Below are 53971 nucleotides of genomic sequence, written 5' to 3' on the forward strand. Positions count from 1 at the left end.
GCGTCGAGCTGGTCGACGACGTAGGCGACGTGCAGGCTCGGCTCGTCGCCTTCGATGTCGCCGGACACCATCGTGCACTGATTGATGAGTGCGGGGGCGACAACATCAAGCGGGGCGAACGTGTACTCATCCCGTGCCCAGCCTGGCGCGGTTGTCGAGGTGGTGATGTCTGTCATTTCAGATTGCCTTCCAGGTGCGCACGGGAAACCCGCGCGTGAAATTCAACGGGGGTTTTGCGCCGGCTGGGTGTCTCACCTCTTGGCCGGGCCCGCACCTGGCGTGGCAGTCGCAGCACTCATCTTACAAGGGGCACCGACAGATCCGGCGTTATTCGCTGCCGCGGGGGCTGAATGCCTCCACCCATTTGTTGCCGTTTGGCGTGTGCGCGCTGGCGCCCGAACGCAGGGAGCCGAGCGGCTTGCTCGGTTTGACGGCCACGATGCCGAGCGCCTCTTTGGCGTCCTGCGCGGCCTGTTGGACCTTGGCGGCGTCGGGTACGCCGGTGTCGTCGACGAGGTCTTCGATTTTGGCTCCGGATGCCCATAGCGCGGCCGGTTTCATACCGAGCGCGGTGACCTGGGTGTCGATGGCCGCGCGTTGCATGGCCTCGAGCCGGGTTGCCAGCGCGGCGTTTTGGGATTCGGCGTCGCGCAACTTGGTACGCCACTTCGCGGCTTCGTGGTTCGGGTTGCCGTCTTCACCGTCAGCGCCGTCCTGGGGGCCAGCAGTGTCCGCGTCATCGGCCGATGCACCTTCGCCGCCGTTGCCTTCGATCGCGGCTGCGGTAGCTGCGGCCAATGCCTGCCATGCCTCCGCGCTGGGTTCAGGTGGCGCGCCGCTGGCGGCTTGTGGCGCGAACGCGTTCGCAAAGTCGGCGTTCGGCTCGGCTGCATTGGTCGCGGCTTCGGTGTCACTCATCGTCTTTGTCCTTCCTCGGGTTTCGGCATGATTGCTCTGCCGATGGTCACGTGTTCGGTGAATGGCCCGTTGTTGGTCAGGTGGGTGATGGCGGCCCGGGTGTGCCTCAGCGCGATGACATCATCAGCCGGCTTCGGTTCGCCGCGCTTGACTCGATCACTAGGCGCGCGTTGATGGTTATCAAATGCGGCCCGGATCGGGTCGGGCGCACCCGGTTCGGCGTTGGTGTACTCCTGATTCATTGCCGCTTCCTTTCAGTGGCGGGTTGGGGTTGTCGAGTCGGTCCGCGATGCCTTGAAGCACATGCATGAGCGCGAAAATCTCGGGCACGGTCAGATCGAATGGGGCGATGCGCTGCCACAGGCGCGCGACCTCGCCGAGCAAAGGGCGGGTGTCGAGCGCGTAGGAAACCGTGGTGTCGCTCATGCCGTCTCCCTGGTGCCCAGCCCGTTGAGGCGGTTCTCGATCGCCACGCGACGGCAGTCGAGGTGTATCTGGCCCGCGCCGCCGACGACCGGATTGCCGCAGATGTTGCACAGCATCGGATCGCTTTGGACCGAATGAGCCTTTGCTAGCGCGCGTTGCACACGTTCGGTCATGCCGGGCGTGGGTTCGGTTGGTGCACCGGGCGTTACGGTTGTTACGGTCTCGGTGTTTCCGCTGATAGATGCCGGTTCGTGTGCCGTAACAGTTGGCGTAACGCTCGAAGCTATCGCGTCGCCGGCGCCGTTGTGGGTCCCATTCGCGCAGGTCAGATCCTGCGTAACACTCGTGACAGCCGTAACACTGGTATATGCACCGGTAGCAATCTTGAGGATGCGTTCGCCCTTTGCCAGTCGGTTGAGGTAGACCCGTGCAGTGTCGCTGTCGATGCGCAGCGCCTCTGCCACATCGGCGGCGGTTGTGTGGTTCGCCGGTGCACGCTTGTTGACGACGGCGATGACGTCCATTGCACGCTCGCCATAGTGCTTGCTGTCGCGGCGCTTCTGCGCCTCGGCGGCAGCCTCGGCCAGTTCATTGCCAGCCAGAGTCCATGTCCCTTCGCTGACGGTGAACGCGTACTCGCCTTCGGGTGCATCACGTCCCGTGACTTGCAGCGTGGCCTCGGTGCTGGTGCGTTGCCGGCGCAGCACCAACACGTAGTCGGCAGCACCCGCGAGTCCGAGCGTCCCGGACAGGTCATCAACGAAATCTTCCGATGACGCCTTGCGCGTGTGGTGCACGCCGAGGAGCGCGCTGCCGGGAAATGCGTCGACCACAGTCTTGAGCGCAACGCCGGCTTGGTAATCGGCCAAGTAGGCGTCGTCGCCGCGGCGGCGCTGTTGCCGTGCACGCCCCAAGGTGTCGAGGATGACCAGGCCGCGGGGATGGTGCATCAACCATTCCGCAATCGTGGGTATGAGCAGGCCAGGACCGACTTGCGTCAGGATGTGCAGCCGATGCGGTGGCGGGGTGTCGTCACCCCATACCGCCCTGATACGAGCTTGTAGGCGCCTGGGCGAATCTTCTAGTGCGAGAAGGAAAACGTCCCGCTGGTGCGCCGACACCTTCCCGAACGCCTTGCCGCCAGCCGCAACGGCCAAGGCGATATTCAGCGTCCACCAACTTTTGCCGAGCTTCGGAGGTCCTGCCACGATCCCGAACCCCTCAGTGATGACGCCATGGATGAACTGCACCAGCTCGGGAAACACTTCGTGATTCAGCTCTGCGGCGCTCACCACATTGGCCAGCAGCCCCGACTCGTCGACTTGCGCGTCGTCGTTCATGCGACCTCCCAGGCCGCCGTAATCCGTTGCGCAAGGCGTTGACTGCAGCCACCGGAGCGTGACATCCGGCGCAGACCTTCGCGGTCGGGTGCCGGTAGCAGGCCGTGGCCGAGTAGGTGGTGTGCGGCGTCGGCGTAGCCGGCCGCCGTCGGCCCGTAGTGCCACGGGTCGGACCGGCCGCACTGCAACACAGGGAGTCGCCGCGATGCAGCGCGGCGACGGCGCAGCGGTGTAGTCTGCCGGGTAGCTGCTGCTCTAGAGATCCCCTCGGTGCCCGCCGGGGGGTTCTCTCGTTCTGGTGGCCCGTTCATGCTGCCCCGCCCTGCATGGGTGTGAGCACCGCATCGAGGTCGGCGATTTTGACCTTGATGATCCGATTGCCGAGGCGATAGCCCGGAAGACGCTTGGCCGCGATGAGACGCCGAATCGTCTTGTGGTCAACGTCGAGATACGCGGCGGCTTCAGGGATTCCGAGATAGGCAGGCCGTTGCTCTGGTTGCCGCCGGCTTCTCCGGTTCGGGCTTGATTTCAGATTCGTCGGCGGCGTGGATTGCTGTGTAGCCACTGAAACCTCCCAGGGGCATGACGAACTGCCCTCTGCTGGGAGGTTGCGCTGGCCGGAACGATCACCGGATCACAGCACGTGTGACTTTACACGTCTGGTTGCCATTGGGTACTTCTGGACACGCGCGGGTAACTTTTCATTTGATGAGCGCGCTCAGCGACGCTGCCACGATCCCTTGATTCGCCAGCATGGTTAGAGTTTCCGAAAAACCCGGCTCCCGCGCCGTCTTGGTGAGGATGCACCGGTCGCACTTGAGTCGGTACCGGTCCCATTTGGGTTGCCGACCACCGCCGCGTTTCGCGAGCCCTCTGGCCGTAAGCATCCGTGGTGCCCAGCGCCGCGAGACGTCGGGGAAGCGCCAGAACATCGCGACGATGTACAGGCCCTCATGGCGTCCGAGCTCGATGTGAATGAGTGCGTCCTGATTTGGGCTGTCATCCGGTGCTCGCATGAACAGGCCAACCGGTGCTGACGTGTGGCTCTCTGCGTCACAGTAGATCGTCATATACTGCGGCTTCTCTGTCATCAGTCCAATTCCTTTTCCCCAAGGGCGATCTTGGACAGCGCATCGGCGATTTGAGCGTCCCGATCCGCAGCGATGTGCTGGTACTTCAATGCTGCCGAGACCGTGGAGTGGCCGAGCCGTCCCATGAGTTCGGCTAATGTCGCACCGGTTTGGGCAGCCAGTGTGGCGCCGGTGTGGCGCAGGTCGTGGAAGCGCAAATCGGGTCGCTTGGCCTTGTCACGCGCCGGGTAGAAGTAGCGATAGAGCGATGACGGTTGAAGGTGTCCGCCATTGATGGCCGGAAATAGCAGTGATTCGCGGCCGGCTCCGGTGTGTCTTTCAAGGTGCTGCTCGACAAACGGCATCAAGTGGGGCGGGATGGTGACATCCCGTGATCCCGCAGTGGACTTGGGTGTTGTGATGCGCATTTCGCCGTCGACGCGGACGACGCCGCGGCGGATCTGAATGACGTTTCCGACGATGTCTTTGCGCCGCAGCTCGGCGAGTTCGCCAAACCGCAGAGCGGCCCAGGCGGCCAGCAGGACCATGAGGCGCAGCCGTTCGGGCATTTCGGTGGCGATGGTTTCCAGCTCGGAGAGGGTTGCGGGTCGGATCTTGAGCCGGCGTTCAGTGTTCCCTGCGCCGGAGATCGTGCAGGGATTGGTGTCCGCGATTCCCTCCGATGCCGCGGTGCCAAGGATCGTCGACAGCAACGAGTAGGCGTGGGCGCGGATCACCGGCGCCCCGATGGCGCAGGTGGCGTACCACTTGCGCACGGCGTCGGGATTGATGGCACGGGTCGTCACGTGACCAAACGTGGGGTTGATGTGTTGATCGAGTAAAGCCTCGTAGTGCGCCCGTGTTCGGTCCTTCAGTGGACGGCCCTTCACTGTGCGGCGCTTCAGCCATTCGTCTGCGTAGTCGGCGAACAACGCGTTCGGCCGATCGTCCTGTCCGCTCGACGGCGACCAGAGATTGCGGTCGATTTCGCGGCGCCGATCGGTAAGCCAGGCTTCGCCGTCTTGCTTGAGCGCGAAGGTGGTTGGCGCTTCGTAGAGCATGCCGTCGGGTCCGGTGTAGGAGGCCTTCCAGCGGCCGGAGCGGAATTGCCGCAATCTGCCGAAGCTGCGCCTCTGCTTGCGCTCTGCTGTTGTCACTGTTGCCGCCCTTTGCACCACATATGCACCACTATAGTGGGTAGGTGTGGTTAATTGTGGTCAAGCTTGGTTAATGCTACTGTTTGATGTGTCGCCTGGTCAGAGACCTTCTGGCGCAGGTCAGCAACAGTATAGAGGACCCTGGCTGAGACTGGTTCAATCCCAGTATCGCGCACCAGCATCGTCGCAGGTAAGCGACGGTAATTTAGGTGAGCCATCCAATGACCCGGGCAATAACCAGTCAATAGCATTCGATGGCGCCGCCGACCTATTGCCCGGACCTATGCTTCTGCAATGTTCTCGGAGACGCGCTATGCGATGAACGGCGACTTGGGCGTCGCCTATCGCGCGTCGCCTGAGGGTCCTCGCGACATCGTGTTCGTCCCGACCTGGTTCACCAACTGTGAGGTCATGCCGGACGTGCCCTCGAACCGAGGCTGGATCGAGGCAATGACGTCGGTCGGTCGGCTGATCCTCCTCGATCAACCCGGCACCGGCGCATCCGATCCCGTCGCTCCGGATGCGCTGCCCTCCTTGGAGCAATTTGGCGACAGCATCACCGCGGTCCTCGATGAGCTGGGCAGCCGCGAAGCGGTCCTCGTCGCTGTCGCCGGCGCATTCGCGCCCGCGGCACTATTCGCCGCGGCATACCCGTCTCGCACCACATCGCTCGTCGTGCTCGACGGTTTTGCGGACCCGGTTACCGCGACCGCTGACGGCCGGACGCTCGAGGAACTCCGCGCCATCTTCGTCGCCATGTGGGGAACTGGAGAATACGAGCACCTGGTCAATCCAGACATGCCGTGGAACGAAGAGATCCGCTCTGCATGGGCCAGGGCGGAACGGCTCGGCGCAAGCCCCCGAACCGTTTCACTCATGTGGCCGCTTGTGGCCAAGGCGGACGTCCGGGCGGTTCTGCCGACAATCCGTGTGCCTACACTCGTCCTCCATCACAGCGACAACCCGATCGTCACGCCCGCAAAGGGCAGGTACATCGCCGAGAACATCCCCTGCGCGAAATACGTCGAGCTGCCGGGCCGCAACCTGTACCACTTCGTGGAACCGTGGCACGAGTCGTTTCGGGTGATCGCCGAGTTCCTTACCGGCGAGCAGCCTGCGGTGGCTGACGACCGGGTTCTGGCCACGGTGCTTTTCACCGACATCGTGGACTCGACGCGCAAGGCCGCCGAGATGGGTGACCGTGACTGGCATGCGTTGCTCGACGCGCACGACGCCGTCGTCCGGTCGCAGCTCGCCCGTTTTCGGGGCCGCGAGGTGAACACCTCCGGTGATGGCTTCCTGGCGATGTTCGACGGCCCGCAGCGAGCGATCCGGTGCGCCATAGCAATCGCGGCGCGCTGCATGCACTGGGCATCGAGGTGCGCGCCGGGCTACACACCGGCGAGTGCGAGGTCCGCGGTGATGACATCGGCGGGATCGGCGTACACATCGGCGCGCGCGTGAGCGCACTGGCCGGAGCGAACGAGGTGCTGGTGTCCAGCACGCTGCGCGACCTCGTGATCGGATCAGGCCTCGAGTTCGAAGACCGCGGTACCCACCAACTGAAGGGCGTGCCCGGAAAATGGCGTCTCTGCGCCGTCGCCGCCGGATAGAAAGAAGTTCGGCAGACTGACCTATCCAGCCCCCAACGACATTCACAGCGAAGAAAGGCGCGACCGTGATCGAGCAACTGCCCGAAATGGGCCGACGTCAACTGCTCGGGATCTCGATGTCGGTTGCCGGCGTCGCTGCCGTCTCGGCATGCGGCAGCCCGCGAACCAAGACGGTCCAGCCGGGCACACCTTCAGACGCGGAAGTCCCCGTCACTCCGCCCGAGGACTTGATGCGCGAGCACGGCGTACTCAAGCGCATTTTGCTGGTCTATCGAGAGGGGATCAGGCGCCTGCAGGCCGGCGATAAGACTCCCGCCCAAGCGCTCAACGCGGGCGCGGAGATCATTCGAAGCTTCATCGAGGACTACCACGAACACTTGGAGGAACAATACGTCTTCCCCAAGCTCGAACAGGCGGGCCAACTGACGGACGTCACCGCCGTATTGCGCACCCAGCACCAGCGCGGTCGCATCCTCACCGACCGGACGCTCGCCGCCACTTCCGGCGCAGGAGTGCCCGACAAGGCTGGACGAGACGCACTGATTCGGGACATGTCCGCGTTCATTCGGATGTATGAGCCTCACGAGGCGCGCGAAGACACGATCGTGTTCCTGGCACTGCGCGCTGTAGTGCCCGCAAAGGAGTTTCGCGACCTGGCTGAGACTTTCGAAGACGAGGAACACCGGCGGTTCGGTCAGAGAGGCTTCGAAGGCGTGGTCGATAAAGTCGCCGATATCGAAAAAAGCCTCGGCATCTACGATTTGAGCCAGTTCACCCCGACCTGAGAGCAGCGCATGCCGCCTCGTTGATTCGAGCCTCCCCGCTAGCCACGGACGCGGCCCTCCACGCTATCGGACTTCCGACCTAGCAATCGCCGACTTGATAGAAGACTTTCTTCAAAGGAATGGTCGGCGAAATCAGGGTGCTGTAGCCGGGGTTGTCGGTACGCCACGCCACCTTGGTGCAGTAACCGGGCTCGCTGAGACCGAGGGCAGGGCCACGTAACTCATCGAGCATGGGTCGGCAATTGTAAAGGTCAGCCGAAGAAACGATTTCGGCGCGGTCCACCGCCCCCGGCACGCGGCGCCAGATGATGAGGTCGTCGATCGTCGGCAGGTTGCAGGGCGGCGACGGCGCCTCGACGATCGGGTCGATGGCGACCTCGCTACGGGCCATCGGCGCGACAGGCAACGCACACGCCGCAGCGACCAAGGCCGCCGGAGCCGCTAAGCGGACGGCCCACGCGCTCGCCGCACGGCGTGCGCCCCGCTGGCACTTGAAAATGTCAAACCTGCCCGCCATCTGAAGTCTCCTCCCTTGAGCGGCGCGAACCAGGATCTCGGTAACTCAGCCCGGATGGCTGTTCATGCAGGTCAAAACAGTATTGCGAAGTTTGCCATCGACGAGGTCAATCCAGTATCCACCGGCTCCGGCGAAGGTCAATGGCGGTGTCTACGGGTTCTCCTCGATCACGCACTGCACGATCGCATTGGCCAGGCGCTCGTCGAAGCCCGAACGCGCCAGATTCTGAGCTTCCGCGGATGGGGAAACGCCGGACTTGAGATCCATCTGGACGGTTCCGACAAGCTGCGCATTCGTCGGGTCGTGACTGCTGATCGGGACGTTCTTGACGCTTCCCACGCAACGGCGGTAACCGCTGAGGTCGGCCTGCGCGGACGGCGCCAGCACAACCGGGGCGAGGAATAGGACGGCATTGGCGAGGCCGGCCGCCGCGGCGACACAGGAAAAACGCATGCTCGCATCCTATCGCTGATGGTGCCGAAAGCAAAGGGTATAAACGGCCACCGCCCACCCGAAACACGTTGCCGCACAGTGCAATATTGCGAGCGAATTCGACTGCGCCGCAACGCTAGACAGGTTTGCTGTGGATGGGCTCTCAGGGCCTACCGACGCTCACACCGGGTCGGCCCTCATGTCCATGTCGATGGTTCCCTGGCACGCACCGCTGAAGATCTCGGTGTGCATGACGCCGGCCAGCGACCCATCGGGCTGGGGCGTGTAGCGCACCTCGGAATGGGCCGGATTCCACTGGATGGTCGTGTCGGGCATCATGCAGTCCCACTGGAAGTCGCTGACCTGCTTCCAGGACGACCCATCCCAGGTGAATTGCACCGGCTGCGGAACCGTCGGGTTGCTCGGCGGCGGGCCGCTGACGATCGTCGCGACGCACTTTCCGCCCGAACAGCTCGAACGCAACCCATAGGTGTCGGTGTGCTGCACCTCGGGGTCGCCCACGGCCATGCTGGTCCCGGACTTCGGGCCGACCATGAACGTGATCGCGTAGGTGCCGTTCCAGGACGGATTATCGGCGCGCGCGGCCGGGCCGACCGGCAGCGCGATCGCGAGCGACGCGGCGCCCAGCGCGACGAGACTTCTCCAGCCGTCAGGAGCCATCGGTTTCTCCTCTGGTCGCGACCCCAGCTACATCCTGTTACGCCGCGCCGCCGCCGACAAGCTTCCCGCCGCGACTCAGCCCGCGCGCTCGGCCGCGTCCTCCAGGAGATCGGCTGTGCGGGCGACGCTTTCGGCGGCAGGAGTCATCCGCGAGGCGACCTCGCGGGCGCGGGCGGCGCACCGCGGGGTCAGGACGGAACGCAGGTCCGCGGCCAAAGACTCCGACGTGGTGGCCGCAAACGGGCGCCCGGTGCCGACTCCCAGCCGCTCCACGCCGGCCGCCCAGACCGGCTGATCGAGCCACAGCCACAGCACCAACGTGGGGATCCCGGCCCGCAGGCCCGCGGCCGTGGTGCCCGCGCCGCCGTGGTGGACGACGGCGCGGCACGCCGGCAGCACGGCCGCGTGGTTCACCGCATCCACCACCCTGACGTGATCGAAACGCGGCACATCGGCAAAGTCGTTGGGGCCGCTGCAGATCAGCGCCCGCTCGCCCAGCCGCGCGCAGGCCGCCCCGATCATCGCGACCATCTCGGCCGGCGACGCGATCGGCGTGCTGCCCAGCCCGAAGCAGACCGGCGGCGTCCCCGCGCCGATCCACGACAGGACGTCGCCGTCGGCGGCCGCCGCCAATCCGAGCGTCAGCGCGCCGACGAAGGGCCCCTCCGATGCGACCCAGTCGGCGGCGGGCCCGGGCAGGCACAGCGCGTCGTAGGCCTGGATTTCCAGCGCCGCGGGCCCGACCCCCGCGGGCAGGCCGAGCGCGCGGCGCTGGCCCGCCGAGGCCTCCCTGATCGCGCTCGAATACAGCACCCCGGTGGGCAGCAGCCGCGCCGGGAAGAAGTGCAGCGCGGCCAGCGGAATGCCGCAATGCTCGGCGACGTTGGCGGCCAGTTCCTGCTCGTTGATGCCCGCCACCAGCAGGTCGGCCCCCGTCGCCAGCGAGGTCAGCGTGGCGGTCTTCGACGTCCAGACCTTTGTGAGGCCTTGCATGATCTCGCCGAGCGCACCGATCGGGTTCGCGCCGGCGCCGACGAGGCCGGCGGCCGCGCTCTGCTGCTCCCGCGTGTCCGGGCCGTAGGCGACCGCGTCGACTCCCGCCGCCTCGACGAAGCCGACCATGTCGGGCGGGGCGGCCATGCGGACGTCGTGGCCCCGGCGCCGCAGCTCCCGGCCGACCGCGACGCAGGGTTCGACGTCGCCGCGGCTTCCGTAGCCGGCCAACGCGATCTTCATCGCCGGAAACCTAACGCAGTTGAGTGACACCGCGCAGCCGAGCATATTTGGCTGCATGCATGTGATTAACGGGGTGCGGGACCCGGCGGTGAGTTTCCCGATCGCAACGACGGCGGACGACGCGAGCGAGCGCCGCCAGGCCAACCGGGCGGTGGCCGTCAGCGCCGTCGGATTGGCGCTGACCGGCATGCTCGAATTGGTCATCGCGCTGGTGTCCGGGTCGGTGGCGCTGCTCGGCGACGCGCTGCACAACCTGTCGGACGTTTCGACCAGTGCGATGGTGTTCATCGGGTTCCGGGCGTCGCGCAAGCTCCCCACCGAGCGTTACCCCTACGGCTTCGAACGCGCCGAGGACCTCGCCGGAATCGGTGTGGCCCTGGTCATTTGGGGCAGCGCCGCCGTCACCGGTTTCGAGAGCGTCACCAAGCTGCTGCGCCACGGCGGCACCGGGCACCTGGGCTGGGGCGTCGCCGCCGCGGCGGTGGGCATCGCGGGCAACCAGCTGGTGGCCCGCTACAAGCTGGTGGTCGGACGGCGGATTCGCTCGGCGACCATGGTGGCCGACGCCAAGCATTCCTGGCTCGACGCGATGTCCTCGGCCGGGGCGATGGCGGGGTTGATCGGCGTGGCGTTCGGCTGGCGCTGGGCCGACCCGGTGGCCGGAATCGTGGTCACGGCGTTCATCTGCCGGGTCGGCTGGGAGGTGACCACCGACATCGCCCACCGCCTGCTCGACGGCGTCGACCCCGAGATCATCACGACGGCCGAAGCCGCCGCCATGACGGTTGCCGGTGTCACGCACGCGCACGCCCGGGCGCGCTGGACGGGCCGGACCCTGCGGGTCGAGGTCGAGGGCTTCCTCGAACCGGGAACCCCGCTCGCACAAGCGGATCGGATCGGCCGCGGCGTGGCCTCGGCGCTGACGCCGCGGATCCCGGACATGCACAGCTTCACCTGGACGGCGCGGGCCGCATCCACCTGATCACGCTGAACCGTCCCGAGCGGGCCTAGCCGCCGGGCGACAGCGCCTGCGGGCAATAGACGTTCGCCGCGATCGCGGTGAACCTGGCGGCGTTGTCGCCGTGCAGCCCGGAGTTCTGCGCCTGGATCGCCTTGACGACGTCGACCATCTGCGTGCCGTTGCCGACCTGCTGGCACACCCATTTGCCGGCGCCGATCGCCCGGGCCGGGTCCGGAAAGGTGATGCCGGCCGCGCGGAGCGAGGCGAGGAACGCGTCGTCGTTGTTGTCGGCGCGCGCGGGCCCGGCCAGGCCGACCAGGGCGGCCAGGCTCGCCAGCGCCAAGAGCAGTGACTTCACAACTCCACGATCCTCCCAGAGCGACGGCGACGGCGCCATCGGTCCAGAACGTCAACCCACGGTTGACACGCTCGCCGGCGTCAACCTAGTGTTGACGGCATGTCCCAGCCGATCTCCTACCCCGTCCGCCTCGACGAGCTGATCAACGCGATCAAGAAGGTCCACGGCGACGTGCTCGACCAGCTCGCCGACGCCGTGCTGGCGGCCGAGCACCTGGGCGAGGTCGCCGACCACCTGATCGGGCACTTCGTCGACCAGGCCCGCCGGTCGGGGGCGTCGTGGACCGACATCGGCAAGAGCATGGGCGTCACCAAGCAGGCCGCCCAGAAACGGTTCGTGCCGCGGGCCGAGCCCACCACCCTGGACCCCGAACAGGGCTTCGGACGCTTCACGCCGCGGGCCCGCAACGCCGTGGTGGCGGCCCAGAACGCCGCGCACGAGGCCGGCAACGCCGAGATCACCCCCGACCATCTGCTGCTCGGCGTCCTCAGCGATCGCGCCGCGCTGGCCACCCAGCTGCTGCAACGGCAAGGGGTCGACGTCGAGGCGCTGCGCGCCGCCGTGGTGCTGCCGCCCGGCTCCGCCGAAACGCCGGAGCTGATCCCGTTCAGCGGCCCGGCCCGCAAGGCGCTCGAGCTGACCTTCCGCGAGGCGCTTCGCCTCGGCCACAACTACATCGGGACCGAGCACATGCTGCTGGCGCTGCTCGAACTCGAGGACGGGGCCGGACCGCTGCACCGGGCCGGCGTCGACAAGGACCGGGTCGATGAGGAGGCGGCGGCGGTGCTCGAAGCACTGGCCGGCGGCAAGAACCCCTCCCCTTCGCCGTAGCGCGTGTGCGATCATGCGAAGATGCGCCGCTGGCTGATCGCCCTGTCCGCCGTGCTCTTCGCCGCCGCGAGCGTCACCGTCGCCGGCGCCGTGTCCGCGCCCCGCGCGCGGGCGGGCGACGCGCCGATCGGCCACCTCGGTGACACCCTGCGCGTGGACACCGGCACCTACATCGCCGACATCACCGTCAGCAGCGTGGCGCCGTGCGACCCGCCGCCGGGGTTCGGCTACACGCGCAGCGGCGTTCCGATCAAAAGCTTTCCCGGCAGCACCCCCACCCGCGCCGACGTGACGGTCCGCGCGATCCGCGTGCCCAACCCATACATCATGGCCACCGATTTCAGCTTCGACGGCGTGACGCCGTACGCCGACGCCTACAAGCCGCGGGCCACCGACGCGCCCGACGCGCTGGACAACGTGCTCGTCAACGCGCCCAACGGGGCGATCGTGCGCGGCGGCGTGTATTGGGACGCCTACCGCGACCCGGTCTCCACGGTCGTGTTGCTGGACAAGAAGACCGGGTACCACCTCGCCCAGTGGAACCTCTGACGCTCGCTGCGCAGCTGGCCGACGTCGCCGCGCAAACCTTTCCGCTGGCCTGTCCCCCGACCACGACCACCGAAGACATCGCGTCGTTCGTCGGCGCCAACCTGTCGGCCGAACGCTTCGCGGAGTACCTGGCCGACCCGGACCGCGAGGTGCTCACCGTCGCCGACGGCGAGCGAATCATCGGTTACGCCATGCTGGTTCGCGCGGGTGCCGCCGCCGAACTGTCGAAGATCTACGTGCTGCCCGAGCACCACGGCCGCGGGGCGTCGGCGGCGCTGATGGAGCGCGCGCTGGCCACCGCCGGGGAATGGGGCGTGCGCCGCGTGTGGCTGGGCGTCAACCAGAAAAACGAACGCGCACAACGCTTCTACGCCAAGCACGGCTTCGAGGTCGAGGGCACCAGGACGTTTCGGGTGGGCTCCCGGCTCGAAGACGACTACGTCATGGCGCGGTCAGTGCCAGCAGCCGGGACGTCGCGCGCAGGTACTTCTTGCGGTATCCGCCGGCCAGCATCTCCTCGCTGAAGATGGTGTCCAGCTTCGCGCCCGAAGCCACCACCGGGATTCCGGCGTCGTAGAGCCGGTCGGTCAGCGACACCAGCCGCAGCGCGACGTTCTGGTCGTCGACGCCGTGCACGCCGGTCAAGAACACCGCCGTCACGCCCTCGATCAGCGTCAGGTACCGGGACGGGTGCATGGTGGCCAGGTGCGCGCACAGCGCGTCGAAGTCGTCCAGCGTCGCCCCGTCTACCCGCGCGGCGCGCGCGGCCACCTCCGCGTCCGACGGCGGCTGCGGGGCGGGCGGCAGGCCGCGGTGCCGGTAGTCGGGCCCCTCGATCCGCACCGTGGTGAAAATGCTTGCCAGCGTGTTGATTTCGCGCAGGAAGTCCTGGGCGGCGAAGCGGCCCTCGCCGAGCTGCTCGGGCAGGGTGTTGGAGGTGGCGGCCACCGAGACGCCCCGCTCGACCAGCGACGAGAGCATCCGCGAGATCAGCGTGGTGTTGCCGGGGTCGTCGAGCTCGAACTCGTCGATGAACACCGCGGTGTAGCCGGCCAGCATGTCGATGCACTCGGCGAAGCCGAACACCCCGGCGAGCTGGGTGAGCTCCCCAAAGGTGGCGAACGCCTTGGGAGTTGGGGGCTCGGGCCCCGCGCCGGGCAGCTGGTAGTAGGCCGAGGCGAGCAGGTGGGTCTTGCCCACCCCGAAGCCGCCGTCGAGGTACAGCCCGACGCCGGGCAGCACGGCCCGCTTACCCCTCAGCCCCAACAGCTTTCGGCGGCCGGCCCGGCGCTCCACGGCCCGGCGGCAGAACTCCTGGCAGGCGACCACGGCGGCCGACTGCGTCGGCTCCGCCGGATCCGGGCGATACGTCGCGAAACTCACGTCGGCGAAGGTCGGCGGCGGCCGCAATTGGGCGATCAGTTTCTCCGGCGACGCACTCGGGCGCCGATCCACGAGGCGGGCCACCCGGTGCGAAGCGGACCCGTGCATTCCCCGAACTGTAGCGGCGTGCTGCAATCGAGCCCATGCTGACGCTGCTCGGCGCGACACGCGAACTCGACGACGCCGAACTCCCCGGGCTCTACGGCTATCCGGACCGGGAGGGGACGTGGCTGCGGGCCAACTTCATCGCCAGCGTCGACGGCGGCGCCACCGCCGACGGCAGCAGCGGCGCCATGGGCGGGCCCGGCGACCGGCACATCTTCCACCTGCTGCGCGAGCTGGCCGACGTGATCGTGGTCGGGGCGGGCACGGTGCGCATCGAGAACTATTCCGGCGCGCACCTGGCGGTCGCGGCGCGCCAGGGGCGCCAGGCCCGCGGGCAAAGCGAGGTCCCGCGGCTGGCGATCGTCACCCGCTCCGGGCGGCTCGGCCGCGACATGGGGGTGTTCACCCGCACCGAGGTGCCGCCGCTGGTGCTCACCTGCACCGCGGCGGCCGACGGGACGCACCGCCTGCTCGGCGACCTGTGCGAGGTGGTCGACTGTTCCAGCGGCGATCCCGACCGGGTCGACGAGGCCGCGCTGCTGGCGGCCCTCGCGGCGCGCGGAATGCGCCGCATCCTGACCGAGGGCGGGCCCACGCTGCTCGGCACGTTCGTCCAGCGCGATCTGCTCGACGAGCTCTGCCTGACGATCGCGCCCTACCTCGTCGGCGGCCTGGCGCGGCGCATCGCGGCGGGCCCGGGCCAGGTGCTGACAGCCATGCGCTGCGCCCACGTCCTCACCGACGACGCCGGCTACCTTTACGCCCGCTACGTCAAGGCGTGAGGAAATCCTGGCTAGGGTGGTCGGCATGAGTCGGCGCATCGCCCTGGTCCTGCTCGCGGTCGCCGCGACGCTGGCCGGCTGCGTTCCGGGCCTGGCCGCGGATCCGCGCTTCGCCACCAACTCCGGCGCCCGGCCCCAGGGCGTTCCCACCACCAAGCCGCCCCCCAGCGGTCCGCCGCCGATCGCCGCGCCCAAGAACGACCTCTCCTGGCGCGACTGCACGTCGAAGGTGTTCACCGACGCGGCCGTCCCCGCCGTGCCCGGCGTGCAGCTGGACTGCGCGAACTTTGACAACGAGCTCGACCCGGTCAACGGCGGGGCCGGGACCCTGACGATCGGCGTGGTCCGCGCCCGCTCGGACAAGACGCCGCACGACGCGGGCCCGCTGGTGTTCACCACGGGCTCGGACCTGCCGTCGTCCACGCAGCTGCCGGCGTGGCTGGCCCGAGCGGGCGCCGACGTGCTGCAGACCCACCCCGTCGTCGCCGTCGACCGCCGCGGCACCGGCATGTCGAGCCCCATCGACTGCCGCGACCAACTGGACCGCCAGGCGATGCGCGACCAGGCGCAGTTCCAGACCGGCGACGACCCCGTCGCCAACCTCTCCGACATCTCCAACACCGCCACCACCAACTGCACCGACGCCCTGGCGCCGGGCGCGTCGGCCTACGACAATTCGCACGCCGCCTCCGACATCGAGCGGCTGCGCACCCTGTGGGACGTGCCCGCGGTCGCGCTGGTGGGGGTCGGCAACGGCGCCCAGTTGGCACTCGCCTACGCGGCGTCGCGGCCCGACCGGGTCGCCCGGCTGATCCTCGACTCCCCGGTCGCCCTGGGCGTCAACGCCGAGGGGGCCGCCGAGCAACAGGTCAAGGGCCAGCAGGCCGCGCTCGACGCGTTCGCGGCGCAGTGCGTCGCGGTCAACTGCGCGCTGGGTCCGGACCCGAAGGGCGCCGTCGCCGCGATGTTGGCCGACGCCCGCGCCGGACGGGGCCCCGGCGGCGCGTCCGTCGCCGCGGTGGCCAGCGCCATCACCGTCGCGCTGGGCTTTCCATCCGGCGGCCGCGTCGGCGCCACGACCAGCCTGGCCGACGCGCTGGCGGCCGCGCGCTCCGGCGACGTCAACCAGCTCAACAACCTGATCAACCACGCGTACGCCGTGACCGACACCGATGGCCAGTTCGTCGGCTCCTGCAGCGACGCCGTCAACCGGCCCACCCCGGACCGCGTGCGCGAGCTGGTGGTGGCGTGGGGCAAGCTCTACCCGCAATTCGGCACCGTCGCCGCGCTCAACTTGGTGAAATGCGTGCACTGGCCGACGATTCCGCCGCCGGCGGCACCGAAGAACCTCAAGATCGATGTCCTGCTCGCCGGTGTGCAGAACGACCCGATCGTCGGCAGCGACGGGGTGGCCCAGACGGCGGCCACCATCATCAACGCCAACGCGGCGAGCAAGCGGGTGATGTGGCAGGGCATCGGTCACGGCGCGAGCATCTATTCGCCGTGCGCGGTCCCGCCGCTGATCGGCTACCTCAACAGCGGCAAGCTGCCCGGGACCGACACCTACTGTCCCGCCTGAGTTTCGGGGGCGGTGCCCGGTGTACGGTGCGCTGGTGACGGCTGCTGATTTGTTTCGTCCCCGCACCGGCGCACCGAGTGCCGCAACGATATTGCGCTCGGCGCTGTGGCCGGTGGCCATCCTGTCGGTGCTGCACCGCAGCATCGTGGTCACGACCAACGGCAACATCACCGACGACTTCAAGCCGGTCTACCGCGCGGTGCTGAACTTCCGCCACGGCTGGGACATCTACAACGAACACTTCGACTACGTCGACCCGCACTACCTCTACCCGCCCGGCGGCACGCTGTTGATGGCGCCGTTCGGCTATTTGCCGTTCGCGCCGTCGCGGTATTTGTTCATCCTGATCAACACCGTGGCCGTCCTGATCGCCTGGTACCTGTTGCTGCGGATGTTCAAATACACGCTGTCCTCGGTGGCGGCGCCGGCGCTACTGCTGGCCATGTTCTGCACCGAGACGGTGACCAACACCCTGGTGTTCACCAACATCAACGGCTGCGTGCTGCTGGCCGAGATGCTGTTTTTGCGGTGGCTGCTGGACGGCCGGGTCGGCCGGCAGTGGTGGGCCGGCGTGGCGATCGGGCTGACGCTCGCGCTCAAGCCCTTGCTCGGGCCGCTGCTGTTGCTGCCGCTACTGAATCGCCAGTGGCGGGCGCTGGTGCCCGCGATCGCGGTGCCCGTCGTCATCAACGCGGCCGCGTGGCCGTTGGTCAGCGATCCGCAGGACTTCGTCACCAAGACGGTCCCCTACATCCTGGGCACCCGCGACTACTTCAACAGCTCGATCGAGGGCAACGGCGTGTACTTCGGCCTGCCCACGTGGCTGATCGTGTTCCTGCGAATCCTGTTCACGCTGATCGCGATCGGCGCGCTGTGGCTGTTGTACCGCTACTACCGCACCCGCGACCCGCTGTTCTGGTTCACCAACTCCGCGGGCGTGCTGCTGCTGTGGTCATGGCTGGTGCTCTCGCTGGCCCAGGGCTACTACTCGATGATGCTGTTCCCGTTTTTGATGACGGTGGTGCTGCGCAACTCGCTGATCCGCAACTGGCCGGCGTGGCTGGGGATCTACGGCTTCATGACGCTGGACCGCTGGCTGCTGTTCAACTGGATGCGCTACGGGCGCGCGCTGGAATACCTGAAGATCACCTACGGCTGGTCGCTGCTGCTGATCGTGACGTTCACCGTGTTGTGTTACCGCTACCTGGACGCCAGGGCCGAGAACCGGCTGGACGACGGGATCGATCCGGCGTGGCTGACGGCCAAGCGGGATGAGGCTAGCGTGGAGGCATGACTAGCCCGAAGCTGCAGCTGACCGACGACGAGTGGCGCCAGAGGCTCACCCCCGAGGAGTTCGACGTGCTGCGCCGTGCCGGCACCGAGCGGCCGTTCACCGGCGAGTACACCGACACCAAGAGCGAGGGCGTCTACCAATGCCGGGCCTGCGGGGCCGAATTGTTCCGCAGCACAGAGAAATTCGAGTCACACTGCGGGTGGCCGTCGTTTTTCGACCCGGCGAACTCCGACGCGGTGATTCTGCGCCCCGACCATTCGCTGGGCACGACGCGCACCGAGGTGCTGTGCGCCAACTGCCACAGCCACCTGGGCCACGTGTTCGAGGGCGAGGGCTACCCGACACCCACGGATCAGCGCTACTGCATCAATTCGATCTGCCTGCGGCTGGTGCCGGCGACCGGATAGGGAGCGCGGCGCCCCAATTCCCGCCTGTCACAAGAATCGGACATGTACCGATTTGCCCACCTCACAGCGACAGTGGCGTTGGTCGGCGCGACGGCCCGACGCTGATCTTCGCAGTCGCTGTGAGGTGGGCAAACCGTCACCCCCCGCCCTGCGGTGACGCAAGTGACGGGTGGGGCCACCAAAGCTCAGCCCACCCGGGTGGCGTGCACCTCCCAGAACGGCGCGTGCACCCGGCCGTTCTCCAGCCACGGCTCCATCGCCCGGAACCGATCCATCAGCGACTGGATCTGGTCGGCCATGTCGGGGTTGCGCGCGGCCATCAGCTCGATGGTCTGGGTGCTCATGTTGACCAGGTAGGTCGTCGGCCCGAGGTAGGTGATCTCCCACCCGGCGGGGGGCAGCACCCCGGTGAAGTCTTCCTCCGACAGCGACCGCACCATTTTGAAGCCGTTGACGTCGTGCTCGCCGAACTCGAACATGTACAGCCGCGCCCCCGGCCTGGTCGCCCGGTGCAGGGCGTGCGCATAGGCCGCCTGCAGGTCGGGGTCGGTGCTGAAGGTGTGGTAGAAGGCGCAGTCGACGACGGTGTCGAACCGGTTGTCGAGCCCGTCCAGCTTCGTGGCGTCGGCCAGCTCGAAGTTCACCGACACACCGGCCCGCCGCGCGTTCTCCCGCGCCCGCTCCAGAGCGGCCGCCGACCCGTCGACACCGGTCGCCGAAAAGCCTTGGGAGGCATAGTAAATCGCGTGATGGCCGGGGCCGGTGCCCGGGTCGAGGACCTCGCCGTTGATCGCGCCCAGCGCCACCAGCCGCCGCACCACCGGCTGCGGGCCGCCGATGTCCCACGGCGTGGCGGCCGGCAGCCCGTGCGACAGCCGCTCGTCGCGGTACATCTCCTCGAAGCGGGTGGGGTCGGTCGGGTCCGGGGCGGTCATGGCAGCGCGCTCACCAACTGCTCGACTCCCACCCGCGGGCCGGTGAAGAACGGCGTCTCGGCGCGGGTGTGCCGCCGGGCGTCGGTGGCGCGCAGCTCGCGCATCAGGTCGACGATGCGGTGCAGCTCGGGCGCCTCGAACGCCAGGATCCATTCGTAGTCGCCCAGTGCGAACGCCGGCACGGTGTTGGCGCGCACGTCCTTGTACGCGCGCGCGGCCATGCCGTGCTCGGCGAGCATGCGGCGGCGTTCCTCGTCGGGCAGCAGGTACCACTCGTAGGACCGCACGAACGGATACACGCAGATGTAGGCGCCGGGCTCCTCGCCGGCCAAAAACGCCGGGATGTGGCTCTTGTTGAACTCGGCCGGCCGATGCAGCGCCACGCTGCTCCACACCGGCGAGCAGGCGCGGCCCAGGATGGTGGCGCGCCGAAAATCGGCGTAGGTCGCCTGCAGCGCCTCGACGCGTTCGGCGTGCGTCCAGATCATGAAGTCCGCGTCGGCGCGCAGGCCCGCCACGTCGTACAACCCGCGCACCACGACGCCGCGCTCCTCCTGCTGCTTGAAAAACGTCGCGGCGTCGTCGATGACCTCTCTTCTCTCGTCACTTCCCTCCGAGCCCAGCTCGCCGGGCCGCACCGAGAACACCGAGAACATCAGGTAGCGAAGCTGCGAGTTCAGGGCCGCAAAATCAAGTTTGGAGTCGACTTTTGCCATAACACCTATCGTGCCATTTCCGCGTGCAGCGCCTCGATCGCACGCCCGGCCGCCCCGACGCAGGCCGGGACGCCGATGCCGTCCAGGAAGCTGCCGGCCACCGCCAGCGTCGGGGGCAGGCCCGCGCGCACCTCGGCGACCACGTCCGCATGGCCGGGGCCGTACTGCGGCATCGCGTCGATCCAGCGCCGGACGCGGGCGTCGACCGGGTCGACGGTGAGCCCGAACACGTCGTCGAGGTCGCTCAACGCCCACGCCAGCAGCTCGTCGTCGGTGGCGGTCTGGGCGACACGATCACCGAAACGCCCGAACGACAGCCGCAGGAATTGCACGTCGCCCCCGGTGCCCCACTTGCGCGACGACAGCGTGATCGCCTTGGCGCGCAACGGTTCCCCGCTGGCCACCAACACCCCGGAGCACTCCGGGAACGGCGTGTCGCCCGGCACGGCCAGCGCCACCACCACCGACGACGCGCTCTCGATCCGGCTTGCGGCCGCGGCGCTGCGCGGGGCGACACCGTCGAGGAGCCGAACCAGCCGCGGGGCCGGGACCGCCACGACCACGGCGTCGGCGTGCCACCGGGCGCCGGCGTCGTCGCGCAGCTCCCAACCCGGTTCCAGCCGCTCCACCGCCGCGCGCACCCAGCGCACCCGGCTGCGCTCGACGAGCTCGTCGATCAGCGTCTGGTAGCCGCCGTCCAGCGCGCCGAACACCGGCGCCCCGGTGACCGGCGGCACCCCCCGCCGCACCGCGTCGGTCAGGCTGGCGGCGCCGCGATCCAGGGCCGCCGCGACGCTGGGGGCCGCCGCGCGCAGGCCGATCGTCGCCGCCGATCCCGCATACACCCCGCTCAGCAGCGGATCCACCGACCGGGCCACGACCTGCTCGCCGAACCGGTCGCCCACCAGGTCGGCGACCGCGGGGTCCGCGCCGGGCCGCCACGCCAGCGGGCGGCTGGGTTCGTCACCGATGCGCGCGAGCGTCGCCTCGTCGACCAGCCCTTCGACCGACGCCGCCGACGACGGGATCCCGACGACGGTGCCGGCGGGCAGCGGGTGCAACTCGCGCTGGCTGTAGATCAGGGGCCGCGCGCCGGTGGTGTCCAGCCGGCGCCCCGCCAGGCCCAGCTCGGCCAGCAGCGCCGGCATCTCGGGGCGGCGCAGCACGAACGCCTCGGCGCCCAGGTCCATCGGCCGGCCGCCGACGCGCTCGGTGCGCAACACGCCACCGAGCCGGTCGGCCGGGTCGAACAGCGTGATCGTCGCGTCGTCACCGGCGGCCGTGCGCAGCCGGTAAGCCGCCGCCAGCCCCGAAATCCCCCCGCCCACAACGCAATACGACGGGGAGCGACCGGCGCGACTCATAGCGAGTGGACCAGCGCAACCAGCTCGGTCAGCACGCCGGGGTCGGTGTCGGGCAGCACGCCGTGGCCGAGGTTGAAGACGTGCCCGGCCGCGCCGGCGTCGATGGCGCGGCGGCCGTCGTCGACCACGGCCCGCGCGGCACGCTCGGTCACCGGCCAGCCCGCCAGCGGGATCACCGGATCGAGGTTGCCCTGCAGCGCGGTGCCGGGCTCGACCCGGGCGGCGGCGTCGACGAGGGAGGTGCGCCAGTCCACGCCGACGGCGGTGGCCTGCCCGGGCCTCATGCCGGTCTTCAGCGCGCCGGACATGGCGCCCAGCAGCTCGGCGGTCCCGACCCCGAAGTGCGTCATGGGCACACCGTGCTGGGACAGCGTCGCGAACACCCGGGAACTGTGCGGCAGCACGCTCTGCCGGTAGTCGGCCAGCGACAGCGTCCCCGCCCACGAGTCGAACACCTGAATGGCGTCCACCCCGGCCTCGATCTGGGCGCTCAAAAACGCGATCGTGAGGTCGGTCAGCTTCTCCATCAACGCGTGCCAGCTGTGGGGTTCGGCCAGCATCATCGCCTTGGTGCGCGCGTGGTTGCGGCTGGGCCCGCCCTCGACGAGGTACGACGCTAGCGTGAACGGCGCCCCGGCGAAGCCGATCAGCGGCACCTCGCCCAGCGCGCCGACGAGCAGCGACACCGCCTCGGACACCGGCTGAACCGCCTGCGGGTCAAGGGGCTTCATGGCGTCGATGTCGGCGGCGGCGCGCACCGGTTGGGCGATCACCGGCCCCACGTCCGGGACGATGTCCAACTCGACGCCCGCGGCGCGCAGCGGCACCACGATGTCGGAGAACAGGATCGCCGCGTCCACGCCGTGGCGGCGTATCGGCTGCAGGGTGATCTCGCAGACGACCTCGGGCTCGAAGCATGCCTGAAGCATGCTGTGCCGTTCGCGCAGCTCCCGGTACTCGGGCAGCGAGCGGCCGGCCTGACGCATGAACCACACCGGCACCCGGCTCGGCTTGCGCCCGGAGACGGCGGCCAGATACGGCGACCCGGGAAGCTCGCGGCGGGGATGCGCGGGTGTGTTCATCGGCTTCAATGCTGCCACGAGCGCCGATCGCCGATTGCGTAACATCACGACAGTGCCGATCAGTTACGACGACTTCCCCAGCCTTCGCTTCGAACCCAACGAAAACGGTGTCCTGACGCTGGTTCTCGACTCCCCGGGCCTGAACTCGGTGGGGCCCCAGATGCACCGCGACCTCGCCGACGTCTGGCCCGTGATCGATCGCGACCCGGCCGTGCGCGCCGTCCTGGTCCGCGGCGAGGGCAAGGCCTTCTCCTCCGGCGGCAGCTTCGACCTGATCGACGAGACCATCGGCGACTACGACGGCCGGGTGCGCATCATGCGGGAGGCGCGCGACCTGGTGCACAACATGATCAACTGCGACACGCCCGTCGTCTCGGCGATCCGCGGGCCGGCGGTCGGCGCGGGCCTGGTGGTCGCGCTGCTGGCCGACGTCTCGGTGGCGGGCCGGACGGCCAAGCTCATCGACGGGCACACCAAGCTCGGGGTGGCCGCCGGCGACCACGCCGCCATCTGCTGGCCGCTGCTGGTCGGCATGGCCAAGGCCAAGTACTACCTGCTGACCTGCGAGACGCTGCTCGGCGAGGAGGCCGAGCGCATCGGCCTGGTGTCGCTCTGCGTGGACGACGACGACGTGCTGCAAACCGCCGCCCGCATCGCCGAGAACCTGGCGCGGGGCGCGCGGCATGCGATCCAGTGGACCAAGCGCAGCCTCAACCACTGGTACCGCATGATGGGCCCCACGTTCGAGACGTCGGTGGGCCTGGAATTCCTCAGCTTCAGCGGCCCCGACGTGCGGGAGGGGCTGGCCGCCCACCGCGAGAAGCGCCCGGCCCGTTTCACCGGCGGATCCGGCGCCTGAGCAGGTGTTATGCGCTCGATCGGACGCCTGTGAGCGCGGGTAACGGCTTGGTCGCGACGGCCGCGGGAATCGGCGCGCCTGTTTCGGAGCGTCGGCCGATAGGTCTACCGTCGGACGCTGTGAGCTCGACTGAACCGGCCCCATTCCGCGAGGCGGTGGCGGCGATGAACGCCGTCTCCGTGCGGCCGGAGATCGAGCTGGGCCCGATCCGTCCGCCGCAGCGGCTGGCACCCTACAGCTACGCCCTGGGCGCCGAGGTCAAGCATCCCGACCTCGAGATCGTCCCGGAGCGCTCCGAGGGCGACGCGTTCGGCCGGCTGATCCTGCTCTACGACCCCGACGGCGCCGACGCCTGGGACGGGACGATCCGCCTGGTCGCCTACATCCAGGCCGACCTGGACCCCAGCGAGGCCGTCGACCCCCTGCTGCCGGAGGTCGCGTGGAGCTGGCTGGTCGACGCGCTGCAGGCGCGCCTCGAGCACACCACCGCCCTGGGCGGCACCGTCACCGCCACCACCTCGGTGCGCTACGGCGACATCTCCGGGCCTCCCCGCGCCCACCAGCTGGAGCTGCGGGCGTCGTGGACGGCGACCAGCCCCGACGTCAGGGTGCACGTCGAGGCGTTCTGCGAGGTGCTGGAGCACGCGGCGGGCCTGCCGCCGACCGGAGTCACCGATCTGAGCTCGCGGTCACGCGCCTGACATGGGCGAACCGGGGCCCTTCGAACCCGACGTCACCGCGCCCGACGGCGCGCCCGAGCCCACCCCCCTGCCCCACCCGACCGACGGGATCCCCGACCTCGCGGTGAGCATCCGCGAGATCGAGGCCGCCGCGCGGCAACTGGAACGCGGGCGCGGGCCGTTCGCGGTGGACGCCGAGCGGGCGTCGGGCTTCCGCTACTCCAACCGGGCCTACCTGATCCAGATCCGGCGGGCGGGCGCCGGCACGGTGCTCGTCGACCCGGTCAGCCACGGCGGCGACCCGCTGACGGCGCTGCGGCCGGTCGCCGAGGTGCTGGGCAGCGACGAATGGATCCTGCACTCCGCCGACCAGGACCTGCCGTGCCTGGCCGAGGTCGGCATGCGGCCGCCGGCCCTCTACGACACCGAGCTGGCCGGGCGGCTGGCCGGATTCGAGCGGGTGAACCTGGCGACCATGGTCGAGCGGCTGCTGGGCTTCGGGCTGGCCAAGGGTCACGGCGCGGCCGACTGGTCCAAGCGCCCGCTGCCCGCCGAGTGGCTGAACTACGCGGCGCTGGACGTCGAGTTGCTCATCGAGCTGCGCGCGGCGATCGCGGACGTGCTGGCCGGGCAGGGCAAGACCGGCTGGGCCGCAGAGGAATTCGAGTATCTGCGGGCGTTCAAGACGGGAGATGGCGACGGCGTGCCGGCGGCGCGCCGGGAGCGCTGGCGGCGAACGTCGGGGATCCATCGGGTGCGCGACCGTCGCGGGCTGGCGGCGGTGCGCGAACTGTGGCTGGCGCGCGACCGCATCGCGCAGCGCCGCGACATCGCGCCGCGCCGCGTGCTGCCGGATTCGGCGATCATCGACGCCGCCCTCGCCGACCCGAAGACGGTCGAGGAGATCGTCGAGTTGCCGGTGTTCGGCGGGCGCAACCAGCGCCGCAGCGCCCAGGTGTGGCTGGCGGCGCTCAGGGCGGCCCGGCAAAGCGAGGACCCGCCGGAGAACGCCGAGCCGCCCAACGGGCCCCCGCCGCCGGCGCGGTGGAGCAGGCGCAAGCCGGAGGCCGCCGCGCGGCTGGAAGCCGCCCGCGCGGCGCTGGGGGAGGTCTCGCAACGGGTGCACGTCCCCACCGAAAACCTGATCTCGCCCGACCTGGTGCGCCGGCTGTGCTGGGACTGGGAGCCGAGACCGGACCCGCTGGCGGCCATCGACGAGTTCCTGCGCGCGGGCCAGGCGCGGTCGTGGCAGCGGGAACTCGTCGACCCCGCGTTGGCGCGGGCGCTGCAACCGCCGGACGACGAGGCCGACGACTAGTCGAGGCGCTCGGGGATTTCCGCCTCGGTGGCTTCATTGACCTTGGCGCCCAGCGCCGCGACCCAACCGGTGATGCGGCGGGCGATGTCCTGGTCGGTCAGCCCCTGGGCGGCCAGCACCTCGCCCCGCGAGGCGTGCTCGTAGAACTGCTGCGGCAGGCCGACGTCGCGGCAGGGCGTGTCGATCTCCGCGCGCCGCAGCGCCGCCGACACCGCCGACCCGACCCCGCCGTTGACGCCGTTGTCCTCGCACGTGACGACCAGCTTGTGCCGCGCGGCCGCCTCCACGATGCCGTCGGACACCGGCAGCACCCAGCGGGGGTCGATCACCGTCACCCCGATGCCCTGGTTGTGCAGCCGCTTGGCCACGTCGAGCGCCATCGGCGCGAACGCGCCGACGGCGACCAGCAGGACGTCGTGGTTGCACCCCGCCGCGGGCACCGCGAGCACGTCGATGCCCGCAATGCCCGACCCGCGGCGCTCCAGGGCCGGAATGTCTTCGCCCACATCGCCTTTGGGGAAGCGAAGGGCCGTCGGCCCATCTTTGACGTCGAGCGCCTCGCCGAGTTCCTCGCGCAACCGGGTGGCGTCGCGGGGTGCGGCCACCCGGATCCCGGGCACGATGTTCAACATCGACAGGTCCCAGATGCCGTTGTGGCTGGCGCCGTCGGAGCCGGTGACCCCGGCCCGGTCGAGCACCATGGTGACCGGCAGCTTGTGCAGCGCGACGTCCATCATGATCTGGTCGAAGGCCCGGTTGAGGAACGTCGAATAGATGGCGACCACCGGGTGCATGCCGCCCATCGCCAGCCCGGCCGCCGAGGTCATCGCGTGCTGCTCGGCGATGCCGACGTCGAACAGGCGATCCGGGAACTGCTGCCCGAACGCCGAAAGCCCGGTGGGCCCGGGCATGGCCGCGGTGATGGCCACGACGTCGCGGCGCTTCCTGGCGTAGGCGATCAGCGCGTCGGAGAAGGTGGCCGTCCAGCCCGGGCCGGCGACCTTGGTGGCCAGCCCGGTGGCCGGGTCGATCACGCCGCAGGAATGCATCTGCTCGGCCTCGTCGTCCTCGGCCGGGCCGTAGCCCATGCCCTTGCGGGTGACGACGTGCACGATCACCGGGCGCCCGAAGCCGCGGGCGTGGCGCAGCGCCACCTCCACCGCGCGCTCGTCGTGCCCGTCGACCGGCCCGACGTACTTCAGGCCGAGGTCGGTGAACAGCAGCTGCGGCGACAGCGAGTCCTTGATGCCGGCCTTGACGCTGTGCATGAAGCGGTAGGCGAGCTGGCCGAACAGGGGCAGCGACCGCACCATGTCCCGGCCGCGCTCCAGGGCCTGCTCGTAGGCCGGCTGCAGCCGCAGGGTGGCCAGGTGGTCGGCGACGCCGCCGATGGTGGGCGCGTAGCTGCGGCCGTTGTCGTTGACGACGATGATCACCGGGCGGCGCGAGGCGGCGATGTTGTTCAGCGCCTCCCAGCACATGCCGCCGGTGAGCGCGCCGTCGCCGACGACCGCGACGACGTGCCGGTTGCGGTGCCCGCTCAGCTCGAACGCCTTGGCCAGGCCGTCGGCGTACGACAGCGACGCGCTCGCGTGGCTGGACTCGACCCAGTCGTGCTCGCTTTCCGCGCGCGACGGATACCCCGACAGGCCACCCTTCTTGCGCAGGCTCTCGAAGTCGTGGGAGCGCCCGGTGAGCATCTTGTGCACGTAGGCCTGGTGGCCGGTGTCGAAGATGATCGGGTCGTGCGGGGAGTCGAACACCCGGTGCAGCGCCAGCGTCAGCTCGACGACACCCAGGTTCGGTCCCAGGTGCCCCCCGGTGGCAGCGACCTTGTGAATCAGGAACTCGCGAATCTCACCGGCCAGATCGCGGAGTTGCCGTTGGGAAAGGTGCTGCAGATCAGCGGGTCCGCGGATCTGTTCGAGCATCCCGTCAGTCTACGCAGCCATCCCGGCAGATCAGAGTCCGCGCCGCGTCTTTGGTAGCGTCAGACGGCGGTGCGCCGGGAAGCCTGGTCGGCAGTGAAGTCCAAGAAGTCCAAGCAGTCCATGCAGTCCACGTCGTCCCCGACCCGGAGCACATCATGACCCCAGTCGCCGCGCCTCAGACGTATCGTCGCATCATGCGCGCCGAGCAAATCGCCGAGGACTTTCCCGTCGTCGGCATCGACGCCGACGCACTGGACGCCGCCCGCATGCTCGCCGAGCACCGACTGCCCGGCCTGGTGGTCACCGACGCGTCGGGGCGCCCGTACGCGGTGCTGCCCGCCTCCCAGGTGGTGCGGTTCATCGTGCCCCGCTACGTGCAGGACGATCCGTCGCTGGCCGGCGTGCTCAACGAATCCACGGCGGACCGCTGCGCCGAACGGCTGGGCGGCAAGACCGTGCGCGACGTGCTGCCCGACCATCTGGTCGACATACCGCCGGCCAAGGCCGACGACACCATCATCGAGGTGGCGGCGCTCATGGCGCGGCTGAGAAGCCCCCTGGTCGCGGTGGTCGGCGAGGACAAGGCGTTGCTCGGCGTCGTCACCGCGTCGCGTTTGTTGGACGCCGCTTTGAGGCGCTGATATCCCCAAAGCCCTGAGCGCCCAGGACAATCGATGAGCATCGTCGCGATCGTGGTGTTCGTGGTCGCCTATGCGCTGATCGCCAACGACCGCTTCAACAAGACCCTGGTGGCCTTGGCCGGCGCGGCGATCGTGGTCACCCTGCCGATCATCACGTCCGGCGACGTCTTCTACTCCCGCGAATTCGGAATCGACTGGGACGTAATCTTTTTGCTCTTGGGCATGATGATCATCGTCAGCGTGCTGCGCCAGACCGGCGTGTTCGAATACGTGGCGATCTGCGCGGCCAAGCGCGCCAAGGGCTCCCCGTTGCGCATCATGATCCTGCTGGTCATCGTCACCGCGGTCGCGTCGGCCCTGCTCGACAACGTCACGACGGTGTTGCTCGTCGCCCCGGTCACGCTGCTCGTCTGCGACCGGCTGGCGATCAACGCGGCGCCGTTCCTGATGGCCGAGGCGATGGCGTCGAACATCGGGGGCACCGCGACGCTGGTCGGCGATCCGCCCAACATCATCATCGCCAGCAAGGCCGGCCTGACCTTCAACGACTTCCTGATCCACCTGACGCCGATCGTGATCATCGTCATGGCGGTCCTCGTCCTGATGCTGCCGCGGCTGTTCCCGGGCGCGTTCGCCGTCGACCCCGAGCGGGTCGCCGACGTCATGGCGCTCGAGGAGAAGGAAGCCATCCGGGACCGCGGCCTGCTGGTCAAGTGCGGCGTCGTGCTGGTCGCGGTATTCGCCGCGTTCGTCGCCCACGCGCCGCTGCACATGGATCCTTCCGTGGTGGCGATGCTGGGCGCCGGCATCCTGATCGTGGTCTCCAAGCTCGAGCAGACCGACTACTTCTCCAGCGTCGAGTGGGACACGCTGCTGTTCTTCGCGGGGCTGTTCATCATGGTCGGCGCCCTGGTCAAGACCGGTGTCGTCAAACAACTGGCGCACTTCGCCGTCACCGCGACCGGCGGCCACACCCTGCTGGCGACCATGGTGATCCTGGGCGCGTCCCTGGTGATCAGCGGGGTCGTCAACAACGTTCCCTACGCCGCGACGATGACGCCGATCGTCGCCGACCTGGTGCGGGACCTGACGGACCACGCCAACCACGCGGCGCTGTGGTGGGCCCTGGCGCTGGGCACCGACTTCGGCGGCAACCTGACCGCCATCGGCGCCAGCGCCAACGTCGTCATCCTGGGCATCGCCAGGCGTGCCGACAACCCGATCTCGTTCTGGGAGTTCACCCGCAAGGGCGCGATCGTGACGGTGATGTCGGTCGCGCTGGCCGCGCTCTACCTCTGGTTGCGCTACTTCGTGTGGGTCTGAGCACGACCATGACCGAAGGTTCGGAGGCCGCGCGATGAGCGTCGTCGCCGTCACGGTGTTCGTCCTCAGCTACGCGCTGATCGCCAGCGACCGCGTCAACAAAACGCTGGCGGCGCTGGCCGGCGCGGCCATCGTGGTCACCTTGCCGATCATCAGCTCGGACGACGTCTTCTACTCCCACACGACCGGAATCGATTGGGACGTCATCTTTTTGTTGCTCGGCATGATGATCATCGTCAGCGTGCTGCGGCAGACCGGGGTGTTCGAATACGTGGCCATCTGGGCGGCCAAGCGCGCCCGCGGCTCGCCGTTGCGCATCATGATCCTGCTGGTCGTGGTGATGGCGGTGGGTTCGGCGTTGCTGGACAACGTCACCACGGTGCTGCTCATCGCGCCGGTCACCCTGTTGGTGTGCGAGCGTCTGGCGATCAACCCGGCGCCGTTCTTGATGGCGGAAGTCTTCGCGGCCAATATCGGAGGTGCGGCGACGTTGGTCGGCGACCCTCCCAACATCATCATCGCCAGCCGGGCGGGGTTGACATTCAACGATTTTCTCGTGCACATGGCGCCGGTCGTCCTGCTGGTCATGGTCGTGTTCGTCGCCCTGTTGCCGCTGTTGTTCCGCGGCTCCTTCGCGGTCGACCCCGATCGCGTCGCCGACGTCGTGTCGCTGGACGAGCGGGAGGCGATCCGGGATCGCCGCCTGCTGGTGAAGTCCGGCGTCGTCCTGCTGCTCGTTTTCGCCGCCTTCATCGCACATCCCGTGCTGCACATGCAGCCGTCGCTGGTGGCGATGCTCGGCGCCGGCGTCCTCGTCGTGATCTCCCGGCTCGGGCGCTCCGACTACCTGTCGAGCGTCGAGTGGCACACCCTGCTGTTCTTCGCCGGGCTGTTCATCATGGTCGGGGCTCTGGTCAAGACGGGCGTCATCGACCAGTTGGCGCGGGTGGCGAGCACCCTCAGCGGCGGCAACGAGGTGCTCACCGTGTTCCTGATACTCGGTGTCTCAGCCCCGGTATCGGGCATCATCGACAACATTCCGTACGTCGCGACGATGACGCCGGTCGTCACCGAACTGGTTGCGGCCATACCGGGTGGGGCCAACCCCGACACGCTGTGGTGGGCGCTGGCACTCGGCGCGGACTTCGGGGGCAACCTCACCGCGGTCGGGGCCAGCGCCAACGTCGTCATGCTCGGAATCGCCCGTCGCGCGGGACATCCCATCTCGTTTTGGGAGTTCACCCGCAAGGGCATTGTGGTCACGGCCATCTCGCTCGCGTTGGCGGCGATCTATTTGTGGCTGCGCTACTTCGTGTGGGGCTGATCCCGCGGCCCTACCGGCTCAGCAGCGCAACCGATTCGGTGTGATGGGTCAGCGGGAACGCGTCGAACACCCGGATCTTCTCCACGGTGTAGCCGTGGGCGCGGTACAGGCCGACATCGCGCGCGAAAGACGCCGCCTCGCAGCCGATGTGGACCACGCGCGGCACGCCGGCGGCGGCCAGTAGCTCGATGACCTCCCGTCCGGCGCCTGCCCGCGGCGGATCCAGCACCGCGACGTCCGCGGTGCCGCCGCCGTCGCGTTGCGCCTGCAGCGCCCGCCGCACCGAATCGGTCACGACGTGCACCTGCGGCAGGTCCGCCAGCGCGGCGCGGGCCGCCCGCGTCGCCGAGCGCGAGGTGTCCACGGTCAGCACCCGCCCCGACTCCCCCACCGCCGCGCCCAGCGCGGCCGCGAAAACGCCGGCGCCGCCGTAGAGGTCCCAGACCGTCGCGCCCGCAACGGGTTGCGCCCACTCGGAGACCAGGCCGCTGTAGACGCCCGCGGCGTCGCGGTGCGCCTGCCAGAACGCGGTGACGGGTACCCGCCAGCTGCGCGCGCCCACCCGCTGCGCCGCGTCGTAGGCCCCCTCGACCGCCTCCGTCGCCGCCCGACGGCCCCGCCGCCGGGTGCACACTATGTGGCGCTCGCCGTCGTCGTCGACCACCAGATGCAGCTGCGCGCCGGGCGGCCAGTCGGCGTCCTCCAGCCCGTCCAGCATCCCCGGCGGCAGCTGCGCGCAGCGCAGGTCGGTCACCAGCTCGTCGCTGTGGTAGCGGTGGAAACCCGCCCGGCCGTCGGCGCCGACGTCCAGCCGCACCCGGGTGCGCCAGCCGGTGACCCCGGGCGACAGCGGCTCGGCCTCCCCGGCCCACTGATGCCCGCCGAGGCGCTGCAGCTGGTTGGCCACGACCTGCGCCTTGAGCGTCCGCGCGGCCGACGGGTCGGCGAACGCGAGATCGCAGCACCCGGCACCGTCCGCCCCGGCGATCGGGCACAGCGACGCGATGCGATCGGCCGACGGCTCGATCACCTCGACAGCCTCGGCGTGCCAATAGGATTCGCGCGCCACGGTTACCCGCGCCCGCACCCGCTCGCCGGGCAGGGCGTAGCGGACGAACACCACGCGGCCCTCGTGGTGCGCGACGCAGCTGCCGCCGTTCGCGGGCGCGCCGGTGACAAGCGTCAGCTCGGTGTTCAATCGAAGATGCCCCGCCGGGCATCGCCGGGCGCCGCGTGCGGGTGGAACGCCTTGAGTCGCTCCGACGAACTCAATTGCCAGGGAACGGAAGTGACCATCACGTTGGGCATGAACAGCAACCGCCCCTTGAGCCGTAGCGCGCTTTGGTTGTGCAGCACCTGCTCCCACCAATGGCCCACCACGTATTCGGGGATGAACACCGTCACCACCGTGCGCGGCGACTCCTTGCTGACCCGCTTGACGTAGTCGAGCACCGGGCGGGTGACCTCACGGTAGGGCGAGGCGATGACCTTGAGCGGCACACTGATGTCGCTTTGCTCCCACTTGTGCACCAGCTCGCGGGTCTCCGCGTCGTCGACGCTGACCGTGATGGCCTCGAGCACATCGGGGCGGGTGGCGCGCGCGTAGGCCAGCGCGCGCAGGGTCGGCAGGTGCAGCTTGGACACCAGCACCAGCGCGTGGTTGCGGCTGGGCAGCACCACGTCGTGCTGGGCGGCCTCCTGTTCCTCCAGTTCCCGGCTGACGGTGCGGTAGTGCCGGTGAATCATCTTCATGATCACGAACAGCAGGCCCATCGCGAACAGCGCGATCCACGCCCCCGCGACGAACTTGGTGATCATCACGACCAGCAACACCGCGCCGGTGGACAGCAGCCCGACCGTGTTGACCACCCGGGAACGCATCATCTTGCGCCGCGCCCGCGGGTCGGTCTCGGTGCGCAGCAACCGCGTCCAGTGCCGCACCATGCCGATCTGGCTCAGCGTGAACGAAATGAACACGCCGACGATGTACAGCTGGATCAGCGCGGTGACCTCGGCGCGAAACGCGATGATCGCCAAGAGGGCCGCCGCCGACAGGAACAGGATGCCGTTGGAGAACGCCAACCGGTCTCCGCGCGTGTGCAGTTGACGCGGCAGGTAGCTGTGCTGCGCCAGGACCGAACCCAGCACCGGGAACCCGTTGAACGCGGTGTTGGCCGCCAGCACCAGGATCAGCGCGGTCACCGCGGCGATCAGCAAAAAGCCGATGTGAAAGCTGCCGAACACCGTGTCTGCCAGCTGGGCGACCAGCGTCTTCTGGTAGTAGTTCGGTGGCGCGCCGGCCAGCTGGGTCGCGGGGTCCTCGACGAGCTGTACGCCGATCTTCTCGGCCAGCACGATGATGCCCATCAGCAGGGTCACCGCGATGCCGCCCAGCATCAGCAGGGTGGTCGCGGCGTTGCGGGATTTGGGTTTCTCGAAGGCCGGCACCCCGTTGCTGATCGCCTCGACCCCGGTCAGCGCCGCGCAGCCCGAGGAGAACGACCGCGCCACCAGGAACGCCAGTGCGAAGCCGACGACCTGGCCGTGCTCGGGATGCATCTGGAAGCCCGCGGATTCCGCCCGCAGCGGGTCGCCCAGCACGAAGATGCGGAACAAACCCCACCCGATCATGACGACGATTCCGACGATGAACGCGTACGTCGGGATCGCAAAGGCCACACCGGATTCGCGTACCCCGCGCAGATTGAGCGCCATCACCAAAACGATGGCCGCCACGCAGAAGAACACTTTGTGCTGGCCCACGACCGGGATGGCCGAGCCGATGTTCGACATTGCCGATGCCGTCGAAACCGCAACGGTCAGAACGTAATCCACCATCAGGGCGCTGGCGACCACGAGACCGGCCGTGTCGCCGAGGTTGGTGGTGACCACCTCGAAGTCGCCCCCGCCCGACGGGTAGGCATGCACGTTCTGCCGGTAGCTGGCCACCACGACGAGCATGACCGCCGCCACGGCCAGACCGATCCACGGCGTCAGCACGTACGCGCTCACCCCGGCCACCGACAGCATCAAAAAGACTTGCTCGGGCGCGTAGGCCACCGAGGACAGCGCGTCCGAGGCGAACACCGGCAGCGCTATCCGCTTGGGCAGCAGAGTGTGGCTCAACCGGTCGCTGCGAAACGGCCGGCCGATGAGCAACCGGCGCGCAGCGGTCGAAAGTTTGGACACGAGAGCCAAGGGTAAGCCCACCCGGGCTTGATAGCGTTTCGTAGGCGACAATGTTGCGGACGGACCGAATCGGCTGGCCAGCCCGGGTTGCCGATGGAACAGCGCAGGACGCAGCCGGGAGGACCTCAGTGCGCGTGGTGGTGATGGGTTGCGGCCGGGTCGGCTCCTCCTTGGCCGACGGCCTGTCGCGAATCGGCCACGACGTGGCCGTCATCGACCGGGACAGCGCCGCGTTCAACCGGCTGAGCCCCGAGTTCGCCGGGGAGCGGGTGCTGGGCCAGGGGTTCGACCGCGACGTGTTGCTGAGGGCCGGCATCGAGGAGGCCGACGCGTTCGCCGCGGTGTCGTCCGGGGACAACTCCAACATCATCTCCGCCCGGCTGGCCCGGGAGACCTTCGGCGTCCAGCGCGTCGTCGCCCGGATCTACGACGCCAAACGCGCCGAGGTCTACGAGCGCCTCGGCATTCCCACGATCGCCACGGTGCCCTGGACCACCGACCGCCTGTTCAACGCGTTGACCCGGGAGAGCGAGACCGCCAAGTGGCGCGACCCCACCGGCACGGTGGCCGTGGCCGAGCTGGATCTGCACGAGGACTGGGTGGGCCGCCGGGCCACCGAGCTGGAGCAGGCCACCGGCGCGCGGGTGGCGTTTTTGATCCGGTTCGGCACCGGGGTGCTGCCGGAGCCCAAGACCGTCATCCAGGCCGGCGACCAGGTTTACATCGCCGCGATATCCGGCCGCGCCGCCGAGGCCGTGGCCATTGCGGCCCTGCCACCCAGTGAGGATCTCGACTCGGGAGAGCAGCGCAGATGAAAGTAGCCGTCGCCGGGGCGGGCGCGGTCGGTCGGTCGGTGAGCCGCGAGCTCGTCGCCAACGACCACGACGTGACCCTGATCGAGCGCAACCCCGAGCACGTCGACGTCGACGCCATCCCGGCCGCGCACTGGCGCCTGGGCGACGCCTGCGAACTGAGCCTGCTGCAGTCGGTGCACCTCGAGGACTTCGACGTGGTGGTCGCCGCGACCGGCGACGACAAGGTCAACGTGGTGCTCAGCCTTCTGGCCAAGACCGAGTTCGCCGTGCCGCGGGTGGTGGCCCGGGTCAACGATCCCCGCAACGAGTGGCTGTTCACCGACGCGTGGGGCGTGGACGTGGCGGTGTCCACGCCGCGCATGCTGGCGTCGCTGATCGAGGAGGCCGTCGCCGTCGGTGATCTGGTGCGGCTCATGGAATTCCGCCGCGGCCAGGCCAACCTGGTGGAGATCACCCTGCCCGACAACACGCCGTGGGGCGGCAAGCCGGTGCGCCGCCTGCAGCTGCCGCGCGATGCGGCGCTGGTCACGATCCTGCGCGGGCCGCGCGTCATCGTGCCCGAGGCCGACGAGCCGCTCGAGGGCGGCGACGAGCTGCTGTTCGTCGCGGTCACCGAGGTCGAGGACGACCTGCGCAAGCTGCTGCTGCCGGACACCGAGCCGTCCGGCTGAGCGGAGCTATTCGGCGGCGGGCTGCTCCGCGGCGGCCAGCGCCCGCCGGGCGGCCTTGATCGCCACGTAGGTCGCCAGCGCGGCCAGCACGGTCAGCGGCCAGCCCATTCCGATCCGCGCCACCCCCAGCCAACCGGTCTGATCGGCGTCATAGAGGAGCCGCTGCACCACGAACCGGGCGCCGAACACCAGCACCCAGCACAGCGTGGCGACGTCGAAGGCGTAGACGGCCCGCGGCACGGCGCGCCAACCGCGGTCGCGCCCGCCGGCCCAGCTCCAGGCGTAGCCGACCAAAGGCCGGCGGATCAGCACCGACACCGCGAACACCACCGCCCACAGCAACGACATCCAGATGCCCATCAGGAAGTAGCCCTTGGCCTGCCCCAGCAGGTAGGCGATCAGCGCGCACACGGCGACGCCGATGAACCCGGACACCGCCGGCTGGGTCGAGTCGCGCCGGATCAGCCGCCACACCAGGACCAGCCCCGCGACGCCGAGCGCGGCCGCGATCGCGGGCAACAGACCCGACAGGCTGGACACCGTCACGAAGACCACGACGGGCAGCGACGAGTAGACGACCCCGCTCACCCCGCCGACCTGTGCCAGCAGGCGTTCCGCGCCGACCCGCTCGGTGGTCACGGTCGCGCCCCCGCTTGGGTGGGGGCCGTCACCGCTCAATTTCGTAGCGCGGGTTGTAGATGGCCTTGGTGCCGTTCTCGAGCTTGCCCATCCGGCCGCTCACGCGAAGCGTGCGGCCGGAGTCGATGCCGGGAATGCGGCGCTGGCCCAACCAGACGAGGGTGACGGTGTCGGTGCCGTCGAACAGTTCGGCGCGGATCCCGCCGGCGCACCCCTTGCCGTTCGTCTCCACGCTGCGCAGGGTGCCGATCATCGTGACTTCCTGGCCGCGCTCGCAATCGATCGCGCGCTGCGCGCCGGCGCTCGCGACTTCGTCCGACAACTCCTCGGAGTCGAGTTGCTCCGGGTCTTCGGTCAACCGACGGGTCAGCCGGCGCAAATAACCTTGGGCCCCCATGGCCCCTCCTGACGATGCTTGATAAGCCTCGGCCTTGTCTAATGCCAACGGACACCGTAGACCTCTTGGTTCCCCGGCACCAAACCAATCAAACGTGATGTTGGACCCACCATCGCGGGCGGGCAATATCGAGGGGTGCCTGTCGATTTGCGGGGTGTCACGACGGTGGTGCTGCCGGGCACCGGATCCGACGATGACTACGTCTACCGGGCGTTTTCCGGGCCGCTGCGGGCGGCGGGAGCGACGCTCGTCGCGCCGCCGCCCCGCCCGGACCGGTTGGTCGACGGCTACCTGGGGGCGCTGGACGACGCCGCGCGCGACGGCCCGATCGGCGTCGGCGGCGTCTCGATCGGCGCCGCGGTGGCGACGGCGTGGGCGCTGGCGCATCCCGATCGCACGGTCGCCGTCCTGGCCGCGCTGCCCGCCTGGGCCGGCCCCCCCGGGGCCGCGCCCGCCGCGCTGGCCGCCCGGTACTCGGCGTCGCGGTTGCGCGCCGACGGTTTGGCGGCGGCGACGACGCAGATGCGGGCGTCCAGCCCACCGTGGTTGGGCGACGAGCTGGCCCGCTCCTGGCGCGCGCAGTGGCCGCTGTTGCCCGGCGCGATGGAGGAGGCGGCGGCCTACGTCGCCCCCAGCCGCGACGAGCTCGCCCGCCTGGCCGCACCGCTGGCGGTGGCCGCGGCCGTCGACGACCCGATCCACCCGCTGCAGGTGGCCGTCGACTGGGTCGACGCAGCGCCGCGAGCGGCGCTGCGGACGGTGACGCTGGATCAGATGGGCGCGGACACCGCCGCGCTGGGCGCGGCGTGCCTGGCCGCGCTCGCCGAGCTGTAGCAGCCCGACCGCACCGGGCCTGCGCACAGATCGCGGGTTGGCGCACAAGAACGCGCGCTGGGCGCAGTCTTGACGCGCCTCGACGGGCCTGTGGCTAGCCGCCGGTCGTGGTGCGCAGCTGCTGCATGGCCGACCCCTCGGCGCTGCGGCGCGCGGCCGGCTCGGCGGGCGGCTGTTGCGCTTGGGCCTGCTGCTGCTGCGCGGCGGCGGCCGCCCGCAGCTGTTCGGCCATCGGCTCGGGCAGCTGCACCGGCAACGGCGTGCGCACCGGCAACGGCGTGTCGCCGCGGCGAACGACGGTGTCCGCCAACGCGGCTCGCGCCTCCTGCTCCAGCGCCTCGATGGTCTCGTGCGGGCCGTTGACGACGCACCGGATCATCCAGCGGTAGCCGTCGACCCCGATGAAGCGGACCGCGCCGGACGCGGTGCCCACCACTTCCCGCCCCCAGGGGCCGTCTTTGATGCTGACCTTGGCCGAGTCCTGGCGCAGCGACTCGGCGAGTTCGGCGGCCACCTCCCGCCACAGGCCCGCGGTCTTGGGCGCCGCGTAGGCGGCGATCGTGAAGCGCCCGTTGGGCGTGACGACCCACACCGCGCTGGGCACGCCGGTTTCGGTCAGCTCGACCTGCAGCTGGCCGGCCTCCGGCATGGGAATGAGCACCGAGCCCAGGTCGAGCCGGGCCAGCTCGGCGACCGCGGGGTCGTCGAAGTCGTCGATGTCGAACGGTCCCTCGAGTTCTTCGACCAGTTCGTCGTCGTTCTGCGCGGAAGGCTCAGCGCCTTGAACCTCGATGCCGTCGTCCGACTTCTCGCCGTCGCCCTTGCCCGAACGTCTGCCAAATGCCATCACAAACTCGCATGTCCTCCGGAAGAACCGTGACCGCCGTCGCCACGGGATGTCTCGGCCAGGCCGACCTCGTCGAAGGACGACACCTCGACCAGATCGACCAATTCGACGCGCTGGACCAGCAATTGGGCGATGCGATCACCGCGGCGCACCACGATGGGCTCGGCCGGGTCGAGGTTGATCAGCGCGACCTTGATCTCGCCGCGATAGCCGGCGTCGATGGTGCCGGGGCTGTTGACGATCGAAAGCCCCACGCGCGCAGCCAATCCCGAGCGCGGGTGGACCAGGCCCACCATCCCCAACGGGATGGCGACCGCGACCCCGGTGCGCACCAGGGCGCGCCGCCCCGGGTCCAGTGTGACGTCTTCCGCGCTGAAGAGATCGACCCCGGCGTCGCCCTCGTGGGCGCGGCTGGGCAGCGGCAGCTCGGGGTCGAGGCGGACAACTTTGACTTCAAAGGCCAGACTGGTCGACACGGGGCCACAGACTACCCTTGACCGCGTGTCTGGTACGCGCGTCGCGCCGCACAGCGTGCGATATCGCGAACGACTCCGGGTCCCCTGGTGGTGGTGGCCGCTGGCCTTCGGGCTGGCCGGGCTGATCGCATTCGAAGTCAACCTCGGCGTTCGCTCCCTGCCCGACTGGGTGCCGTACGCGACGCTGTTCGTCGTGGCGGCGGGGGCGCTGCTGTGGCTGGGCCGCATCGAGATCCGCGTCACCACCGGCCCCGACGGGGTGGAGCTGTGGGCCGGCGACGCGCACCTGCCGGTCACCGTGATCTCCCGCTCCGCCGAGGTAGCGCGCCCGGCAAAATCGGCGGCGCTGGGACGCCAGCTCGACCCGGCGGCGTATGTGCTGCATCGGGCGTGGGTCGGCCCGATGGTTCTGGTGGTCCTCGATGACCCAGACGACCCGACGCCGTACTGGCTGGTGAGCTGCCGTCGCCCCGACCGGGTGCTGTCGGCATTGCGTAGCTGACCGATCAGGCCGCGCAGTCGGTACAGATCATCACGCCGTTCTTCTCGCTGGCGAGACGGCTGCGGTGTTGAACCAGAAAACAGCTCGAGCAGGTGAACTCGTCGGCCTGCTTCGGAATGACGCGTACGGACAGCTCCTCGCCGGACAGGTCGGCGCCGGGAAGTTCGAAAGATTCTGCGGATTCGGATTCGTCGACGTCGACCACGGCCGAGGCCGCTTCGTTCCGTCGCGCTTTGAGCTCCTCCAGCGAGTCTTCCGAGACGTCGTCCGTCTCGGTACGCCGCGGAGCGTCGTAGTCGGTAGGCATATCTATCCCCTGCCCTATCCCCTCAACGGGCCTCGTTTACCTCAAGCAACGCTTTGTACCAGCGTCGAACGCATCCACCAAACGATTCGTGCCCGTATCACGCGCCATTAAGGTGTGATTTACGTCACACAGTGGGGTTGACCCTCGTCCCCGATCTCAAACCCTCCGTTTAGAGTGCAGCTGTGGTCGCACAAATCACCGAGGGTACCGCTTTTGACAAGCACGGTAGGCCCTTTCGGCGCCGCAACCCCCGGCCCGCGATCTTCGTGGGGGCCGTCCTGGCGGTGGTCACCGCGGTGGTGTGGATCGTGGCGCTGACGCGACCGGCCAAGGTGCACGAGGCCGCGGTGTGCAACCCGCCGCCGCAACCGCCCGGGTCGGCCGAGTCGGCCGTGCCCCAGCTCGGGGAGCTGGTGTCGCGCAGCGCCATGGCGGACGTCAACCCGGCCAAACTGGCCGACACCAAGGTCCGCGTCCTCAACGCCAGCGGCCGCGGCGGTCAGGCCGCCGACGTCGCCGGCGCGATGAAGGATCTTGGCTTCGCACAACCCACCGCGGCCAACGACCCCATCTACGCCGGGACCAGGCTCAACTGCCAGGGCCAGATCCGCTTCGGCACGGCAGGGCAGGCCACCGCCGCCGCGGTGTGGCTCGTGGCGCCGTGCAGCGAGCTGTTCAACGACAACCGCGCCGACGACTCCGTCGACCTCGCCCTCGGCACGGAGTTCACCGCGCTGGCCCACAACGACGACATCGACGCGGTGCTGGCCAGCCTGCGCCCCGGAGCCACCGAACCTTCGGATCCCCTACTGCTGCAAAAGATTCACGCCAGCAGCTGCTGATCAATCCCCCGGCGGCAGTCGGCCGTCGAAGCCACCGAAGCGGCTCAGCGCCGCGATCAGCTCGTCCGCGATGCCGGGCGCGGCCGCGACCACCAAGCCGGCGCCGGCCGGGTCGTCGGGCCCCGGCACCACCACCCGCGCCCCCGCCTCCGCGGCGATCAGCGCCCCCGCCGCGCGGTCCCACACCTGCAGCCCGTGCTCGTAGAAGGCGTCCAGCCGACCCGCGGCGACCATGCACAGGTCCAGCGCCGCCGAACCGATGCGACGGACGTCGCGCACCAGGGGCAGCATCCGCGCCAGCAACGCCGCCTGGCTCGTGCGCCGTTGCCGCGCGTACCCAAAGCCGGTGCCCAGCAACGCCATCGACAAGTCCTCGACCGCGGCGCACCGCAACGGTTGCGTCCCCCGGCCGTCGCTGACGTGCGCGCCGAGGCCCGCCGCCGCCGAGTAGACGCGGCCGGCGACGACGTCGGCAACCGCGCCCGCCACCGACACGCCGTTGATCTGCGCGCCGACCGACACCGCATAGGCGGGGATGCCGTAGACGAAATTCACTGTGCCGTCGATGGGATCGAGCACCCAGGTGACCGCGCCACCGGCCCCGGAGTCCGCGGGCCCGCCGCCCTCCTCGCCGAGAATCGGGTCACCGGGCCGCAGTTGGGCCAACCGATCCCGCAGCAGCCGCTCGGTCTCGGTGTCGACCACGGTCACGGGGTCGGTAGGGGTGCTCTTCGATCGCACCGCGCCGGACACGCCGGCCGCCTTGGCGCCGAAAACCTCGGCGCGCCGGCGTCGCACGAACTCGGCCGCCTCGGCGGCCAAATTCTCGGCCACGGAACGCAGTTGCGCGGGCTGGGCTGATTGACCTGCGGGACGCGTCACCGCTCCATCGCATCACAGCCACCACGACGGCGCGGAGCCCGGCTATGGTGGGCGGACAGGCCAGCTCTCGCCGAGGAGTTCCGATGACCAGCACCGACTCGACAACGGACACGCCCCCCAGCACGCCGGCCGGCGGGGAGCGGCGTCGCGGGTTCGGCGTCGACGTCGGCGGCAGCGGCATCAAGGGCGGCATCGTCGACATGGACACCGGGCTGTTGATCGGCGAACGGATCAAGCTGTTGACCCCGCAGCCGGCCACCCCGTCGGCCGTCGCCAAGACCATCGCCGAGGTGGTCGACGGATTCGGCTGGACCGGCCCGCTCGGGGTGACCTATCCCGGCGTCGTCACCCACGGCATCGTTCATACGGCGGCCAACGTCGACAAGTCGTGGATCGGGACCAATGCGCGCGACGTGATCAGCGCCGAACTGAACGGCCAGGACGTCGTGATCCTCAACGACGCCGACGCGGCCGGGCTCGCCGAGGAGCGCTACGGCGCGGGCCGCGACCAGACCGGCCTGGTGGTGTTGCTGACGTTCGGCACCGGGATCGGGTCGGCGGTCATACACAACGGGACGCTGATACCCAACACCGAGTTCGGCCACCTCGAGGTGGGCGGCAAGGAGGCCGAGCAGCGGGCGGCGTCGTCGGTCAAGGAGCGCAACGGCTGGAGCTTCGAAAAGTGGGCCAAGCAGGTCACACGGGTGCTGGTGGCCATCGAGAACGCGATCTGGCCGGATCTGTTCATCGCCGGTGGCGGCATCAGCCGCAAGGCCGACAAATGGGTGCCACTGCTCGAAAACCGCACCCCGGTGGTGCCCGCCGCCCTGCAGAACACCGCGGGCATCGTGGGCGCGGCGATGGCGGCGACCTTCGACGTGACGCACTGAATTTCGGCCGGTCGGCGGGTACGAGCGCGCACTGTCGTTACAATGGTCCTCGGCGACCGCCCGAGAAGAAAGCGTGCGAACATACACGCCGATATCAGCGCCGACATTCGACATAGCAGACACTTTCGGTTAACCATGCCCAGACCCACCGAAAGTGCGTCCGACCGAAGGGGTGTAAGTGGCAGCGACCAAGGCACGTGCGGCAACCGATGAGCCGGTGAAACGCACCGCCACGAAGTCTCCATCGGCGCCCGCCAAGCGATCGCCGGCGAAGGCCGCCAATGGCGCCGCCCCGGCCAAACGGGCCACCAAGACGGCGCCGCGGGTCACCAAAGCCACCCGGGGCCACCAGGCCGCAGAGCCCAAAGAGGCAACCAAGAAAACCCGCTCCCCCGCCAAGAGCGCCGGCGCCAAGGCCGCCCGCGGAACCAAGGCGGCGGCCAAGGCCGCTCCGGAGGACGTCGACCTCGAGGCCCTCGACACCGACGGTGCCGTCGAGGACCTCGACGCCGAGCCCGACCTCGAGGGTGAGGCCGTCGAGGATCTCGACATCGATGCCGAGGACCTCAATCTCGACGACCTCGAAGACGAGGTAGCCGCCGACGGCGACGCCGACCTCGAGGCGGGCGACGCCGAGGACGGCGAGGCACCGCCCGCGCCCGCCGCCAAGGGCGAAGCCGCCGCCGACGAGGAAGAGGACATCGCCGAGCCCTCCGAAAAGGACAAGGCCTCCGGCGATTTCGTCTGGGACGAGGACGAGTCCGAGGCCCTGCGCCAGGCCCGCAAGGACGCCGAACTCACCGCGTCCGCGGACTCGGTGCGCGCATACCTCAAGCAGATCGGCAAGGTGGCGCTGCTCAACGCGGAGGAAGAGGTCGAGCTGGCCAAGCGCATCGAGGCCGGCCTGTACGCCACGCAGCTGATGAGCGACATGGCCGAGCGCGGCGACAAACTGCCCGCGGCCCAGCGCCGCGACATGATGTGGATCTGCCGCGACGGCGACCGCGCGAAGAACCACTTGCTGGAAGCCAACTTGCGCCTGGTGGTTTCGCTGGCCAAGCGCTACACGGGCCGCGGGATGGCGTTCCTCGACCTCATCCAGGAAGGCAACCTGGGACTCATCCGCGCGGTCGAGAAGTTCGACTACACAAAGGGATACAAGTTCTCCACCTACGCCACGTGGTGGATCCGCCAGGCGATCACCCGCGCCATGGCCGACCAGGCCCGCACCATCCGCATCCCCGTCCACATGGTCGAGGTGATCAACAAGCTGGGCCGCATCCAGCGCGAGCTGCTTCAGGACCTGGGTCGCGAGCCCACGCCCGAGGAGCTGGCCAAGGAGATGGACATCACGCCCGAGAAGGTGCTCGAGATCCAGCAATACGCGCGTGAGCCGATCTCGTTGGACCAGACCATCGGCGACGAGGGTGACAGCCAGCTCGGCGACTTCATCGAGGACAGCGAGGCGGTGGTCGCCGTTGACGCGGTGTCGTTCACGCTGCTGCAGGACCAGCTGCAGTCGGTGCTGGAGACGCTGTCCGAGCGCGAGGCCGGCGTGGTGCGGCTGCGCTTCGGGCTCACCGACGGCCAGCCGCGCACGCTGGACGAGATCGGCCAGGTTTACGGCGTCACCCGCGAGCGCATCCGTCAGATCGAGTCCAAGACGATGTCAAAGTTGCGCCACCCCAGCCGTTCTCAGGTGCTGCGCGACTACCTCGACTGAGCGCTTCCCGTTTCGGGTCGGGAGCCCAGCGCGCTTCCGCCCTCGCCAAGACCGGGTGTAGTACGCTTCCTGCGTGTCCGCCGTCGACGGCGGTACCCAATCCCGCTCCGCTACAAGCGGATTCAATCTCTATCCGTTGACCGCCCTGGACCATCCCCCACTGCCGCCAGTTCTAGGCATACTTCCCGGCAACCCGTAAGTTGCCCGGTTCATCGTGCCCCGATGATCAGGCAACAAGTAGGCGCTCGCCCGCGGCCGTCACGGCGCCTCCAGAAAAAAGGGTACGGATGTGCCAAAAAACCGTTGCGGGATCGATACCGAACCGCTACCTTGTTCGGTAGGGGGATTCAGGTCACACGTACGGGCACGATGTGGCGCGCATCCCGGCATGGAGGCGGTCGCGGCTTGCGGCCGGGAACGAAGGGTCAGCTCGTTGCCAGGAATACGTCTTGTGCCCGTGACCAGCGCTGCGCTCGGAGCGACCGAGGGCGATCGCGCCTGGGTCTCGCGGGCGCTCTGCAGGGAAAAGGATCCCGACGATCTGTTCGTCCGGGGAGCCGCACAACGCGAGGCCGCGGTCATCTGCCGTCACTGCCCGGTGATGCAGCAGTGCGCGGCCGATGCGCTCGACAACAAGGTCGAGTACGGCGTCTGGGGCGGCCTGACCGAGCGGCACCGCAGGCGATTGCTCAAGGAGCACCCCGAAATCGTTTCCTGGGCGGACTTTTTCGAGACGCGCCAGGTCCGCTCCGTCGGATAACTTCCGGGGCCGCCGACACCGCGCGAGGCTCAACTCCTCATTACGAGATTGTTACAGCTCTCGCACGATCGTGATCGCTGCGCCATCCCACAGACCGTTGGCCACCCGACGGGGGACTCGCGCTCAGGCGTCCCCGAGCGGCTCGAGGCGTCCGCTGGGGTCGTAATAGAGCTCCTGGCGCGCGATCCGGCCGTCGCGGTACCGGTAGACCACCACATACGTCGAGCGCAGGCGCTGCCCGCCGGACGTCCAGTCGAACTCGACACGCACGAACGCGACATCCCCATCCGGCGCGATGGCGTGCTCGACGGCCTCGTAGCGGATGTCGGCGCAACCGACGATGGTGAGCGCGATGAACTCGAGGGTGCGCTCGACGCCGTCGATCCGTTCCGGACAGTCGAAGAGCCGCACCGTCGGGCTCACGTACACCACGTCGGGCAGGTAAAGGTCCCGCGCGATCGCCGGGTCGCCGGCCGCGAACGCCCGTGCGAAACACGCCTCCTGCGCGATCAGCGCGCCCTGCGAGATGCCGCCGATGGTCATCGGCGTCGAGCATAGTGCGCGGCGCACCGCGCCGGAATCTCCCCTGCCGAACGCATTGGTGCGCAAGCCATGTCGGAGAAATTCGACTGCGCCGGCCGCCACGCCGTCGTACTGTGACCGGATGGCAGCCAACCGCGATGTGTTCTCGTCCGGATCGGAATTCGAGTCGGTGGTCGGTTATTCTCGCGCGGTGCGCACCGGCCCGCACGTGGCGGTGGCGGGGACCACGGGCGCCGGAGACGATCTCGCCGCCCAGACGCGAGACGCATTGCGCCGCATCGAGATCGCTCTCCAACAGGCCGGCGCCGCGCTCACCGACGTAGTGCGCACCCGGATCTACGTCACCGACATCACCCGCTGGCGCGAGGTGGGTGCGGTGCACGCAGAGATTTTCGGGCAGATCCGCCCGGTCGCCACGATGGTCGAGGTTTCCGCGTTGATCGGCCCCGAGCTGCTCGTCGAGATCGAAGCCGACGCCTACGTGGCATCCTGAGGCCCGCCGGCGGGCGGGAACGTGCCGTCGGGTTCCGGCGGGTAGGCGGTGACCCGGATCACCGCACGCGCCGGCAGCGGGCCGTACAGGTGGGGGAACATCATCGACTCCGGATCCGTTGCCACACCCGGTTCCCAACGCACCGGCGCATCCAGCAGATCCGGGTCGATGTGCAGCAGGACCAGGTCGTCACGGCCGCGGTAGAGCCGATTGGCGGGCAGATGGACCTGCTCGGGCGTCGACAGGTGGATGAACTCCGCCTGGGTTGCCCGGGGGTCGATCCCGCCCTGGGCGCGGGCCTCCGACCACTCCCGCCGCCCGCACAGGTGCACCAGCAAGCCGGGGTCGAAAGCCACGGTGACCAGCTTAAAAGGCACCGCTGATTAAACGTGAGCGGCTCGTGAGAAACGACACACCCGATAACGATCGGGGAACAAGGCGAAAACGCCATACGTCTGAGAGAGTGAATATAGGAAGAACGGAGAGGCCATGAATGCAACTCTGACCAGCCCCGAGCTCACCAGAGCGGACCGCTGCGACCGCTGCGGTGCCGCCGCTCGTGTCCGCGCCAAGCTGCCTTCAGGGCTCGAACTCCTCTTCTGCCAGCACCACGCCAACCAGCACGAGGCGAAGCTGTCCGAGCTCGACGCCGTGCTGGAGGTCAGCGGCAGCTAGCCGTCCCAACTCACCCCTCGGCAATGTGGGCGGTGCGGGCAGTCATCGGTAATGCTGGACGGGTATGAGCGATCAGGTCGCAAAGCCGTCCCGCCACCACATCTGGCGAATCAGCCTGAGGGCCCTGTCGAAGAGCTGGGACGACTCGATCTTCTCCGAGTCGGCCCAGGCGGGGTTCTGGTCGGCGCTGTCGTTGCCGCCGCTGCTGCTGGGAATGCTGGGCGCCCTGGCCTACGTGGCGCCGCTGTTCGGTACCGACATGCTGCCCAGCATCCAGCATCAGGTGATTTCGACCGCCCACAGCGTGTTCTCGCCCAGCGTGGTCAACGAGATCATCGAACCCACGATCCGCGACATCGCCAGCCACGCCCGCGGCGAGGTGGTGTCGCTGGGCTTTCTGATCTCGCTGTGGGCGGGATCGTCGGCGATCTCGGCGTTCGTCGACTCCGTCGTCGAGGCCCACGACCAGACCCCGCTGCGCCACCCCGTGCGGCAGCGGTTCTTCGCGCTGTTCTTGTACGTGGTTGGGCTGGTGGTCGTGGTCGCGTCCGCGCCGTTGGTGGTGGTGGGGCCGCGCAAAGTCGGCGAACACATCCCGGTCGCCCTGTCCAACGTGCTGCGCTACGGGTATTACCCGGCGCTGATCCTCGTCCTGATGATCGGGATCATGATCCTCTACCGGGTGGCCCTGCCGGTGCCGCTGCCGTCGCACCGGCTGATCTTCGGCGCGGTCCTGGCGACCGCGGTGTTCGTGATCGCCACGCTGGGGTTGCGGTTCTACCTGCGGTGGATCACCAGCACCGGCTACACCTACGGCGCGCTGGCCACCCCCATCGCGTTCCTGTTGTTCGCGTTCTTCGCGGGTTTCGCGATCATGATCGGCGCCGAACTCAACGCGGCCATCCAGGAAGAGTTCCCCGCCCCCAAGACGCACGCCCACCGGCTGCGCAACTGGGTGCTGGCGCACACGTCCCACAGGCGGGCGGCGGATTCGCCGGCGGGCACCCCAGCCCAGCCCGTCGCGCCCCAGCGCGGCGCAGCCGATATAGCCGACGTCGCCGCGGCCGAGCCGCCGGCCTGATCAGTCCTTCTTGAGGCGCTCGTAGATCCGCTTGCACTCCGGGCAGACCGGCGAGCCGGGTTTCGCCGCGCGAGTGACGGGAAACACCTCGCCGCACAGCGCCACGACGTGGCTGCCCATGACGGCGCTCTCGGCGATCTTGTCCTTCTTGACGTAGTGGAAGTATTTCGGGGTGTCGCTGCCGGTCCCGTCGTCGACGCGTTCGTCGGTCTCGGTGCGTTCGATCGTCTGGGTTTGCATGCCTGACATTGTGCCCCCTGACTCGCCGGTAGGAGGAATGGATGCGGTGTGGGACAGTGGATATATGAAGCGCGGCGAACAGCTGGGTTTCGACGGTTTTGACGATGAAGGCCGCCCGGTCCTGATCACCTCCGCCGCCCCCTCCTACGAGGAAGAGCACCGTGCCCGGGTGCGTAAATACCTGACCCTGATGGCGTTTCGGGTACCGGCGCTGATCCTGGCCGCCGTCGCCTACGGCGCCTGGCACAACGGTCTGATCTCGCTGCTGATCGTGGCGGCCTCGGTGCCGCTGCCCTGGATGGCGGTGCTGATCGCCAACGACCGGCCACCCCGCCGTTCCGACGAGCCCCGCCGCTTCGACAGCGCCCGGCAGCGCACCCCGCTGTTCCCCAGGGCCGTGCAGCCTGCGCTGGAGCCTCGCCGACGCGAGGAGCCGCAGCCGCACCCGTGGACCCGTGACCACCGCGAAGACGGTTCCCGCTAAGCGGCCACACGCCGCTGTTCTCAGGACATTCTCAGGTCGCCGGCACATTTGTGCACGTCAATGTGCACGTCAAAGCGTGTGAGATCACGAAGGGACGGGAACTCCCAAGTCGGGTCTGTCGTTGAACGACATGACAGTACAAAGCCGATCGGGAGGGGCGCCATGGCCGACTCGACTACAGGGGTCAGCACAAGCAGGTTCGAAGGCGATCTAGATGCCCAAAGCCCCGCCGCGGACTTGGTGCGCGTATATCTCAACGGCATTGGCAAGACGGCGCTGCTCAACGCGGCGGGCGAGGTCGAACTGGCCAAACGCATTGAAGCCGGGCTCTATGCCGAGCATCTGCTCGCCACGCGGAAACGCCTCGGCGAGAACCGCAAACGCGATTTGCAGGCCGTCGTGCGCGATGGCGAGGCGGCGCGCCGCCACCTGCTGGAGGCGAACCTGCGTCTGGTCGTGTCGCTGGCCAAGCGCTACACGGGCCGCGGGATGCCGCTGCTGGACCTCATCCAGGAAGGCAACCTCGGCTTGATCCGCGCGATGGAAAAGTTCGACTACACAAAGGGATTCAAGTTTTCGACCTACGCCACATGGTGGATCCGCCAGGCCATCACGCGCGGCATGGCCGACCAGAGCCGCACCATCCGCCTGCCGGTCCACCTGGTTGAGCAGGTCAACAAGCTGGCGCGGATCAAGCGGGAGATGCACCAGAACCTGGGACGCGAAGCCACCGACGAGGAACTGGCCGCCGAGTCCGGGATCCCCGTCGAGAAGATCAACGACCTGCTCGAGCACAGCCGCGACCCGGTGAGCCTGGACATGCCCGTCGGCTCCGAGGAAGAGGCCCCGCTGGGCGATTTCATCGAGGACGCCGAAGCGATGTCGGCGGAGAACGCGGTGATCGCCGAGCTGCTGCACACCGACATCCGCAGCGTCCTGGCCACCCTCGACGAGCGCGAGCACCAGGTGATCCGACTGCGCTTCGGACTGGACGACGGCCAGCCACGCACCCTGGACCAGATCGGCAAGCTGTTCGGTCTGTCCCGCGAGCGGGTCCGCCAGATCGAGCGGGACGTGATGTCCAAGCTGCGCCACGGCGAGCGCGCCGACCGGCTGCGGTCGTACGCGAGCTGACGGCCGCCCCACGTGGCGATCGCGAGCGCGGCGGCGCCGCGCGACGCGGGCCGCCACCATCGGCACTAGAGCCAGGTAGCAAGACGGTATGCCCGCCGCGCCAGCGGCGGGCATACTGCTCGCCGGGGAACCGTTACACCCATTCGCGCAGCTGGGCAAGTAGACTCAGCGTCAATGGAGGGTGCTGGATGAACGAGCTGGTTGATACCACCGAGATGTACCTGCGGACCATCTACGACCTCGAGGAAGAGGGCGTGACGCCGCTGCGTGCCCGGATCGCCGAACGCCTCGAGCAGAGCGGCCCCACCGTCAGCCAGACCGTGTCGCGGATGGAGCGGGACGGGCTCCTCCACGTGGCCGGCGACCGCCACCTGGAGCTCACCGACAAGGGCCGCGCTCTCGCGATCGCCGTGATGCGCAAGCACCGCCTCGCCGAGCGCTTGCTCGTCGACGTCATCGGGGTGCCCTGGGAAGAAGTGCACGCGGAGGCGTGCCGCTGGGAGCACGTGATGAGCGAGGACGTCGAACGCCGGCTGGTCAAGGTGCTCAACCACCCGACCACCTCGCCGTTCGGCAACCCGATCCCCGGGCTGCTGGACCTCGGCGTCGGCCCGGAGTCCGGCGCCGACGACGTCAACCTGGTCCGGTTGACCGAGCTCCCGGCCGGGTCGCCGGTGGCGGTCGTCGTCCGGCAGCTCACCGAGCACGTCCAGGGCGACATCGACCTGATCACCCGTTTGAAGGACGCCGGGGTCGTTCCCAACGCCAGGGTGACCGTCGAAACCAGCCCGGTCGGCGGCGGGGTCACCATCCTGATTCCCGGCCACGAGAACGTCACCCTGCCCCACGAGATGGCGCACGCCGTCAAGGTCGAAAAGGTCTGACAGCGGCGGCCGCTACCCCGCGCGCTGCCCGAATGTTCGCCGCGGCGGCAGCCGCACACCCAGTCGCTTGGCCAGCCGGTAGCCGGTGACCGCCAGCTCCCGGATAGCCTCGGGCCCGATCCCGGACTGCAGCGCCTGATCCAGCATGCCGGCCATCCGATGGTTGGGGTCGCAGCGCAGCGCCGCCTCCAGCGACACCCCCGCCAGCGGGCCGTCGCCGCGCGCGTACGCGCTGAACGCCAGCAACACCAGGGGCTCGACCCGCCACGGCCCGGGCAGGGTCCGCGCCAAGAGCGCCCACAGCGACTCGGCCTCGCTTGCGGTTTCGCCGACCGCCAGGCCGTACAGCGTGTCGCGCACGTGGATGTCGCGCAGCGCGCAGCCCAGCGCCGCGAGCTCGGAACCCGACGGCGTCGCCCCGCCGGCGACGCGGGCGGCGACGGCCATCGCCCTTTTCACGTCGCGCCGGGCGCAACCGGTGGGGTCGGAGCGATGCGCCATCCCGCGCTTCGCCTCCTGCCGCCGCAGGGCGCCGGCCAACTTGGCGCTGCGGGTCGGGTCCTCGACGGCGATGACGGCCTGCAGGTCGGAGCGGCGGCGGTAGAGCCGCCGTCCGTCGAGCACCGCCGCGGCGGCCACCGGGGACGCCGAGGGGTCGTCGATGATGCCGCCCGCGCCGCAGCCGTCCACACAGTGCCACCGCCCGCCCGCGGCCACCCGGTCCACCACGTGCGCGGCCCACAGCTCAATGTCGTGGAGCGACAAGGCTTTTGCCAGCGCCGCGCACAGCCGTCGGTGCTCCTCGTTGCACCCGGGGCAGGGCGCGCCCTCGGCGTCGACGATGACCGCGATCGCGGCCCGTGGCGTGGCCGCCGCGGCGATCTCGGCGAGGTGCCCGACCCCGTCGACGAGCCCCTCGGACAGGTCCACCCGCATCACCGCGCCGAGTTGCCCGTCGTCCACGGAGACCAGAACCAGTGAATTCTCCGGAACGAAGCCGAGAACGGCGGGCAGCGCGGCGATCAGCGCCGCGGGGCGGTTGAGGTCGAAGTCTGCGCGATGCGTAGGTCGTTGGTCTGTCATGGGCACCAACGCTGACGGCCGGCACCGTCGAGTCGTGCGCGCGCCGCGACATCCCGGCGCTCGTCTGTGGAGAAAGTCCCGACTGTGAGCCGTATCGTCTATCCATGGGTTCGATGCAGGAGTACGACATCGTCGTCATCGGTTCGGGACCGGGCGGCCAGAAGGCCGCGATCGCCTCGGCCAAGCTGGGCAAGTCGGTCGCGATCGTCGAACGCGGCCGGATGCTCGGCGGCGTCTGCGTCAACACCGGCACGATCCCCTCAAAGACGTTGCGCGAGGCCGTCCTTTACCTCACCGGCATGAACCAGCGCGAGCTGTACGGGGCCAGCTACCGCGTGAAGGACAGGATCACGCCGGCCGACCTGCTGGCGCGGACCCAACACGTGATCGGCAAGGAAATCGACGTGGTGCGCAACCAGTTGATGCGCAACCGGATCGACCTGCTGATCGGGCACGGCCGCTTCGTCGACCCGCACACGATCGTCGTCGAGGACCCGGGCCGCCGGGAGCTGACCACGGTCAGCGGCGAATACATCGTCATCGCCACCGGCACCAGGCCGGCGCGGCCGTCCGGGGTCGAGTTCGACGAGGAACGGGTGCTCGACTCCGACGGCATCCTCGATCTCAAGTCGCTGCCGGCGTCGATGGTCGTCGTCGGCGCCGGCGTGATCGGCATCGAGTACGCCTCGATGTTCGCCGCGCTGGGCACCAAGGTCACCGTCGTGGAAAAGCGCGACAACATGCTGGACTTCTGCGATCCCGAGGTCGTCGAGGCGCTGAAGTTCCACCTGCGCGACCTGGCGGTGACCTTCCGGTTCGGCGAGGAGGTGACCGCCGTCGACGTCGGCGCCGCGGGCACCGTCACCACGTTGGCCAGCGGTAAGCAGATTCCCGCCGAGACGGTCATGTACTCCGCGGGACGCCAGGGCCAAACCGACCACCTCGACCTGCACAACGCCGGGCTCGAGGTCGAGGGCCGCGGCCGCATCTGGGTCGACGGGACGTTCCAGACCAAGGTGGAGCACATCTATGCCGTCGGCGACGTGATCGGCTTCCCGGCCCTGGCCGCGACGTCGATGGAACAGGGCCGGCTGGCCGCCTACCACGCGTTCGGCGAGCCCACGGACGGCATCACCGACCTACAGCCAATCGGCATCTATTCGATCCCCGAGATCTCCTATGTGGGGGCCACCGAGGTGGAGCTGACCAAGAACGCGATCCCGTACGAGGTGGGGGTCGCCCGGTACAAAGAGTTGGCCCGCGGCCAGATCGCCGGCGACTCCTACGGCATGCTCAAGCTGCTGGTGTCCACCGAGGACCGCAAGCTGCTCGGGGTGCACATCTTCGGCACCAGCGCGACCGAGATGGTGCACATCGGGCAGGCGGTGATGGGCTGCGGCGGCACCATCGACTATCTGGTCGACGCGGTGTTCAACTACCCGACGTTCTCCGAGGCCTACAAGGTCGCCGCGCTGGACGTGACCAACAAGATGCGCGCGCTCAGCCAGTTCCGGCGCTGATACTCAGCAGCTGTCGTCGAGGTCGTTGGGCACCGGGTCGCCGGGACCGCCGGCCTCGGCGCGGGCCAAAAGCTGCGCGGTCTGCGCGTCGAACGGGGCGGAGTACGACACGTCCGCGGCGCACCCGCCGCGCTGGAAGCCGCCGATCAGGCCGGTGAGGGTGGTGCCGCTGATCCAGGGCGCGCCGCTGGTGCCGTCGACCAGCCCCTCGCACGGGAACGCGGGAAACCCGCCGTCGTTGACCGAGGTGTTGGCCGCGCAGCCGATCGGGTTGCCGCCGATGCCGGCCGGATAGCCCAGCACGGTGACGTGGGTGCCCGGCGGCGGCGCGGCGCCCAGCGTCAGCGCCAATCCCACGCGCGACTCGACCGGCACGCCGGCGTCGTTGCTGACCCGCATGATCGCGTAGTCCGCGTGCGGGTCCTTGCCGGCGGCCCAGCGGGGATCGACGTAGACGGCGTCGGCCTTCCACATGTCGGCGGGGGCCGGCGCGGCGTCACCGGCGAATCCGGGAACGAAGATCAGCTTGGCGGCCCCGGCCAGGCAGTGCGCGGCGGTGATCACCAGGTTGCCGGTCGCCGAGTGCACCACGGAACCCGTGCACACGTGCAGCGGTCCCTCGTTGACGAAGATCGCGCCGACGCGCCGGTCGGGCTCCACCGGTCCCGCGACCGCCGTCTGCTGGGGCTGGCTGAGCCGCTGCACCGGCTTCGTGGCCACCGGCGTGGTCACCTCGGGGCGCGCCGAAGGTTCGGCGGGCCGGGTGCACGACGTCAGCAACGTCGCCAGGCCGACCCCCGAGCACAGCAACAGCATCGGTATGCGCATTTGGTGTCCATCATGCCCGACCCCGGGGTGGGCGGGCACGACGCCGCGCGCCCCGGCGCGCCCCCCGGTTTGCTGTTCGCTGTTTCAATAGGGGGTGCCCGCCGATTCAGGCGACACTGGGTAGGGCACCCTGGAGAGATTCCCGAGAGGAGGACACCCCGATGGCCCGCCATCAAAGCCCGGACGACGACTACGAGCCAGGGCAGCCCGGGATGTACGAGCTCGAGTTCCCGGCGCCCCAGTTGTCGACGGCCGACGGTCGTGGCCCGGTGTTGGTGCACGCTTTGGAGGGTTTCTCCGACGCCGGTCACGCGATTCGCCTGGCCGCAAGGCACTTGCGCGCCGCCCTGGACACCGAGCTCGTCGCGTCCTTCGCGATCGACGAATTGCTGGACTATCGCTCGCGGCGGCCGTTGATGACCTTCAAGACCGACCACTTCACCAACTACGACGATCCGGAGCTGAGCCTCTACGCGCTGCGCGACGGCGCCGGCAACCCGTTCCTGCTGCTGGCCGGCATGGAGCCGGACCTGAAGTGGGAGCGTTTCGTCACCGCCGTGCGCCTGCTGGCCGAGCGGCTGGGCGTGCGCCGCACCATCGGCCTGGGCACCGTGCCGATGGCGGTGCCGCACACG

The 53971-nt window shown here is 69.1% G+C and carries 59 protein-coding genes and 3 pseudogenes (1 of these 62 cut by a window edge); 32 read left to right on the forward strand and 30 right to left on the reverse strand.

What is annotated here, in order from left to right; translation table 11 throughout:
• Window positions 1–327: 327 nt before the first annotated feature.
• The 6 genes from BST11_RS16900 to BST11_RS16925 all read right to left on the reverse strand — a co-directional run bounded on the left by BST11_RS16900 (window position 328) and on the right by BST11_RS16925 (window position 4911).
• Entirely contained in the window at window positions 328–918 is a 591-nt protein-coding gene (locus BST11_RS16900) for a hypothetical protein (protein ID WP_083139084.1), read from the reverse strand.
• 180 nt (window positions 919–1098) lie between these two features.
• The gene (locus tag BST11_RS16905; protein ID WP_083139085.1) at window positions 1099–1344 is read right to left on the reverse strand and encodes a hypothetical protein; all 246 of its coding nucleotides are present in this window, start codon (window positions 1342–1344) and stop codon (window positions 1099–1101) included.
• Window positions 1341–2684, reverse strand: a complete 1344-nt coding sequence (locus tag BST11_RS16910) for an AAA family ATPase (protein WP_083139086.1) — start codon at window positions 2682–2684, stop codon at window positions 1341–1343. The genes BST11_RS16905 and BST11_RS16910 overlap by 4 nt, the downstream gene beginning before the upstream one ends.
• A gap of 307 nt (window positions 2685–2991) precedes the next feature.
• Window positions 2992–3249 (reverse strand): helix-turn-helix domain-containing protein, encoded by a 258-nt coding sequence (locus BST11_RS28600; RefSeq protein ID WP_244897683.1) that lies wholly within the window; start codon window positions 3247–3249, stop codon window positions 2992–2994.
• A 136-nt stretch (window positions 3250–3385) separates the two neighbouring features.
• On the reverse strand, window positions 3386–3775 hold the full coding sequence (locus BST11_RS16920) for a hypothetical protein (protein ID WP_083139087.1): 390 nt from the start codon (window positions 3773–3775) through the stop codon (window positions 3386–3388).
• Entirely contained in the window at window positions 3775–4911 is a 1137-nt protein-coding gene (locus BST11_RS16925) for a tyrosine-type recombinase/integrase (RefSeq protein ID WP_083139088.1), read from the reverse strand. The genes BST11_RS16920 and BST11_RS16925 overlap by 1 nt, the downstream gene beginning before the upstream one ends.
• A gap of 294 nt (window positions 4912–5205) precedes the next feature.
• Here BST11_RS16925 and BST11_RS16930 point away from each other — a divergent pair.
• A pseudogene (locus BST11_RS16930) lies at window positions 5206–6524 on the forward strand (adenylate/guanylate cyclase domain-containing protein).
• 86 nt (window positions 6525–6610) lie between these two features.
• Complete coding sequence (locus BST11_RS16935) at window positions 6611–7309, forward strand: hemerythrin domain-containing protein (protein WP_083139138.1); 699 nt, start codon at window positions 6611–6613, stop codon at window positions 7307–7309.
• Between the two features lie 79 nt (window positions 7310–7388).
• Here BST11_RS16935 and BST11_RS16940 read toward each other — a convergent pair whose 3' ends face one another.
• The 4 genes from BST11_RS16940 to BST11_RS16955 all read right to left on the reverse strand — a co-directional run bounded on the left by BST11_RS16940 (window position 7389) and on the right by BST11_RS16955 (window position 10175).
• The gene (locus BST11_RS16940) at window positions 7389–7826 is read right to left on the reverse strand and encodes a hypothetical protein (protein ID WP_142276401.1); all 438 of its coding nucleotides are present in this window, start codon (window positions 7824–7826) and stop codon (window positions 7389–7391) included.
• A gap of 150 nt (window positions 7827–7976) precedes the next feature.
• Entirely contained in the window at window positions 7977–8279 is a 303-nt protein-coding gene (locus BST11_RS16945) for a hypothetical protein (RefSeq protein ID WP_083139090.1), read from the reverse strand.
• A 159-nt stretch (window positions 8280–8438) separates the two neighbouring features.
• Window positions 8439–8939 carry an Rv2253 family sensor-like surface protein gene (locus BST11_RS16950; RefSeq protein WP_083139091.1) on the reverse strand — a complete coding sequence of 167 codons (501 nt, stop codon included), beginning with the start codon at window positions 8937–8939 and terminating at the stop codon, window positions 8439–8441.
• Window positions 8940–9014: 75 nt separating this feature from the next.
• Window positions 9015–10175 (reverse strand): glycosyltransferase, encoded by a 1161-nt coding sequence (locus tag BST11_RS16955; RefSeq protein ID WP_083139092.1) that lies wholly within the window; start codon window positions 10173–10175, stop codon window positions 9015–9017.
• 55 nt (window positions 10176–10230) lie between these two features.
• Between BST11_RS16955 and BST11_RS16960 the strand changes: the two genes are divergently transcribed.
• Window positions 10231–11157: a cation diffusion facilitator family transporter gene (locus BST11_RS16960; RefSeq protein ID WP_083139093.1), complete on the forward strand. Its 927-nt coding sequence runs from the start codon at window positions 10231–10233 to the stop codon at window positions 11155–11157.
• A gap of 25 nt (window positions 11158–11182) precedes the next feature.
• Here BST11_RS16960 and BST11_RS16965 read toward each other — a convergent pair whose 3' ends face one another.
• Window positions 11183–11494, reverse strand: coding sequence for a DUF732 domain-containing protein (locus BST11_RS16965; protein ID WP_240492163.1), 312 nt, complete (start codon window positions 11492–11494; stop codon window positions 11183–11185).
• Window positions 11495–11593: 99 nt separating this feature from the next.
• Between BST11_RS16965 and BST11_RS16970 the strand changes: the two genes are divergently transcribed.
• The 3 genes and pseudogenes from BST11_RS16970 to BST11_RS16980 form a co-directional block, all read left to right on the forward strand.
• Window positions 11594–12325: a Clp protease N-terminal domain-containing protein gene (locus BST11_RS16970; protein ID WP_083139094.1), complete on the forward strand. Its 732-nt coding sequence runs from the start codon at window positions 11594–11596 to the stop codon at window positions 12323–12325.
• 21 nt (window positions 12326–12346) lie between these two features.
• Window positions 12347–12874 (forward strand): hypothetical protein, encoded by a 528-nt coding sequence (locus BST11_RS16975; RefSeq protein ID WP_083139095.1) that lies wholly within the window; start codon window positions 12347–12349, stop codon window positions 12872–12874.
• Window positions 12871–13332, forward strand: a pseudogene (locus BST11_RS16980) (GNAT family N-acetyltransferase); the annotation flags it as partial. The gene BST11_RS16975 and the pseudogene BST11_RS16980, both read left to right, overlap by 4 nt.
• Here BST11_RS16980 and zapE read toward each other — a convergent pair.
• Window positions 13316–14402, reverse strand: a pseudogene (gene zapE, locus BST11_RS16985) (cell division protein ZapE). The pseudogenes BST11_RS16980 and zapE overlap by 17 nt on opposite strands.
• Here zapE and BST11_RS16990 point away from each other — a divergent pair.
• Genes BST11_RS16990 through msrB form a run of 4 tightly spaced genes read left to right on the forward strand, consistent with a single transcriptional unit; the run spans window position 14401 to window position 18424 of the window.
• Entirely contained in the window at window positions 14401–15144 is a 744-nt protein-coding gene (locus BST11_RS16990) for a pyrimidine reductase family protein (RefSeq protein WP_083139097.1), read from the forward strand. The pseudogene zapE and the gene BST11_RS16990 overlap by 2 nt on opposite strands.
• A gap of 7 nt (window positions 15145–15151) precedes the next feature.
• Window positions 15152–16723 carry an alpha/beta hydrolase gene (locus BST11_RS16995; protein WP_142276402.1) on the forward strand — a complete coding sequence of 524 codons (1572 nt, stop codon included), beginning with the start codon at window positions 15152–15154 and terminating at the stop codon, window positions 16721–16723.
• 19 nt (window positions 16724–16742) lie between these two features.
• Window positions 16743–18017, forward strand: coding sequence for an arabinofuranan 3-O-arabinosyltransferase (gene aftC, locus BST11_RS17000; RefSeq protein WP_083139099.1), 1275 nt, complete (start codon window positions 16743–16745; stop codon window positions 18015–18017).
• Window positions 18014–18424: a peptide-methionine (R)-S-oxide reductase MsrB gene (gene msrB, locus BST11_RS17005; RefSeq protein WP_083139100.1), complete on the forward strand. Its 411-nt coding sequence runs from the start codon at window positions 18014–18016 to the stop codon at window positions 18422–18424. Before aftC ends, msrB begins: the two co-directional genes overlap by 4 nt.
• A 185-nt stretch (window positions 18425–18609) precedes the next feature.
• Here the strand turns inward: msrB and BST11_RS17010 are convergent, their stop codons facing one another.
• Genes BST11_RS17010 through hemE form a run of 4 tightly spaced genes read right to left on the reverse strand, consistent with a single transcriptional unit; the run spans window position 18610 to window position 22521 of the window.
• Window positions 18610–19359: a class I SAM-dependent methyltransferase gene (locus BST11_RS17010; protein WP_083139101.1), complete on the reverse strand. Its 750-nt coding sequence runs from the start codon at window positions 19357–19359 to the stop codon at window positions 18610–18612.
• The gene (gene hemQ / locus BST11_RS17015) at window positions 19356–20075 is read right to left on the reverse strand and encodes a hydrogen peroxide-dependent heme synthase (RefSeq protein WP_083139102.1); all 720 of its coding nucleotides are present in this window, start codon (window positions 20073–20075) and stop codon (window positions 19356–19358) included. Before hemQ ends, BST11_RS17010 begins: the two co-directional genes overlap by 4 nt.
• A 5-nt stretch (window positions 20076–20080) precedes the next feature.
• The gene (locus BST11_RS17020) at window positions 20081–21439 is read right to left on the reverse strand and encodes a protoporphyrinogen oxidase (RefSeq protein WP_083139103.1); all 1359 of its coding nucleotides are present in this window, start codon (window positions 21437–21439) and stop codon (window positions 20081–20083) included.
• On the reverse strand, window positions 21436–22521 hold the full coding sequence (gene hemE / locus BST11_RS17025; RefSeq protein WP_142276403.1) for a uroporphyrinogen decarboxylase: 1086 nt from the start codon (window positions 22519–22521) through the stop codon (window positions 21436–21438). The genes BST11_RS17020 and hemE overlap by 4 nt, the downstream gene beginning before the upstream one ends.
• 52 nt (window positions 22522–22573) lie before the next feature.
• On the opposite strand from hemE, the gene BST11_RS17030 reads away from it, so the two are divergent.
• The 3 genes from BST11_RS17030 (at window position 22574) to BST11_RS17040 (ending at window position 25378) form a co-directional block, all read left to right on the forward strand.
• Entirely contained in the window at window positions 22574–23380 is an 807-nt protein-coding gene (locus tag BST11_RS17030; RefSeq protein ID WP_083139105.1) for an enoyl-CoA hydratase/isomerase family protein, read from the forward strand.
• Window positions 23381–23544: 164 nt separating this feature from the next.
• A complete protein-coding gene (locus BST11_RS17035; protein ID WP_240492166.1) occupies window positions 23545–24081 on the forward strand; it encodes a DUF3000 domain-containing protein in 537 nt (178 codons plus the stop codon).
• Between the two features lies 1 nt (window position 24082).
• Window positions 24083–25378 (forward strand): HRDC domain-containing protein, encoded by a 1296-nt coding sequence (locus tag BST11_RS17040; protein WP_083139106.1) that lies wholly within the window; start codon window positions 24083–24085, stop codon window positions 25376–25378.
• On the opposite strand, the gene dxs is transcribed toward BST11_RS17040, so the two are convergent.
• The gene (gene dxs / locus BST11_RS17045) at window positions 25375–27309 is read right to left on the reverse strand and encodes a 1-deoxy-D-xylulose-5-phosphate synthase (RefSeq protein ID WP_083139107.1); all 1935 of its coding nucleotides are present in this window, start codon (window positions 27307–27309) and stop codon (window positions 25375–25377) included. The genes BST11_RS17040 and dxs overlap by 4 nt on opposite strands.
• Window positions 27310–27503: 194 nt before the next feature.
• On the opposite strand from dxs, the gene BST11_RS17050 reads away from it, so the two are divergent.
• The 3 genes from BST11_RS17050 to BST11_RS17060 are packed head-to-tail and all read left to right on the forward strand — an operon-like array spanning window position 27504 to window position 30597.
• Window positions 27504–27950 carry a CBS domain-containing protein gene (locus tag BST11_RS17050; RefSeq protein ID WP_083139108.1) on the forward strand — a complete coding sequence of 149 codons (447 nt, stop codon included), beginning with the start codon at window positions 27504–27506 and terminating at the stop codon, window positions 27948–27950.
• A gap of 33 nt (window positions 27951–27983) precedes the next feature.
• Entirely contained in the window at window positions 27984–29273 is a 1290-nt protein-coding gene (locus BST11_RS17055) for an ArsB/NhaD family transporter (protein ID WP_083139109.1), read from the forward strand.
• Window positions 29274–29307: 34 nt separating this feature from the next.
• Window positions 29308–30597, forward strand: a complete 1290-nt coding sequence (locus tag BST11_RS17060; protein WP_083139110.1) for an ArsB/NhaD family transporter — start codon at window positions 29308–29310, stop codon at window positions 30595–30597.
• Window positions 30598–30607: 10 nt separating this feature from the next.
• Here BST11_RS17060 and BST11_RS17065 read toward each other — a convergent pair whose 3' ends face one another.
• Together BST11_RS17065 and BST11_RS17070 are read right to left on the reverse strand one after the other, a co-directional pair.
• Window positions 30608–31795: a class I SAM-dependent RNA methyltransferase gene (locus BST11_RS17065; RefSeq protein WP_083139111.1), complete on the reverse strand. Its 1188-nt coding sequence runs from the start codon at window positions 31793–31795 to the stop codon at window positions 30608–30610.
• Window positions 31792–33786: an APC family permease gene (locus BST11_RS17070; RefSeq protein WP_083139112.1), complete on the reverse strand. Its 1995-nt coding sequence runs from the start codon at window positions 33784–33786 to the stop codon at window positions 31792–31794. The genes BST11_RS17065 and BST11_RS17070 overlap by 4 nt, the downstream gene beginning before the upstream one ends.
• A 128-nt stretch (window positions 33787–33914) precedes the next feature.
• Here BST11_RS17070 and BST11_RS17075 point away from each other — a divergent pair, with 128 nt between their 5' ends.
• Together BST11_RS17075 and BST11_RS17080 are read left to right on the forward strand one after the other, a co-directional pair.
• Window positions 33915–34601: a potassium channel family protein gene (locus BST11_RS17075; protein ID WP_142276404.1), complete on the forward strand. Its 687-nt coding sequence runs from the start codon at window positions 33915–33917 to the stop codon at window positions 34599–34601.
• Window positions 34598–35272 carry a potassium channel family protein gene (locus tag BST11_RS17080; protein ID WP_067325601.1) on the forward strand — a complete coding sequence of 225 codons (675 nt, stop codon included), beginning with the start codon at window positions 34598–34600 and terminating at the stop codon, window positions 35270–35272. The genes BST11_RS17075 and BST11_RS17080 overlap by 4 nt, the downstream gene beginning before the upstream one ends.
• A gap of 6 nt (window positions 35273–35278) precedes the next feature.
• Here the strand turns inward: BST11_RS17080 and BST11_RS17085 are convergent, their stop codons facing one another.
• Together BST11_RS17085 and BST11_RS17090 are read right to left on the reverse strand one after the other, a co-directional pair.
• Entirely contained in the window at window positions 35279–35911 is a 633-nt protein-coding gene (locus BST11_RS17085; protein WP_083139113.1) for a DUF3159 domain-containing protein, read from the reverse strand.
• Between the two features lie 28 nt (window positions 35912–35939).
• Window positions 35940–36308, reverse strand: a complete 369-nt coding sequence (locus BST11_RS17090) for an OB-fold nucleic acid binding domain-containing protein (RefSeq protein ID WP_083139114.1) — start codon at window positions 36306–36308, stop codon at window positions 35940–35942.
• A gap of 135 nt (window positions 36309–36443) precedes the next feature.
• Here BST11_RS17090 and BST11_RS17095 point away from each other — a divergent pair, with 135 nt between their 5' ends.
• Entirely contained in the window at window positions 36444–37142 is a 699-nt protein-coding gene (locus tag BST11_RS17095; protein ID WP_083139115.1) for a hypothetical protein, read from the forward strand.
• Between the two features lie 94 nt (window positions 37143–37236).
• Here the strand turns inward: BST11_RS17095 and BST11_RS17100 are convergent, their stop codons facing one another.
• Window positions 37237–37989, reverse strand: a complete 753-nt coding sequence (locus BST11_RS17100) for a DUF3710 domain-containing protein (protein WP_169834925.1) — start codon at window positions 37987–37989, stop codon at window positions 37237–37239.
• A complete protein-coding gene (gene dut, locus BST11_RS17105) occupies window positions 37989–38465 on the reverse strand; it encodes a dUTP diphosphatase (RefSeq protein ID WP_083139117.1) in 477 nt (158 codons plus the stop codon). The genes BST11_RS17100 and dut overlap by 1 nt, the downstream gene beginning before the upstream one ends.
• Window positions 38466–38490: 25 nt before the next feature.
• Here dut and BST11_RS17110 point away from each other — a divergent pair, with 25 nt between their 5' ends.
• The gene (locus BST11_RS17110; RefSeq protein ID WP_082958146.1) at window positions 38491–38967 is read left to right on the forward strand and encodes a DUF3093 domain-containing protein; all 477 of its coding nucleotides are present in this window, start codon (window positions 38491–38493) and stop codon (window positions 38965–38967) included.
• 4 nt (window positions 38968–38971) lie between these two features.
• Here the strand turns inward: BST11_RS17110 and BST11_RS17115 are convergent, their stop codons facing one another.
• A complete protein-coding gene (locus tag BST11_RS17115; protein ID WP_003919098.1) occupies window positions 38972–39274 on the reverse strand; it encodes a DUF4193 domain-containing protein in 303 nt (100 codons plus the stop codon).
• A 182-nt stretch (window positions 39275–39456) separates the two neighbouring features.
• Here BST11_RS17115 and cei point away from each other — a divergent pair, with 182 nt between their 5' ends.
• Window positions 39457–40116, forward strand: a complete 660-nt coding sequence (gene cei, locus BST11_RS17120) for an envelope integrity protein Cei (protein WP_083139118.1) — start codon at window positions 39457–39459, stop codon at window positions 40114–40116.
• On the opposite strand, the gene BST11_RS17125 is transcribed toward cei, so the two are convergent.
• Window positions 40117–40998 (reverse strand): inositol monophosphatase family protein, encoded by an 882-nt coding sequence (locus tag BST11_RS17125; RefSeq protein WP_083139119.1) that lies wholly within the window; start codon window positions 40996–40998, stop codon window positions 40117–40119. It abuts the gene before it with no gap.
• Window positions 40999–41081: 83 nt separating this feature from the next.
• Here BST11_RS17125 and ppgK point away from each other — a divergent pair, with 83 nt between their 5' ends.
• The 3 genes from ppgK (at window position 41082) to BST11_RS17140 (ending at window position 44371) form a co-directional block, all read left to right on the forward strand.
• Window positions 41082–41888: a polyphosphate--glucose phosphotransferase gene (gene ppgK / locus BST11_RS17130; protein ID WP_067325576.1), complete on the forward strand. Its 807-nt coding sequence runs from the start codon at window positions 41082–41084 to the stop codon at window positions 41886–41888.
• Window positions 41889–42066: 178 nt separating this feature from the next.
• Window positions 42067–43611 carry an RNA polymerase sigma factor gene (locus tag BST11_RS17135; protein WP_083139120.1) on the forward strand — a complete coding sequence of 515 codons (1545 nt, stop codon included), beginning with the start codon at window positions 42067–42069 and terminating at the stop codon, window positions 43609–43611.
• A gap of 433 nt (window positions 43612–44044) precedes the next feature.
• Window positions 44045–44371 carry a WhiB family transcriptional regulator gene (locus BST11_RS17140; protein ID WP_372509748.1) on the forward strand — a complete coding sequence of 109 codons (327 nt, stop codon included), beginning with the start codon at window positions 44045–44047 and terminating at the stop codon, window positions 44369–44371.
• A 123-nt stretch (window positions 44372–44494) separates the two neighbouring features.
• Here the strand turns inward: BST11_RS17140 and BST11_RS17145 are convergent, their stop codons facing one another.
• Window positions 44495–44914 (reverse strand): nuclear transport factor 2 family protein, encoded by a 420-nt coding sequence (locus tag BST11_RS17145; RefSeq protein ID WP_083139122.1) that lies wholly within the window; start codon window positions 44912–44914, stop codon window positions 44495–44497.
• A 121-nt stretch (window positions 44915–45035) separates the two neighbouring features.
• Between BST11_RS17145 and BST11_RS17150 the strand changes: the two genes are divergently transcribed.
• Window positions 45036–45407: a RidA family protein gene (locus BST11_RS17150; protein ID WP_083139123.1), complete on the forward strand. Its 372-nt coding sequence runs from the start codon at window positions 45036–45038 to the stop codon at window positions 45405–45407.
• Here BST11_RS17150 and BST11_RS17155 read toward each other — a convergent pair.
• Entirely contained in the window at window positions 45392–45772 is a 381-nt protein-coding gene (locus BST11_RS17155) for a DUF952 domain-containing protein (RefSeq protein WP_244897686.1), read from the reverse strand. The genes BST11_RS17150 and BST11_RS17155 overlap by 16 nt on opposite strands.
• Before the next feature lie 124 nt (window positions 45773–45896).
• On the opposite strand from BST11_RS17155, the gene BST11_RS17160 reads away from it, so the two are divergent.
• Window positions 45897–46082 carry a DUF7455 domain-containing protein gene (locus BST11_RS17160; protein ID WP_083139124.1) on the forward strand — a complete coding sequence of 62 codons (186 nt, stop codon included), beginning with the start codon at window positions 45897–45899 and terminating at the stop codon, window positions 46080–46082.
• Between the two features lie 64 nt (window positions 46083–46146).
• Window positions 46147–47163, forward strand: coding sequence for a YihY/virulence factor BrkB family protein (locus BST11_RS17165; RefSeq protein WP_083139125.1), 1017 nt, complete (start codon window positions 46147–46149; stop codon window positions 47161–47163).
• Here the strand turns inward: BST11_RS17165 and BST11_RS17170 are convergent, their stop codons facing one another.
• Window positions 47164–47403, reverse strand: a complete 240-nt coding sequence (locus tag BST11_RS17170) for a DUF3039 domain-containing protein (protein WP_067325558.1) — start codon at window positions 47401–47403, stop codon at window positions 47164–47166. It lies immediately after the preceding gene.
• Window positions 47404–47449: 46 nt separating this feature from the next.
• Here BST11_RS17170 and BST11_RS17175 point away from each other — a divergent pair, with 46 nt between their 5' ends.
• From BST11_RS17175 to ideR, 3 genes are all read left to right on the forward strand, one after another.
• The gene (locus tag BST11_RS17175; RefSeq protein WP_142276406.1) at window positions 47450–47887 is read left to right on the forward strand and encodes a DUF3099 domain-containing protein; all 438 of its coding nucleotides are present in this window, start codon (window positions 47450–47452) and stop codon (window positions 47885–47887) included.
• Between the two features lie 162 nt (window positions 47888–48049).
• Window positions 48050–49021 carry a sigma-70 family RNA polymerase sigma factor SigB gene (gene sigB, locus BST11_RS17180; protein ID WP_067325552.1) on the forward strand — a complete coding sequence of 324 codons (972 nt, stop codon included), beginning with the start codon at window positions 48050–48052 and terminating at the stop codon, window positions 49019–49021.
• Window positions 49022–49209: 188 nt separating this feature from the next.
• Window positions 49210–49905, forward strand: coding sequence for an iron-dependent transcriptional regulator IdeR (gene ideR, locus BST11_RS17185; RefSeq protein WP_067325549.1), 696 nt, complete (start codon window positions 49210–49212; stop codon window positions 49903–49905).
• A 12-nt stretch (window positions 49906–49917) separates the two neighbouring features.
• Here the strand turns inward: ideR and BST11_RS17190 are convergent, their stop codons facing one another.
• Window positions 49918–50988 (reverse strand): DUF4192 domain-containing protein, encoded by a 1071-nt coding sequence (locus BST11_RS17190; RefSeq protein WP_083139127.1) that lies wholly within the window; start codon window positions 50986–50988, stop codon window positions 49918–49920.
• 113 nt (window positions 50989–51101) lie between these two features.
• On the opposite strand from BST11_RS17190, the gene sthA reads away from it, so the two are divergent.
• Window positions 51102–52508, forward strand: coding sequence for a Si-specific NAD(P)(+) transhydrogenase (gene sthA, locus BST11_RS17195; RefSeq protein WP_142276408.1), 1407 nt, complete (start codon window positions 51102–51104; stop codon window positions 52506–52508).
• A 3-nt stretch (window positions 52509–52511) separates the two neighbouring features.
• On the opposite strand, the gene BST11_RS17200 is transcribed toward sthA, so the two are convergent.
• On the reverse strand, window positions 52512–53336 hold the full coding sequence (locus BST11_RS17200; protein ID WP_083139129.1) for a trypsin-like serine peptidase: 825 nt from the start codon (window positions 53334–53336) through the stop codon (window positions 52512–52514).
• A gap of 161 nt (window positions 53337–53497) precedes the next feature.
• Here BST11_RS17200 and BST11_RS17205 point away from each other — a divergent pair, with 161 nt between their 5' ends.
• On the forward strand, window positions 53498–53971 hold the start of the coding sequence (locus BST11_RS17205; protein WP_083139130.1) for a proteasome assembly chaperone family protein. Its footprint extends 498 nt past the window's final position; the window shows 474 of its 972 coding nt (coding positions 1–474); the start codon lies at window positions 53498–53500; the stop codon falls past the right edge of the window.

This window comes from Mycobacterium alsense (assembly GCF_002086635.1).
Lineage (GTDB): Bacteria > Actinomycetota > Actinomycetes > Mycobacteriales > Mycobacteriaceae > Mycobacterium > Mycobacterium alsense.

Excerpts from the sequence above, each read along its gene's own strand:
- BST11_RS16900 (WP_083139084.1), bottom strand. The coding sequence starts at position 918 with ATGAGTGACACCGAAGCCGCGACCAATGCAGCCGAGCCGAACGCCGAC.
- BST11_RS16905 (WP_083139085.1), bottom strand. The coding sequence starts at position 1,344 with ATGAGCGACACCACGGTTTCCTACGCGCTCGACACCCGCCCTTTGCTC.
- BST11_RS16910 (WP_083139086.1), bottom strand. The coding sequence starts at position 2,684 with ATGAACGACGACGCGCAAGTCGACGAGTCGGGGCTGCTGGCCAATGTG.
- BST11_RS16920 (WP_083139087.1), bottom strand. The coding sequence starts at position 3,775 with ATGACAGAGAAGCCGCAGTATATGACGATCTACTGTGACGCAGAGAGC.
- BST11_RS16935 (WP_083139138.1), top strand. The coding sequence starts at position 6,611 with ATGGGCCGACGTCAACTGCTCGGGATCTCGATGTCGGTTGCCGGCGTC.
- BST11_RS16940 (WP_142276401.1), bottom strand. The coding sequence starts at position 7,826 with ATGGCGGGCAGGTTTGACATTTTCAAGTGCCAGCGGGGCGCACGCCGT.
- BST11_RS16945 (WP_083139090.1), bottom strand. The coding sequence starts at position 8,279 with ATGCGTTTTTCCTGTGTCGCCGCGGCGGCCGGCCTCGCCAATGCCGTC.
- BST11_RS16950 (WP_083139091.1), bottom strand. The coding sequence starts at position 8,939 with ATGGCTCCTGACGGCTGGAGAAGTCTCGTCGCGCTGGGCGCCGCGTCG.
- BST11_RS16955 (WP_083139092.1), bottom strand. The coding sequence starts at position 10,175 with ATGAAGATCGCGTTGGCCGGCTACGGAAGCCGCGGCGACGTCGAACCC.
- BST11_RS16960 (WP_083139093.1), top strand. The coding sequence starts at position 10,231 with ATGCATGTGATTAACGGGGTGCGGGACCCGGCGGTGAGTTTCCCGATC.
- BST11_RS16970 (WP_083139094.1), top strand. The coding sequence starts at position 11,594 with ATGTCCCAGCCGATCTCCTACCCCGTCCGCCTCGACGAGCTGATCAAC.
- BST11_RS16975 (WP_083139095.1), top strand. The coding sequence starts at position 12,347 with ATGCGCCGCTGGCTGATCGCCCTGTCCGCCGTGCTCTTCGCCGCCGCG.
- BST11_RS16990 (WP_083139097.1), top strand. The coding sequence starts at position 14,401 with ATGCTGACGCTGCTCGGCGCGACACGCGAACTCGACGACGCCGAACTC.
- msrB (WP_083139100.1), top strand. The coding sequence starts at position 18,014 with ATGACTAGCCCGAAGCTGCAGCTGACCGACGACGAGTGGCGCCAGAGG.
- BST11_RS17010 (WP_083139101.1), bottom strand. The coding sequence starts at position 19,359 with ATGACCGCCCCGGACCCGACCGACCCCACCCGCTTCGAGGAGATGTAC.
- hemQ (WP_083139102.1), bottom strand. The coding sequence starts at position 20,075 with ATGGCAAAAGTCGACTCCAAACTTGATTTTGCGGCCCTGAACTCGCAG.
- BST11_RS17020 (WP_083139103.1), bottom strand. The coding sequence starts at position 21,439 with ATGAGTCGCGCCGGTCGCTCCCCGTCGTATTGCGTTGTGGGCGGGGGG.
- hemE (WP_142276403.1), bottom strand. The coding sequence starts at position 22,521 with ATGAACACACCCGCGCATCCCCGCCGCGAGCTTCCCGGGTCGCCGTAT.
- BST11_RS17035 (WP_240492166.1), top strand. The coding sequence starts at position 23,545 with ATGAACGCCGTCTCCGTGCGGCCGGAGATCGAGCTGGGCCCGATCCGT.
- BST11_RS17040 (WP_083139106.1), top strand. The coding sequence starts at position 24,083 with ATGGGCGAACCGGGGCCCTTCGAACCCGACGTCACCGCGCCCGACGGC.
- dxs (WP_083139107.1), bottom strand. The coding sequence starts at position 27,309 with ATGCTCGAACAGATCCGCGGACCCGCTGATCTGCAGCACCTTTCCCAA.
- BST11_RS17050 (WP_083139108.1), top strand. The coding sequence starts at position 27,504 with ATGCGCGCCGAGCAAATCGCCGAGGACTTTCCCGTCGTCGGCATCGAC.
- BST11_RS17055 (WP_083139109.1), top strand. The coding sequence starts at position 27,984 with ATGAGCATCGTCGCGATCGTGGTGTTCGTGGTCGCCTATGCGCTGATC.
- BST11_RS17060 (WP_083139110.1), top strand. The coding sequence starts at position 29,308 with ATGAGCGTCGTCGCCGTCACGGTGTTCGTCCTCAGCTACGCGCTGATC.
- BST11_RS17080 (WP_067325601.1), top strand. The coding sequence starts at position 34,598 with ATGAAAGTAGCCGTCGCCGGGGCGGGCGCGGTCGGTCGGTCGGTGAGC.
- BST11_RS17090 (WP_083139114.1), bottom strand. The coding sequence starts at position 36,308 with ATGGGGGCCCAAGGTTATTTGCGCCGGCTGACCCGTCGGTTGACCGAA.
- BST11_RS17100 (WP_169834925.1), bottom strand. The coding sequence starts at position 37,989 with ATGGCATTTGGCAGACGTTCGGGCAAGGGCGACGGCGAGAAGTCGGAC.
- BST11_RS17115 (WP_003919098.1), bottom strand. The coding sequence starts at position 39,274 with ATGCCTACCGACTACGACGCTCCGCGGCGTACCGAGACGGACGACGTC.
- ppgK (WP_067325576.1), top strand. The coding sequence starts at position 41,082 with ATGACCAGCACCGACTCGACAACGGACACGCCCCCCAGCACGCCGGCC.
- BST11_RS17145 (WP_083139122.1), bottom strand. The coding sequence starts at position 44,914 with ATGACCATCGGCGGCATCTCGCAGGGCGCGCTGATCGCGCAGGAGGCG.
- BST11_RS17150 (WP_083139123.1), top strand. The coding sequence starts at position 45,036 with ATGGCAGCCAACCGCGATGTGTTCTCGTCCGGATCGGAATTCGAGTCG.
- BST11_RS17160 (WP_083139124.1), top strand. The coding sequence starts at position 45,897 with ATGAATGCAACTCTGACCAGCCCCGAGCTCACCAGAGCGGACCGCTGC.
- BST11_RS17165 (WP_083139125.1), top strand. The coding sequence starts at position 46,147 with ATGAGCGATCAGGTCGCAAAGCCGTCCCGCCACCACATCTGGCGAATC.
- BST11_RS17170 (WP_067325558.1), bottom strand. The coding sequence starts at position 47,403 with ATGCAAACCCAGACGATCGAACGCACCGAGACCGACGAACGCGTCGAC.
- sigB (WP_067325552.1), top strand. The coding sequence starts at position 48,050 with ATGGCCGACTCGACTACAGGGGTCAGCACAAGCAGGTTCGAAGGCGAT.
- ideR (WP_067325549.1), top strand. The coding sequence starts at position 49,210 with ATGAACGAGCTGGTTGATACCACCGAGATGTACCTGCGGACCATCTAC.
- BST11_RS17190 (WP_083139127.1), bottom strand. The coding sequence starts at position 50,988 with ATGACAGACCAACGACCTACGCATCGCGCAGACTTCGACCTCAACCGC.
- sthA (WP_142276408.1), top strand. The coding sequence starts at position 51,102 with ATGCAGGAGTACGACATCGTCGTCATCGGTTCGGGACCGGGCGGCCAG.
- BST11_RS17200 (WP_083139129.1), bottom strand. The coding sequence starts at position 53,336 with ATGCGCATACCGATGCTGTTGCTGTGCTCGGGGGTCGGCCTGGCGACG.